58 protein-coding genes, 2 tRNA genes and 1 riboswitch (1 of these 61 running past the window's edge) are annotated in these 55,041 nt (G+C 62.5%); of the genes, 37 read left to right on the top strand and 23 right to left on the bottom strand.

Annotated elements, in window-relative coordinates; translation table 11 throughout:
• The first annotated feature begins 113 nt into the window (after window positions 1-113).
• From asd to AC1DB0_RS13435, 7 genes are all read left to right on the top strand, one after another.
• A complete protein-coding gene (gene asd / locus AC1DB0_RS13465; protein WP_054422372.1) occupies window positions 114-1,244 on the top strand; it encodes an aspartate-semialdehyde dehydrogenase in 1,131 nt (376 codons plus the stop codon).
• A 256-nt stretch (window positions 1,245-1,500) separates the two neighbouring features.
• Entirely contained in the window at window positions 1,501-3,480 is a 1,980-nt protein-coding gene (locus tag AC1DB0_RS13460) for a type IV pilus assembly protein FimV (protein WP_476757051.1), read from the top strand.
• A 3-nt stretch (window positions 3,481-3,483) separates the two neighbouring features.
• On the top strand, window positions 3,484-4,293 hold the full coding sequence (gene truA, locus AC1DB0_RS13455; protein ID WP_054422370.1) for a tRNA pseudouridine(38-40) synthase TruA: 810 nt from the start codon (window positions 3,484-3,486) through the stop codon (window positions 4,291-4,293).
• Between the two features lie 51 nt (window positions 4,294-4,344).
• Window positions 4,345-5,439 (top strand): TRAP transporter substrate-binding protein, encoded by a 1,095-nt coding sequence (locus tag AC1DB0_RS13450; RefSeq protein ID WP_476757050.1) that lies wholly within the window; start codon window positions 4,345-4,347, stop codon window positions 5,437-5,439.
• 61 nt (window positions 5,440-5,500) lie between these two features.
• On the top strand, window positions 5,501-6,187 hold the full coding sequence (locus tag AC1DB0_RS13445; protein ID WP_476757049.1) for a phosphoribosylanthranilate isomerase: 687 nt from the start codon (window positions 5,501-5,503) through the stop codon (window positions 6,185-6,187).
• 164 nt (window positions 6,188-6,351) lie between these two features.
• A tRNA-Val gene (locus AC1DB0_RS13440) sits at window positions 6,352-6,428 on the top strand.
• Between the two features lie 243 nt (window positions 6,429-6,671).
• Window positions 6,672-7,241 (top strand): hypothetical protein, encoded by a 570-nt coding sequence (locus AC1DB0_RS13435; protein ID WP_342066540.1) that lies wholly within the window; start codon window positions 6,672-6,674, stop codon window positions 7,239-7,241.
• 233 nt (window positions 7,242-7,474) lie between these two features.
• On the opposite strand, the gene AC1DB0_RS13430 is transcribed toward AC1DB0_RS13435, so the two are convergent.
• The 3 genes from AC1DB0_RS13430 to AC1DB0_RS13420 form a co-directional block, all read right to left on the bottom strand.
• Complete coding sequence (locus tag AC1DB0_RS13430; RefSeq protein ID WP_420840116.1) at window positions 7,475-7,723, bottom strand: hypothetical protein; 249 nt, start codon at window positions 7,721-7,723, stop codon at window positions 7,475-7,477.
• Window positions 7,724-7,794: 71 nt separating this feature from the next.
• Window positions 7,795-8,007, bottom strand: coding sequence for a hypothetical protein (locus tag AC1DB0_RS13425; protein ID WP_476757048.1), 213 nt, complete (start codon window positions 8,005-8,007; stop codon window positions 7,795-7,797).
• A gap of 9 nt (window positions 8,008-8,016) precedes the next feature.
• Window positions 8,017-8,295 (bottom strand): hypothetical protein, encoded by a 279-nt coding sequence (locus tag AC1DB0_RS13420; RefSeq protein ID WP_441372590.1) that lies wholly within the window; start codon window positions 8,293-8,295, stop codon window positions 8,017-8,019.
• A 621-nt stretch (window positions 8,296-8,916) separates the two neighbouring features.
• Between AC1DB0_RS13420 and AC1DB0_RS13415 the strand changes: the two genes are divergently transcribed.
• From AC1DB0_RS13415 to AC1DB0_RS13400, 4 genes are all read left to right on the top strand, one after another.
• Window positions 8,917-9,117: a hypothetical protein gene (locus tag AC1DB0_RS13415; protein WP_342066538.1), complete on the top strand. Its 201-nt coding sequence runs from the start codon at window positions 8,917-8,919 to the stop codon at window positions 9,115-9,117.
• Window positions 9,118-9,212: 95 nt separating this feature from the next.
• Complete coding sequence (locus AC1DB0_RS13410) at window positions 9,213-9,929, top strand: tetratricopeptide repeat protein (RefSeq protein ID WP_346552679.1); 717 nt, start codon at window positions 9,213-9,215, stop codon at window positions 9,927-9,929.
• A 62-nt stretch (window positions 9,930-9,991) separates the two neighbouring features.
• Window positions 9,992-10,396, top strand: coding sequence for a YbaN family protein (locus tag AC1DB0_RS13405; protein ID WP_441372592.1), 405 nt, complete (start codon window positions 9,992-9,994; stop codon window positions 10,394-10,396).
• Between the two features lie 163 nt (window positions 10,397-10,559).
• A complete protein-coding gene (locus tag AC1DB0_RS13400; RefSeq protein ID WP_476757047.1) occupies window positions 10,560-11,501 on the top strand; it encodes an alpha/beta hydrolase in 942 nt (313 codons plus the stop codon).
• Here the strand turns inward: AC1DB0_RS13400 and AC1DB0_RS13395 are convergent.
• Genes AC1DB0_RS13395 through AC1DB0_RS13380 form a run of 4 tightly spaced genes read right to left on the bottom strand, consistent with a single transcriptional unit; the run spans window position 11,493 to window position 16,232 of the window.
• Complete coding sequence (locus AC1DB0_RS13395; RefSeq protein WP_054422349.1) at window positions 11,493-13,274, bottom strand: IlvD/Edd family dehydratase; 1,782 nt, start codon at window positions 13,272-13,274, stop codon at window positions 11,493-11,495. The two genes, AC1DB0_RS13400 and AC1DB0_RS13395, sit on opposite strands and share 9 nt — an antisense overlap.
• Before the next feature lie 39 nt (window positions 13,275-13,313).
• Window positions 13,314-14,330 (bottom strand): TRAP transporter substrate-binding protein, encoded by a 1,017-nt coding sequence (locus AC1DB0_RS13390; RefSeq protein ID WP_054422348.1) that lies wholly within the window; start codon window positions 14,328-14,330, stop codon window positions 13,314-13,316.
• Between the two features lie 30 nt (window positions 14,331-14,360).
• Complete coding sequence (locus AC1DB0_RS13385; RefSeq protein WP_476757045.1) at window positions 14,361-15,641, bottom strand: TRAP transporter large permease; 1,281 nt, start codon at window positions 15,639-15,641, stop codon at window positions 14,361-14,363.
• 48 nt (window positions 15,642-15,689) lie between these two features.
• A complete protein-coding gene (locus tag AC1DB0_RS13380) occupies window positions 15,690-16,232 on the bottom strand; it encodes a TRAP transporter small permease (protein ID WP_054422346.1) in 543 nt (180 codons plus the stop codon).
• A 132-nt stretch (window positions 16,233-16,364) separates the two neighbouring features.
• Here AC1DB0_RS13380 and gntR point away from each other — a divergent pair, with 132 nt between their 5' ends.
• Window positions 16,365-17,390 (top strand): HTH-type transcriptional regulator GntR, encoded by a 1,026-nt coding sequence (gntR, locus tag AC1DB0_RS13375; protein ID WP_175169834.1) that lies wholly within the window; start codon window positions 16,365-16,367, stop codon window positions 17,388-17,390.
• 34 nt (window positions 17,391-17,424) lie between these two features.
• On the opposite strand, the gene AC1DB0_RS13370 is transcribed toward gntR, so the two are convergent.
• The 10 genes from AC1DB0_RS13370 to AC1DB0_RS13325 form a co-directional block, all read right to left on the bottom strand.
• On the bottom strand, window positions 17,425-18,318 hold the full coding sequence (locus AC1DB0_RS13370; protein WP_054422344.1) for a DMT family transporter: 894 nt from the start codon (window positions 18,316-18,318) through the stop codon (window positions 17,425-17,427).
• A 14-nt stretch (window positions 18,319-18,332) separates the two neighbouring features.
• Entirely contained in the window at window positions 18,333-19,397 is a 1,065-nt protein-coding gene (locus tag AC1DB0_RS13365; RefSeq protein WP_447981347.1) for a histone deacetylase family protein, read from the bottom strand.
• Between the two features lie 19 nt (window positions 19,398-19,416).
• Window positions 19,417-19,707, bottom strand: coding sequence for a cupin domain-containing protein (locus AC1DB0_RS13360; protein ID WP_054422342.1), 291 nt, complete (start codon window positions 19,705-19,707; stop codon window positions 19,417-19,419).
• Window positions 19,708-19,746: 39 nt separating this feature from the next.
• Window positions 19,747-21,378 (bottom strand): ABC transporter ATP-binding protein, encoded by a 1,632-nt coding sequence (locus AC1DB0_RS13355; RefSeq protein ID WP_054422341.1) that lies wholly within the window; start codon window positions 21,376-21,378, stop codon window positions 19,747-19,749.
• Window positions 21,379-21,387: 9 nt separating this feature from the next.
• The gene (locus AC1DB0_RS13350) at window positions 21,388-22,227 is read right to left on the bottom strand and encodes an ABC transporter permease (RefSeq protein WP_054422340.1); all 840 of its coding nucleotides are present in this window, start codon (window positions 22,225-22,227) and stop codon (window positions 21,388-21,390) included.
• Window positions 22,224-23,231 (bottom strand): ABC transporter permease, encoded by a 1,008-nt coding sequence (locus tag AC1DB0_RS13345; RefSeq protein ID WP_476757044.1) that lies wholly within the window; start codon window positions 23,229-23,231, stop codon window positions 22,224-22,226. The genes AC1DB0_RS13350 and AC1DB0_RS13345 overlap by 4 nt, the downstream gene beginning before the upstream one ends.
• Before the next feature lie 101 nt (window positions 23,232-23,332).
• Entirely contained in the window at window positions 23,333-24,907 is a 1,575-nt protein-coding gene (locus tag AC1DB0_RS13340; RefSeq protein WP_054422339.1) for an ABC transporter substrate-binding protein, read from the bottom strand.
• 186 nt (window positions 24,908-25,093) lie between these two features.
• Window positions 25,094-26,338 carry a Zn-dependent hydrolase gene (locus AC1DB0_RS13335; protein WP_476757043.1) on the bottom strand — a complete coding sequence of 415 codons (1,245 nt, stop codon included), beginning with the start codon at window positions 26,336-26,338 and terminating at the stop codon, window positions 25,094-25,096.
• Window positions 26,335-27,078 carry a FadR/GntR family transcriptional regulator gene (locus tag AC1DB0_RS13330; RefSeq protein WP_476757042.1) on the bottom strand — a complete coding sequence of 248 codons (744 nt, stop codon included), beginning with the start codon at window positions 27,076-27,078 and terminating at the stop codon, window positions 26,335-26,337. Before AC1DB0_RS13330 ends, AC1DB0_RS13335 begins: the two co-directional genes overlap by 4 nt.
• Before the next feature lie 372 nt (window positions 27,079-27,450).
• Window positions 27,451-27,717, bottom strand: a complete 267-nt coding sequence (locus AC1DB0_RS13325) for a hypothetical protein (protein WP_175169837.1) — start codon at window positions 27,715-27,717, stop codon at window positions 27,451-27,453.
• A 118-nt stretch (window positions 27,718-27,835) separates the two neighbouring features.
• Between AC1DB0_RS13325 and hemN the strand changes: the two genes are divergently transcribed.
• On the top strand, window positions 27,836-29,266 hold the full coding sequence (gene hemN / locus AC1DB0_RS13320; protein ID WP_476757041.1) for an oxygen-independent coproporphyrinogen III oxidase: 1,431 nt from the start codon (window positions 27,836-27,838) through the stop codon (window positions 29,264-29,266).
• 31 nt (window positions 29,267-29,297) lie between these two features.
• Here hemN and AC1DB0_RS13315 read toward each other — a convergent pair whose 3' ends face one another.
• Window positions 29,298-30,041, bottom strand: a complete 744-nt coding sequence (locus AC1DB0_RS13315) for a response regulator (protein WP_054422334.1) — start codon at window positions 30,039-30,041, stop codon at window positions 29,298-29,300.
• Window positions 30,042-30,227: 186 nt separating this feature from the next.
• Between AC1DB0_RS13315 and rfbD the strand changes: the two genes are divergently transcribed.
• The 7 genes from rfbD (at window position 30,228) to ptsP (ending at window position 37,794) form a co-directional block, all read left to right on the top strand.
• Complete coding sequence (gene rfbD / locus AC1DB0_RS13310; protein WP_342066532.1) at window positions 30,228-31,136, top strand: dTDP-4-dehydrorhamnose reductase; 909 nt, start codon at window positions 30,228-30,230, stop codon at window positions 31,134-31,136.
• Between the two features lie 386 nt (window positions 31,137-31,522).
• Window positions 31,523-33,475 (top strand): threonine--tRNA ligase, encoded by a 1,953-nt coding sequence (gene thrS / locus AC1DB0_RS13305; RefSeq protein ID WP_054422332.1) that lies wholly within the window; start codon window positions 31,523-31,525, stop codon window positions 33,473-33,475.
• A 20-nt stretch (window positions 33,476-33,495) separates the two neighbouring features.
• Window positions 33,496-34,047, top strand: coding sequence for a translation initiation factor IF-3 (infC, locus tag AC1DB0_RS13300; protein ID WP_082386983.1), 552 nt, complete (start codon window positions 33,496-33,498; stop codon window positions 34,045-34,047).
• 157 nt (window positions 34,048-34,204) lie between these two features.
• Complete coding sequence (gshB, locus tag AC1DB0_RS13295) at window positions 34,205-35,176, top strand: glutathione synthase (protein ID WP_476757039.1); 972 nt, start codon at window positions 34,205-34,207, stop codon at window positions 35,174-35,176.
• Window positions 35,177-35,193: 17 nt separating this feature from the next.
• On the top strand, window positions 35,194-35,595 hold the full coding sequence (locus AC1DB0_RS13290; protein ID WP_054422329.1) for a PTS sugar transporter subunit IIA: 402 nt from the start codon (window positions 35,194-35,196) through the stop codon (window positions 35,593-35,595).
• Between the two features lie 116 nt (window positions 35,596-35,711).
• On the top strand, window positions 35,712-35,981 hold the full coding sequence (locus AC1DB0_RS13285; RefSeq protein ID WP_054422328.1) for an HPr family phosphocarrier protein: 270 nt from the start codon (window positions 35,712-35,714) through the stop codon (window positions 35,979-35,981).
• Window positions 35,982-36,003: 22 nt separating this feature from the next.
• Entirely contained in the window at window positions 36,004-37,794 is a 1,791-nt protein-coding gene (gene ptsP, locus AC1DB0_RS13280) for a phosphoenolpyruvate--protein phosphotransferase (RefSeq protein WP_082387008.1), read from the top strand.
• 150 nt (window positions 37,795-37,944) lie between these two features.
• Here ptsP and amt read toward each other — a convergent pair whose 3' ends face one another.
• From amt to AC1DB0_RS13265, 3 genes are all read right to left on the bottom strand, one after another.
• Complete coding sequence (gene amt, locus AC1DB0_RS13275) at window positions 37,945-39,183, bottom strand: ammonium transporter (RefSeq protein WP_054422326.1); 1,239 nt, start codon at window positions 39,181-39,183, stop codon at window positions 37,945-37,947.
• A gap of 32 nt (window positions 39,184-39,215) precedes the next feature.
• Window positions 39,216-39,554 (bottom strand): P-II family nitrogen regulator, encoded by a 339-nt coding sequence (locus AC1DB0_RS13270; protein ID WP_476758684.1) that lies wholly within the window; start codon window positions 39,552-39,554, stop codon window positions 39,216-39,218.
• Window positions 39,555-39,856: 302 nt separating this feature from the next.
• On the bottom strand, window positions 39,857-40,039 hold the full coding sequence (locus AC1DB0_RS13265; RefSeq protein WP_476757038.1) for a hypothetical protein: 183 nt from the start codon (window positions 40,037-40,039) through the stop codon (window positions 39,857-39,859).
• Window positions 40,040-40,236: 197 nt separating this feature from the next.
• Here AC1DB0_RS13265 and AC1DB0_RS13260 point away from each other — a divergent pair, with 197 nt between their 5' ends.
• The 11 genes from AC1DB0_RS13260 to AC1DB0_RS13210 all read left to right on the top strand — a co-directional run bounded on the left by AC1DB0_RS13260 (window position 40,237) and on the right by AC1DB0_RS13210 (window position 49,036).
• Window positions 40,237-40,404: a DUF5339 family protein gene (locus AC1DB0_RS13260; protein ID WP_245636292.1), complete on the top strand. Its 168-nt coding sequence runs from the start codon at window positions 40,237-40,239 to the stop codon at window positions 40,402-40,404.
• A gap of 167 nt (window positions 40,405-40,571) precedes the next feature.
• Window positions 40,572-40,823: an accessory factor UbiK family protein gene (locus AC1DB0_RS13255; RefSeq protein WP_054422324.1), complete on the top strand. Its 252-nt coding sequence runs from the start codon at window positions 40,572-40,574 to the stop codon at window positions 40,821-40,823.
• A gap of 180 nt (window positions 40,824-41,003) precedes the next feature.
• Window positions 41,004-42,533: a YifB family Mg chelatase-like AAA ATPase gene (locus tag AC1DB0_RS13250; protein ID WP_346552689.1), complete on the top strand. Its 1,530-nt coding sequence runs from the start codon at window positions 41,004-41,006 to the stop codon at window positions 42,531-42,533.
• A gap of 324 nt (window positions 42,534-42,857) precedes the next feature.
• Window positions 42,858-43,055 carry a 50S ribosomal protein L35 gene (rpmI, locus tag AC1DB0_RS13245; RefSeq protein ID WP_006218740.1) on the top strand — a complete coding sequence of 66 codons (198 nt, stop codon included), beginning with the start codon at window positions 42,858-42,860 and terminating at the stop codon, window positions 43,053-43,055.
• 15 nt (window positions 43,056-43,070) lie between these two features.
• Entirely contained in the window at window positions 43,071-43,430 is a 360-nt protein-coding gene (gene rplT / locus AC1DB0_RS13240; protein WP_006218741.1) for a 50S ribosomal protein L20, read from the top strand.
• Between the two features lie 77 nt (window positions 43,431-43,507).
• Window positions 43,508-44,530 (top strand): phenylalanine--tRNA ligase subunit alpha, encoded by a 1,023-nt coding sequence (gene pheS / locus AC1DB0_RS13235; protein WP_054422322.1) that lies wholly within the window; start codon window positions 43,508-43,510, stop codon window positions 44,528-44,530.
• 13 nt (window positions 44,531-44,543) lie between these two features.
• Complete coding sequence (pheT, locus tag AC1DB0_RS13230; RefSeq protein WP_476758683.1) at window positions 44,544-46,961, top strand: phenylalanine--tRNA ligase subunit beta; 2,418 nt, start codon at window positions 44,544-44,546, stop codon at window positions 46,959-46,961.
• A gap of 3 nt (window positions 46,962-46,964) precedes the next feature.
• Complete coding sequence (locus AC1DB0_RS13225) at window positions 46,965-47,306, top strand: integration host factor subunit alpha (protein ID WP_006218744.1); 342 nt, start codon at window positions 46,965-46,967, stop codon at window positions 47,304-47,306.
• Between the two features lie 58 nt (window positions 47,307-47,364).
• Complete coding sequence (locus AC1DB0_RS13220; RefSeq protein ID WP_054422320.1) at window positions 47,365-47,796, top strand: MerR family transcriptional regulator; 432 nt, start codon at window positions 47,365-47,367, stop codon at window positions 47,794-47,796.
• Window positions 47,797-48,029: 233 nt separating this feature from the next.
• Window positions 48,030-48,106, top strand: a tRNA-Pro gene (locus tag AC1DB0_RS13215).
• Between the two features lie 183 nt (window positions 48,107-48,289).
• Window positions 48,290-49,036 (top strand): PIG-L deacetylase family protein, encoded by a 747-nt coding sequence (locus AC1DB0_RS13210; protein WP_476757037.1) that lies wholly within the window; start codon window positions 48,290-48,292, stop codon window positions 49,034-49,036.
• 191 nt (window positions 49,037-49,227) lie between these two features.
• Here the strand turns inward: AC1DB0_RS13210 and AC1DB0_RS13205 are convergent, their stop codons facing one another.
• Complete coding sequence (locus tag AC1DB0_RS13205; protein WP_054422317.1) at window positions 49,228-49,449, bottom strand: hypothetical protein; 222 nt, start codon at window positions 49,447-49,449, stop codon at window positions 49,228-49,230.
• 261 nt (window positions 49,450-49,710) lie between these two features.
• Between AC1DB0_RS13205 and AC1DB0_RS13200 the strand changes: the two genes are divergently transcribed.
• A complete protein-coding gene (locus AC1DB0_RS13200; RefSeq protein ID WP_476757036.1) occupies window positions 49,711-50,463 on the top strand; it encodes a hypothetical protein in 753 nt (250 codons plus the stop codon).
• 108 nt (window positions 50,464-50,571) lie between these two features.
• On the top strand, window positions 50,572-51,408 hold the full coding sequence (locus AC1DB0_RS13195; protein ID WP_476757035.1) for an alpha/beta fold hydrolase: 837 nt from the start codon (window positions 50,572-50,574) through the stop codon (window positions 51,406-51,408).
• Window positions 51,409-51,606: 198 nt separating this feature from the next.
• Here AC1DB0_RS13195 and AC1DB0_RS13190 read toward each other — a convergent pair whose 3' ends face one another.
• A complete protein-coding gene (locus AC1DB0_RS13190) occupies window positions 51,607-51,996 on the bottom strand; it encodes a hypothetical protein (protein ID WP_175169849.1) in 390 nt (129 codons plus the stop codon).
• Between the two features lie 98 nt (window positions 51,997-52,094).
• Window positions 52,095-52,271, top strand: a riboswitch (yybP-ykoY riboswitch).
• Between the two features lie 2 nt (window positions 52,272-52,273).
• On the opposite strand from AC1DB0_RS13190, the gene mntP reads away from it, so the two are divergent.
• From mntP to AC1DB0_RS13170, 4 genes are all read left to right on the top strand, one after another.
• Complete coding sequence (mntP, locus tag AC1DB0_RS13185) at window positions 52,274-52,837, top strand: manganese efflux pump MntP (protein WP_054422313.1); 564 nt, start codon at window positions 52,274-52,276, stop codon at window positions 52,835-52,837.
• A gap of 151 nt (window positions 52,838-52,988) precedes the next feature.
• Complete coding sequence (locus AC1DB0_RS13180; protein ID WP_476757034.1) at window positions 52,989-53,903, top strand: PhzF family phenazine biosynthesis protein; 915 nt, start codon at window positions 52,989-52,991, stop codon at window positions 53,901-53,903.
• A gap of 318 nt (window positions 53,904-54,221) precedes the next feature.
• Window positions 54,222-54,656 (top strand): GNAT family acetyltransferase, encoded by a 435-nt coding sequence (locus AC1DB0_RS13175; RefSeq protein ID WP_476757033.1) that lies wholly within the window; start codon window positions 54,222-54,224, stop codon window positions 54,654-54,656.
• Window positions 54,657-54,823: 167 nt separating this feature from the next.
• A protein-coding gene (locus AC1DB0_RS13170; protein WP_476757032.1) for a TRAP transporter substrate-binding protein crosses the window boundary here: on the top strand, window positions 54,824-55,041 show its beginning. Its footprint extends 802 nt past the window's final position; the window shows 218 of its 1,020 coding nt (coding positions 1-218); it begins with the start codon at window positions 54,824-54,826; its stop codon lies off the right edge, out of view.

Below are 55,041 nucleotides of genomic sequence, written 5' to 3'. Positions count from 1 at the left end.
GCCCCGATTTTTTCTAGCTGCGCCGCAACATCTCCCCGTGCATTCTGATAAATTGTTGAATTGCACGTTTTTTTCTACCCGGACCTTGTCTCCACCTTTATAGAGCGATTGAAATGAATCAAGCAGTAGGCCTTGTCGGCTGGCGCGGAATGGTCGGCTCGGTGCTCATGCAACGCATGCGCGACGAGAACGACTTCGCACTGATCGAACCGGTGTTCTTTTCCACCAGCAATGCTGGCGGCGCTGCGCCCACGTGGGCCGAAGGCGCGGGCCCGTTGCAAAATGCCTACGATATTGATGCTCTGAAAAAACTGCCGATCATTCTGACGGCACAAGGCGGCGACTACACGTCCGAGGTTTACCCGAAGCTGCGCGGCGCGGGCTGGAACGGCATCTGGATTGATGCGGCCAGCACCCTGCGCATGGCTGACGACGCCATCATCGTTCTGGACCCGGTCAACCGCCCGGTCATCGACGCAGCGCTCAAGCGCGGCGTGCGCAATTTCATCGGCGGCAACTGCACGGTCAGCTGCATGCTGATGGGTCTGGCCGGCCTGTTCAACAACGACCTGGTGGAATGGATGACCTCCATGACGTACCAGGCCGCATCCGGCGGCGGCGCGCAACACATGCGCGAACTGCTGACCCAGTTCGGCGAGATCAACCAAGCCGTCAAGCCGTTGCTGGACGACCCCGCGTCGGCCATCCTGGCGATCGACCGCGGCGTGCTGGCCAAGCAGAAAGATCCGGCGCTGCCCCACGAACACTTCGGCGTGCCGCTGGGCGGCAACCTGATTCCCTGGATCGACAAGGATCTGGGCGACGGGATGTCGAAGGAAGAGTGGAAGGCCGAAGTCGAAACCAACAAGATCCTGGGCCGTGGCGCTGCTTTCGGCACGCCGGCCACCCCGATCGACGGCCTGTGCGTGCGCATCGGCGCCATGCGCTGCCACAGCCAGGCGCTGACCATCAAGCTCAAGCGCGATGTGCCGATCGACGAAATCGAAGCGCTGATCGCGCAAGGCACGCAGTGGGCGAAGGTGGTTCCGAACACCAAGGAAGCCACCGTCTCTGCGCTGACCCCCGTGGCCGTGACCGGCACGCTGGATATTCCGGTGGGCCGCCTGCGCAAGCTGTCGATGGGCTCGCAGTACCTGGGCGCCTTCACCGTGGGCGACCAACTGCTGTGGGGCGCCGCCGAACCGCTGCGCCGTATGTTGCGCATTGCGCTGGCCGAAGCCTGATGCCGGTTCGGGCGCCGCGCGGCGGGGCCTGATCGTGTAGCAAGTGAAGCAAGGGCACCTTCGGGTGCCCTTGACGTTTGAGCGATAGTGAAAAGGTGTGGCGGATGCGCCCGCGAGTCAATGCCGATGCGCCTTTCAGGTTTGTGAAATGCCCGTCATCCATTACACTTTTCCGGTGAATTGAGGCCTGTTCTCACTGATTTGGTGCGGACGGGCTCTAGCCCGTAATTCGACTACAAGAACGGAATTCCAGCTTATGACCCAGCGTTCGCGCCACGTGAAGCATGCCCGCCGTTTGAAAGCCCTTCAATGGGCGATCGCCTTGGCGATCGGGTCGAGCATGTGCAGTTCGGCGCTGGCCATGCGCGTGGGGCATTCGCGTGTCGTGTCGGTCCCGGGTGCGCCGTTGCAGGCGGTTGTGGGCTTGCAGGAACTGACGCCGGATGAAGTCGCGTCGCTGAAAGTATCGGTGGCGGATGATGCGGCCTGGCAACGCGCTGGCCTGAAGCCGCCGGTGCCGTTGGGCAGCATGGTTGTCCGGGTCGAAGACGGCATGGACGCCACGCGCAAGAATTTGCGCATCCGTGGCACTCAACCGCCGGCAAGCGGCGCGGTGGATCTGCTGCTGGATATCAGCTCGAGTTCGGGGCAGCGCCAAGTGCAGGTCAGCATTCTGGTGCCATTGCGCGGAACCGGCGCTGACGTGACGCCCGCCGCCGTCGGCTCCCCGCGTGCAGGGGGCACGACGGGCTCGGTCAACGTCAAATCGGGCGACAACCTGTTCGCCATCGCACAACGCAACGCGGTGCCCAACGCCTCGGTCTACCAGATGCTGGTGGCGCTGTGGCGCGCCAATCCCGAGGCGTTCATCCAGAGCAATATGAATCTGGTGCGCGCGGGACAGAAGCTGAAAATTCCTGATGCGGCAACGGTGCGCGCGATTGACCCGGCCGAAGCGCGCCGCATTTTCAATGAACACGCCGAAGCCTTCGCCAAGTATCGCGCCCGTCTTGGCGCGGCCGCCGGTGCGAATCCGTCGGTGGTGAAGGGCCAGGACGCCGCCTCCGGCACCGTCGCCCGCCCGGGCGACACCGGTGTCGCCAGTGCTGCGCCCACGCAGGATCGTGTGCGCCTGTCTTCAGGTGAGGCATCGAACAGCCCGTCCGCGCAAGCCGACGCGCAGGCGGATGCCAGGACGTCGAGCGAGCGCGCGATGAAAGACGTCGAAGGCCGCGTCAATCAGCTGCAAAGCAATGTGGACGAGTTGAATAAAGCGGTTGCGCAGCAGGGAGCGTCGGGCGGTGCCGGCGCAACGGGCGCAGCAGGTGCTTCGGGTGCAGCAGGTACCTCGGGCACGTCGGGCGCAGCAGGTACACCGGGCGCAGCAGGCACACCGGGTGCAGCAGGCACACCGGGCGCAGCGGGCACACCGGGTGCAGCAGGCACGCCGGGCGCAGCAGGTACGTCGGGCGCAGCAGGTACGCCGGGTGCAGCAGGCACATCGGGTGCAGCAGGCACACCGGGTGCAGCAGGCACACCGGGCGCAGCAGGAACACCGGGTGCAACAGGCGCAACAGGCGCAGCGGCCGCAGCAGGCTCACCGGCCGCAGCAGGCTCACCGGGTGCAGCAGGAACACCGGGTGCAGCGGGTACTCCTAGCGCAGCAGGCACGTCGGGCGCAGCAGGCACGCCGGGCGCAGCAGGCACGCCGGGTGCAGCAGGCACGTCGGGCGCATCAGGTGCACCGGGCGCAGCAGGCACGTCGGGCGCATCAGGAACACCGGGTGCAGCAGGCACGTCGGGCGCATCAGGTGCACCGAGCGCAGCAGGTACGCCTGGCGCAGCAGGCACGCCGGGCGCAGCAGGCACTCCAGGCGCAGCAGGCACCCCCGGCGTAGCAGGCGCTCCCGGCGCTGCCGCCCCGTCGTCTACCGACAAGGCCGTCACGGGCACTCCGCCCTCAAACAGCAAAGATCTCACCTCCGGCATGCCCAGTTGGCTTGCCGACAATTTGCTTGTCATCGTCACCGCCGTGTTGGCGCTGATTGCGTTCGCCATTGCCTGGCTGCTGCGCCGTGCCGGCGCCCGGCGTGACGACGATGATGAGGAAACGTACGCCTATAACGAGCCGGCGCTGGACACGGCAGCGCTGAATCGCAAGCTCGATACGATCAATCTCGACCTGGACGAACCGCCCACGGACGAACCGCGCCGAGTCAGCGGACCTCGAGTTTGAATAATGTCTAGAGTTGCATTGGGGCTGGCGTACGACGGCTCCGCTTGGCAGGGTTGGCAGACACAGCCGCATCGGCAAACGGTGCAGGACACGCTGGAGTCTGCGTTGGCAAGCTTCTGTGGGGTGAAGGGCGCGGTTCCCACGATTTGCGCGGGGCGTACCGACACCGGCGTGCATGGCGCGATGCAGGTCGTTCATCTGGATACGGAGTTGGACCGGCGCATGGAATCCTGGGTGCGGGGCGTGAATGCGTTTTTGCCGCCCAGCGTATCGGTGCAGTGGGCGCAGTTGGTGTCAGACGAATTCCATGCCCGTTTCTCGGCGCGCGCCCGTACTTACGTTTATTTAGTGTGGCGAGGCCGCGTGCGGCCAGCGTTGTGGGCGGGGCGGGCCGGCTGGTGCTTTCAGCCGCTGGATGTTGATGCCATGCGCGCTGCCGCGCAGGCACTGTTGGGTGAACACGATTTCTCCAGCTTCCGGTCGTCGCAATGCCAGGCCAAACATCCAGTGCGCCACATGCATCGGCTGGACATCGAGGAACGCGGCCCGTTCCTGGTGTTCACGCTGAAGGCCAACGCGTTTTTGCACCACATGGTGCGCAACATCATGGGTGCGTTGTTGCAGATCGGGCAGGGCAGGGAAGCTGTGGACTGGATGGCGCAACTGCTGTCGTGGCGTGACCGCAAACGAGGCGCGCCGACGTTCTCACCAGACGGCCTGTATTTGTCCGCGATTGATTATCCCGCCGAGTTTGGCCTGGAAGAGCTTGATGGCGGATCGCTGTTGCTATCGCCGTTCACGCAGACCTATTAGGAAGCTGTTGTCATTGATGGCGCGGCCTCGCGCCTGATGGAGAGGAATGCCATGCAACGCCGCGCGTTTTTGAAGCAAGCCGCTCTGGGCGCCGCGGGCAGCGCCGCACTGGCCGCCCCGGTCTACGCGCAGGATGCGCCCACAATCGCGTGGCGGCTGGCATCCAGCTTTCCCAATGAGTCGCCGACGTTGCTGGCGGGCGCCGAGGACGTCGCGCGCTACGTGGCCGAGGTCACGGACGGCCGCTTCACCATCGACATTTTCCCGGCGGGCGATCTTGTGGAATCCGGCCAGGTGCTCGATGCCGTGCAGCATCGCGTTGTCGAGTGCGGCCACACGGCATCCACGCGTTACTTCGATATTGATCCCGCGCTATGTTTTGATGCCGGCGTGCCGTTCGGCCTGAACACGCGCCAGATGAATGCCTGGATGTTGCAAGGCGAAGGCCTGGCGCTGACCCGGGTGCTGTTCGACAAGTACAACATCCTGAACTTTCCCTGTGGGTATACCGGCGCGCAAATGGGCGGCTGGTTCCGGGGCGAAATCAAAAACGTTGACGATTTGCGCGGCCTGAAAATCAAGGCCGGCGGCTTCGCGCGCCATGTGCTGGCGCGCTTGGGCGCGACACCGGTCGACGTGCCGGTCTCGGAAAGCTATGCGGCGCTAGAGCAGGGCACGGTGGACGCGGTCGCGTGGATTGGTCCGTACGACGACGAAAATCTTGCGCTCTATAAAGTGGCCCGGAACTATTACTTTCCCGGCTGGTGGGCGGGCACCTTGCAGCTATCGCTATACGTCAACCAGGACGCTTACGATGAGCTGCCCAAGCCCTATCAATCGGCGCTGGCTTTGGCGTGCAGAATGGCCACGGGCAACATGATCGCCAAGTACGACGCGGGCAATCCCGATGCGTTGCGCCGGCTGGTATCCCGAGGCGCGCAACTGAAGGCGTTTCCGAAGCCTGTCTTGCAGGCATGCTACGAGGCATCGATGGCGGCCTATAAAGAGATGAGCGCCAAGGACCCGATGTTCAAAAAGCTCTACGACAGCATGACCGCTTTTCGCGACAAGGAAGTGCCGTGGTTCCGCGTGGCCGAAGGCAGTTTCGACAATCTGCTTGCCACTTTGGGCCAGCCTGCTGCCTGAACGCGGCTTGCCCGCGCGGCAGATATACTGAATCGTCATGCCGCGATGGGCGGCACAGGTAATGAGTTCCATGCGCACACGCATCAAAATCTGCGGATTGACCCGCGAACAAGACATCGACGCCGCCGTCTCGGCCGGCGTCGATGCGATCGGCTTCGTCTTCTATGCCAAGAGCAGGCGCTGCCTGACGCCCACGCGCGCCGCGCAACTGCGCCGTGCCGTGCCGGCGTTCGTCGATGTCGTGGCCCTGTTCGTGAACCCCGACCCGGCCGATGTGCAGGCGGTGCTGGACCAGGTCGGTCCTGAACTGCTGCAATTCCACGGCGATGAAACGCCGCAGGATTGCGCGAGATACGGCCACCGTTTTCTGCGCGCCTTCCGGGCGGGCGCCCCGGGTCTGGATACCGCCGAAGGTCTGGCCACGCACTGCCGCGCCTACGGTGAAGCGGCGGGGTGGTTGTTCGATAGCTACAGCGCGGGCTACGGCGGCAGCGGCCATGGTTTTGACTACGCGTTGCTGGATGACGTCCGCGCTAATCCGGTGTCGCGCCCGCTGATCCTGTCGGGTGGTTTGAACGGCGACAACGTCGGCCAAGCCATCGAATTGGTCAGGCCGTGGGGCGTGGATGTGAGCAGCGGCGTCGAGGTCGAGCAAGGAATAAAAAGTTCTGATAGAATCTCGTTCTTCGTTGATGCAGCCCACGCCGCAGACACGAAGTTGAAGGGAAAAAGTAGTGCTTGCAGGTGAAGTTTCTGGCCAGAGTTTCGGTTCGCTCCAATCCGATGCGCAACCCCAATCCGGCCCGTTTGTTAGTTCAAACGTTGATGCTTCAAACGCAATAAAAACAGCAAAAAATCTTTTAAGACGATTTGCACAGTTTAAAAAAGCACTATATAATTCTTCTTCTTTGCAGGCGGTTAGCTCAGTTGGTTAGAGCGCCACGTTGACATCGTGGAGGTCGTTGGTTCGAACCCAATACCGCCTACCAGATTCCTGCAAAGCAGTGCCAAGCACTGTGTAGCAATGCCTAGAAAGCCGCGTAAGTCTTTGACTTCGCGGCTTTTTTGCATTCTGCGCCGCTAATGCCACCCACAGCCACAACGGGTGCCAGCAGATTTACGGGTGGGAATACGGGTGGTTGAATCGGATAATGGTGGGCCCCCAATTCCTCATTTCCGGCGTTGGACGCGCAGCTATCTAGAAAATCCGAACCCACCGTAGGGAGTCTGGAGTGTTGAAAAAAAGCGAGACATTGACCCACGTTGATTGGGCCATCTTTGGTTTGGCACTTCTCTTGCTTGCGCCGCCCGTGTTGGTAATTGTTTTCCTGAATAAGTCCAGCGTGTCGGCATTTGTGATTTCCGAGGCCGGGCGGTCGCACTTTCTATCTTATTGCTCGTTTTGGCTCGCAGCGATGGCCGGACTGACAGCCGGCCGCGGCGTAGTGAGACATCAGCGTGGCACGCCTAAAGCGGAACTGGCTGTCGCGTCGATACAGGATTACATCGAAAGCGCCGTGTTGCTGGTCAGTTCTGCGTGCGCATTGGCGCTGACCGCGCTCGATGAGCCACTGCCTCATCGCGCTTTCTTGATGCTGTTGACGTCGTATCCCATCATCTACGGTGGATATCTATTCACTTTGAAAATATGGGAGAAGCAGCGCCGGAAAAGGAACAAGGCATTTTCCTTGGCATCCATCGGCCTGCGCCATTCGCGGCGGTCTTTCCTGATCGCTGCCTGCATTGGGGTCGCGGGGCTTTGGATCATGGACCAGCTCTACCTTCCGAGCTTGATAACGTAAATCAAGTTATGCAAGATTCGCCCAGACTCGTAGCACTTACGACCTAAAGAAATGCCCCGGCTAAAAAACCGGGGCATTTCTTTTTGCGAGGCAGAGTTAACCAAGTGTTCGCCAGATACCGGTCGTGTCACCTGGCAGTTCATGCATTCATATTGGCTTTCAATTGCTAGGCAGCCGCAAGAATATGCAGGCGCCTGATGCATAACCCGTTATATGCTGCCTTGCGGCGAGGTTTACGCTTGCGGTTCGCTTGGCGTCGAATGTGCGTTCTTGATCACGCCGCGAATATTCAGCGCCGCTAGCCCGACTTGCAGCGCGATCAGTGCGAACGCGCCATCGTGCATGCCCCATGCGATCCACAGCACATTGCTCAGCAGGAATACCCAGAATCCTGCCTTGCGTTTGCCTGGACCTTGCGAGGCAACGAGCCAAGCCGCCGCAAGCGACGTGACCATGGCCGGCCATTGAAGAAAATCCCACATCGCTTCCATCTGGCGCGTCCAGGGTCAATACCAAGTCAGCCGGTGCCGGCAGGAAATCAGGGCAGACTTAATCAATCAATTCCGGGCGTCTGCTGCGGGTCCACACCGGGCATCGGGTTGGGAATGCTATCGGGCGGCCAGGGTTTGCCGTCCTTCCCGCCGGATTTCGACGGGGCGTCTTTGCCTTCATCCTTTCTTTTGGCGGGCGGGATCTCGGCGGGGTGCGGGTCGCGTTGTTGGTCGGACTGTTGGTCGGATTTTTGGCTGGCGTCAGGGGAATTCATGGTTTGCTCCTAGCTGATTTTCTTAAGCAGCCTGGCTACACGCGCGATGCCGCCTGTGCCGCTTGCGGCGCGTCCGATGAGTGCCGTGCCGGCTGCCGTGAAGGCCATTCGTCTGAACACGGTGGTGCCCCGCATGCCGGCCACGAGCAGCCAGGCGCCAAGCCCGAAGACCAGCAGATGTTCACCTGGAAAGTCTGGCCGGCTTGCGTCGATGTCTTTCAATTCCTGTATCAGCGATCGATCCCCGCGAGCGGGAACGTCGGCTTCGGCGATGGCGTCGGATTTCATTGGGGTCTCCCGGGTTCGATGAGCCGGATATTCAGCAAGTGCCATGCCACGCAGGCTGAGTTCAGGCCCAGCGCAAATTTTGCCGAGCCAGCAAAAAAAAGCCCCGCCAAGCGGGGCAAATCCACGGATCAGGTGGTTGTCGCCGCAGCGGCAGGGGGAGTGCCGGTGTCGCCATGCTTGACCCGAATGGCGACCACCGCCGCGGCGTGGCTGTTCAGCAATTCGCGTGCCCGATGGGCGCGCGCGCCGCTACCCCTCATTGCCTTGGGTATTTTCGCTGGCGTCGCTCGGGTTGACGGGGGGCGGCTTGACCGGTGGTTGGGGGGATTTATCGGCCGGCCTTGCAGGTTCGGGCGCTTTGGAGGGGGGCGTGGCAGACGCGGAGATGTTCATGCTGCTGACCTTGAAGATAGGAATGCGAGCCGAGGCAGCAAAACTCATGCCGAAAGAAGCATGCCGGGAAGGCGCTTTCCGAAAGGGGTATGCCGACAGATGCATCCCGAAACGCGTATCCCGCAAGACAGGCTACGCGGCGACACCGACGGCACAGGTTGGGAAAGAGACTTGCTGATCCGTCGATGACAATCCAAAAAAGCGCCTCACCCACGGAGGATTTCGAAAATGATGATCGAAGTTTTTCAGCATACCGACGGCCATTGGAGTTTTCGGCGCATCGCTTTGCTAGGCGTGGAAGAAGACGCCGGGCATTACCCCACGCGGGATGAAGCCGTTGCCGCCGCCAGTCTTAAATACCCAGGCGAGTCGGTATCTACCGTTGAGGCGACGACGGACCCCGCGACTGGCAAGCTTCGGTCGGATTGACACGGCGTCGTTCGGGCCGTGGCCCGGGGCTGTCTCGGGGGCGTTATCTCGGCGTTATCTGATAAGGTCCGGGTACGTTCCCCAATGCCTAGCCCATGCATAACGTCTTGAAGCCCATCGTCTTGATCCCCGCCCTGTGGCTCGCCGGATGCGCGATTACGCCACCGCCGGAAAAGCCGGTGCAATCGCGCCTGGACGAGCTGCCCATGTATGGCGGCATGGACCGGTCAGCCGCCGCTGAACTTCAAGCCAGTGACAAAAAGCTCATCGCGGATGCGACTCGCGCATTTGGTTCTGCGGAAAAGGCGTCGCAGGCGTGGGTCGGGCAGGGATACCGCTTCTATCAGTCAGACCAGTTGGGCATGGCGATGCGGCGCTTCAATCAGGCGTGGCTGCTGAACCCCGACAACCCAGAGGTCTACACCGGCTTTGCCGCGGTGCTGCACGACCAGGGGAAATATTGCCAGGCCATGAGCATGATGGACCAGGCGATCAGCCATGATCCGCCTACGTTCCAAGGCATTTATGCGGACGCCGGGCGCATTGCCGCGCGCTGCGCGGCGGACGATAAGACCTTGCCGCCCGAAGCCCGGGTGGCGGCAACGGCCCGTTCCGATGAGTGGTACCGCAAGGGCGAAGCCGTGGAGCCGGACAAGGGCTATCTGTATGCGTCGTGGGCAACGGCATATTACTGGCGTGGCCAGTATGACCAGGCGTGGGCGATGGTCGTCAAGTCTCGTGCAGCGGGCGGTAACCCCAGCCCGAGATTCATGGACATGCTGCGCGCCAAGCAGCCGGAACCCCGGTCGTAACCGTTGCCGCGCGTCTGCCTGCTCGGCTCCGGCCCCGCATTTGCGATATTCTGCTGACCATCATGATCAAAGCTCTATGGTTGGCGTTGGGCTGCGTGATGCTGGCACTGGGCGTCATCGGCGCGTTCCTGCCGGTCATGCCGACGACGATATTTCTGATTCTTGCCGTGGGCTGCTTCTCGCGGTCGTCGCCGCGTTTGGAAAAGTGGCTGCTGGATAGCCCCACCTACGGCCCGGCGCTGCGCACGTGGCGCGAGCAGGGCGCGGTGTCGCGCAAGGGCAAGACGTATGCCTGCCTGGGCATGGCGGTGGGTTACGCGGTGTTCTGGTGGAGCGCGCATCCGTCGTGGCCGTTGGCCGCGGGCGTTGGTCTCTTCTTTATTGCCAGCGCGGCCTACGTGCTGAGCCGCCCGGCGCCAAAAGCGGCTGATTCCCCCGATCGGTTCGGCCAACGGTCAGGCGATTGATATCTCCTTGAAAGACACCGGTTTGGCGTAACGCAGCGAAATGGTTCGCGCCATTTCGCCTGCTCGCAGCGGGCGCCTTCTCTGATGTAATGCCCCACAGTCGGGCTGTTCAAGCAGCGGCGCATCGTTCCGAAGGCGCCCATGGTCCGGGCAAGGATGCGTCATGTTGAACAAGCGTCGGGAACTTCTATTTGCGGCCATGTCGGGGGCGGCGCTGGGATGGGCGAGTCCGACGTCCGCCGCCGCCACGCTGAGCACGCAGCAAGAGACCTTGGACCTGTGGCCGGGCAATCGCGCGCCTGACGGGCGCGGCCCGGAAGGGCCTGAGCAGGTCAGCGCCAAGGGTTCCATCACGCAGGTGTCGCGGCCACGTCTGGTGGTCTACCGCCCGGCGCAACCCAACGGTACGGCGGCGCTGGTGATTGCCGGCGGCGGCTACGCGCATATCGAATGCGGGACGGAAAGCACGCCCACTTGCCTATGGTTGCAGGCGCAAGGCGTGACCGCGTTTGAGCTGGTGTATCGCCTGCCGGGCGAGCATTGGCCAGCGATCGCGCCTTTGCAAGACGGGCAGCGCGCATTGCGGGTGATCCGGGCGGCGGCAGGGCGGTTTGGTCTGGATGGCGGGCGTATCGGCGTAATCGGTTTTTCCGCCGGCGGGCATCTGGCGGGCTTTACCGCGGCCACGCCCACCGTGCCGCATTACGCTGCGGTGGACGCTGCCGACAGCATGTCGTCGCGCCCCGATTTTGCAGCGCTGATCTACCCGGTGCTGACCTTCATGCCGCCGTTTGACCACACCCATGCGCGCCGCGAAATTGTGGGCGAACATCCCACGGCCGAGCAAAGCGCGGCGTACTCGGTGGATCATCTGGTGACGGCGCAGATGCCGCCGGTATTCCTGGCGCAAGCGCAGGACGACCCGATCTCGCCCGTCGATAACAGCCTGCTGATGTTCAACGCGCTGCGCCGGGTGGGCGTGCCCGCCGAGATGCACATCTTTCCCCAAGGCAGGCATGGCTGGGGGCTGGGCAAACCAGGCACGCGCGTGCATGCCTGGCCGGACTTGTTCACAGCGTGGCTGGCGTACAACCAGTCAATGTGAATGCCGGGGGTCGCCCCGCGTTTCAATCACCTTCAGATAGAGCGTGGCCGGTTCCAGGCAGCCGCCGGTGGATAGTTGGCCGACCAGTTGCCGATAAAGCTCTTGCCACGGTGTTTGCGAGGCGGGCGCCTGATACGGGGGTTCTTGTTTGCGCCGCGCCATTTCGGCGTCATCCACCAAGGCCGTGACGCTGCGTTGATTCAAATCGACGCGGATCTTGTCGCCCGTGCGCAGCAGCGCCAGGCCGCCGCCCACGGCCGCTTCGGGTGACATGTTCAGAATGGACGGGCTGGCCGACGTTCCGCTTTGCCGGCCGTCGCCCAGGCAGGGCAGGGAATCCACGCCGCGCTTGATCAGGTGTGACGGCGGTGCCATGTTGACGACTTCGGCGCTGCCCGGGTAGCCCACCGTGCCCGCGCCGCGTATCACCAGAATGCAGTGCTCGTCGATGTTCAGCGCAGGGTCTTCGATGCGCGCGTGATAGTCCTCGGGGCCTTCGAACACGATGGCGCGCGCTTCGAACGCGTTCTCGGAACCGGGTTCGGACAAGTAGGCGCGGCGGAAGGCTTCGCCCACGACCGACATCTTGATGATGGCGCTGTCGAAGAAATTGCCCGACAGCACGATGAAGCCCGCGCGATGTTTCAGCGGCGCATCGCAGGTGCGAATCACGTCGGCGTCTCGCGTCTTGGCAGCCGAAGCAATGTCGCCAATCGTCTTGCCGGACACGGTGGGGCAGTCGGCATGCAGGCGCCCGGCGACCAGCAATTCATGCATGACGGCCGGCACGCCGCCCGCACGGTGGAAGCCTTCTCCCAGATGCTCGCCGGCTGGCACGCAGTTGACCAGCAAGGGTACGTCTTCGCCCAGCCGCTGCCAGTCGTCCAGGCTTAGGTCGATACCGGCGTGCCGGGCCATCGCAATCAGGTGAGGCGGACAGTTGGTGGACGCGCCCAATGCCGAGGCCACCACGATGGCGTTTTCAAACGCTTGCCGCGTCAGGATGTGCGACGGCCGCAAGTCTTCGCGCACCATGTCGCAGATGCGCAAGCCCGTGGCATAGGCCATTTGCGCGCGTTCCCGGTAGGGCGCCGGGATGCTGGCGCAGGTGGGCAGCGACATGCCCAGCGCTTCGGCCAGCGAGTTCATGGAGAGCGCGGTGCCCATGGTGTTGCAGTGGCCCACCGATGGCGATGACGCCGTGGCCAGCGTCATGAAGCCTTCGTAGTCCAGCTTGCCGGCCGCCATCAAGTTGCGCGCATGCCAGATGACGGTGCCTGACCCCACCCGCTGGCCGTCGTGCCAGCCGTCCAGCATCGGGCCGCCCGACAGCACGATGGCGGGCAGGTCGACCGTGGCGGCGGCCATCAGACAGGCGGGCGTGGTCTTGTCGCAACCGGTCGTCAAGACCACGCCGTCCAGCGGATAGCCGTGCAGAATTTCAACCAGGCCCAGATAGGCCAGGTTGCGATCCAGCGCCGCCGTGGGCCGCCGCCCCTGTTCGGCCAGCGGATGCACGGGGAACTCCATCGGAATGCCCCCCGCGTCCCGGATACCCGCCTTGATGCGTTCAGCCAGCGCCAGGTGATGGCGGTTGCAGGGCGCCAGGTCGCTGCCGGTCTGGGCGATGCCGATGATCGGCCGTCCGGATTGCAGCTCCTGCCGCGTCAGGCCGTAGTTCAGATAGCGCTCGACATAGATCGCCGTCATGTCGGCGTGAGACGGATCGTCGAACCATTTCTGGCTGCGTAACTTGCGGGGTGTCTGAGACATGAGAGGCTCGCTTGCTTCACTTGCGTCAATCGGGAGGCGTCAGTTGCGCGCCTTCTGGATCTCGTCGTTCAACTGCTTGACGAGGTCAGGGCCGAGTTCCTGCGTGTACTTGTCCACCACGGGCTGCACCTTTTGCCGCATGCGCGCCACTTCTTCGGGCGTGACGGTATTGATCTTCATGCCGGCTTGCTCAAGCGTGGTCATGGCCTTGGTGGAATCGGCGCGGCTGTCTTTGCGTTCAAAATCACGCGACGCCGCAGCGGCTTGCCGAATCAGTTTCTGTTCGTCAGGCGACAGGGTGTCCCACCATTTCTTGGACGCCAGCACCACCCACGGCGTGTAGACGTGGCGCGTGATGGTCAGGAAGGGCTGCACTTCATAGAACTTGCTGCTCTGGATAGTGGTGATGGGGTTTTCCTGGCCGTCGACCGTGCGGGTTTCCAGCGCGGTGAACAATTCCGAGAACGGCATGGGCACGGCGTTGGCGCCCAGCGTGTTGAAGACCCCCAGCGCGATCTGGTTCTGCATGACGCGCAGCTTGATGCCTTGCAGGTCTTCCGCGCGCGTGATGGGGCGCTTGGAATTGGTCATGTTGCGAAAGCCGTTTTCCCAATAGACCAGGCCGACCAGGCCCTTGGCTTCCAGCTTCTTCATCAGGTCTTGGCCCAAGGGGCCATCAAGCACCGCGTCGGCTTCCTTTTCGCTGTTGAACAGGAAGGGAAGGTCGAACACGCCGAATTCCTTCACCATGCCCGCCAAAGGCGCGGTGGACCCCACCATCATTTCCTGCGCGCCGCCGGCCAGCGCGCCTTGCATCTGTTCGTCAGAGCCCAGGTTGGCCGAGCCGAACGTCTTCATCTTCAGCTTGCCATCGCTGACTTTTTCCAGCTCTTGCGCCAGGAAGCGCGCGGCGCGGCCCTGGACGCTTTCTTCATTCAGGCCGTAGCCAAAACGGATCAGGCGCGGCTTGACGTCGGCCGCCGCGGCCACGCCGGCAACAGCGCAGGACAGCGCCGTCGCCAGCACAAGTAGACGAGTCTTGAATTGGGTGATCATGGTGCTCCTCCTTGGGGTTTTTCTATGCCGCTAGTGCAACCAGCGTGCGGGTACGGTGATCAGTTCAGGGAAGATCACCAGCAGGACCAGCAGCAGCGTGTAGGCCACAACGTAGCGCCACACGCCTCTGCAGATGGTTTCCATATTGATGCGGGCCACGCCGCAGACCACGTTCAGCACCGTGCCGACGGGCGGGGTCAACAGGCCCACGCTGCCCACCATGACGAACATGACGCCGAAGTAGACGGGGTCGATGCCCGCCTTGATGACGACGGGCATGAGCACCGGGCCAAGAATCAGGATGGTGGGCGTCAGGTCCATCACCGTGCCAACGACTGTCAGCAGAATCAGCAGCGCGAACATCAGCAGCTTGGGCTGGTCCATCACGGGTTCCAGCAGCGCGATCAGGTCCTGCGGCATGTCGGCCAGCGTGATCATGTAGGACGACACCATGGCGGCCGCCACCAGAAACATGACGACGGCAGTGGTGCGCGCGGCGTTGACGAACAGCGGCGCCAGGTCGCGCAGGCCGATCTCGCGGTAGACGAACAGGCTGACCAGCAATGCGTAGACGGCGGCGACGACGGCGGCCTCGGTGGGCGTGAAGACGCCGCCGCGCAAGCCGCCGATGATGATCACGGGCAGCATCAGCGCCCAAAGCGAATCGCGCAGCGCCTTCAGGCGGCTGGCCCATGGCACGCGCGGTGACGGCTTGATGCTGCCGTGCTTGCGCGCCACCCACGCCCACACCGCGATCAGCGTCAGGCCCATCATCAGCCCGGGGGCGATGCCGGCGAAAAATAGCTTGGTGATGGAGACGTTGGTGGCAACGCCGAAGATGATGAAAGAGATGGATGGCGGAATGATGGGGGCGATGATGCCGCCCGCGGCGATCAGCCCGGATGCCTGGCCGGCCTCATAGCCTTTCTCGCGCAGCATCGGGATCAGCAGCGAACCCAGCGCGGCGGCGTCCGCCACGGCCGAGCCCGACAATGACGCCAACAGCACGCTGGCGAAGATGGCGACATAACCCAGGCCGCCCTGGATGTGTCCCACAAACGAGGTGGCCAGATTGACGATGCGGCGCGAAATGCCGCCGGCGTTCATCAGTTCACCGGCCAGCATGAACAGCGGCACCGCCATCAAGGTGAAGCTGTTGGCGCCCGTAAGCATGTTCTGCGCCAGGATTTGCGTGTCGTAGAAGTCCAGCTGGAACATCATGGCCAGAGCGCTGAGCAGCAGCGCAAAGGCAATCGGCATGCCCAGGGCGATCAGCCCCAGCAGCACAAGCAGGAAGACGGTCAGGATCATTGCGGGTGTCCGGGCGGGAAGGGGGCTGTTGGGGGGCTGTAGTCGGGATCAGACCAAGGGATCTTCGGGGCTGGACTCGGCGGGCAAGGGGCCGCCCATCAAGACCCGTATCAGGTCGATCACCGTCAGCACGCCCATGGCGACGGCTGCGTACAGTGCCGCGGTGTTGAACACCGCCAGGCGCATGCCCGTGACAGGCAGCACCGTGTCCATGCCAATCACGGTCTGCACCCAGCTGCCTTGCGCCATCAGCCACAGCACCCACAGCACCAGCAATTGGCAGAACACGTGGGACACGCGGCGTGCACGCGGGCCGAATCGCTCGACCAGCATCGTGACGCCAATGTGCTGGTGGTCGCGCAGCGCAATGACTGCGCCCAGAAAGATCATCCAGACGAATGCCAGGCGGGCGACTTCGTCTGACGCGTTGATGCCGGAATTGAACAGGTAGCGCAGGGCGACGTTGCCGAACAGCAGCACGACCATGACGATCAGACAGGCCACCATCAGCCATGTCTGCAAGGTGAAACACCAGTCGGCGGCGCGGGCCAAAGGCGTACCGCCCGGCCGGCCCGAAGGGCTTGCGTGCATTGTTGTCTCCTATCCGTTTCCCGGAATTTTTTGGATTATGCTGTGGCGAATGTTAGCGCTAACATTTTCTATTTGGCAAGCCCCATTTGTTGCGTCAGACTACGCGCTTCCCATCCCACGCTGCGAGGGCCAATGTCCGTTCGTAAACCCCGAAGCACCCGCGTTGGCCGCGTCACCATGCAGGACGTGGCGCGCCGGGTGGGCGTCAGCGCCATCACGGTTTCGCGCGCCTTGCGCACGCCGGACAAGGTCGCGGAAACGCTGCGGATGCGTATTGCGCAGGTGTGCCAGGAATTGGGGTATGTCCCTAACCACGCCGCCAGCGCGCTGGCGTCGGCGCGGTCGCAGACCATCGTGGTGCTGATCCCGTCGTTGAGCAACGTGGTGTTCGTGGACATCATCACGGGCATCAAAGACGTGCTGGACCGCCACGGTTATCACATGCTGATTGGCGTGACGGGTTATTCGCCGGACGCGGAAGAAGCCTTGGTGCGCAAGTATTTGCAGCATTCGCCCGATGGGCTGATCTTGACGGGCATCGACCACAATCCCGGCGTTTGGGCGCTGTTGCGCGCGCAGCATATTCCCACCGTCCATACGATTGAAACGCTGTCGGACGGCGAGGACATGAGCGTCGGATTTTCTCAATTCGACTCCGGCTACGCGGCCTGCCGGCATCTGGCCGAACGGGGGCATCGGCGAGTGGCCATCGTGGGGGCGCAGCTGGACCCGCGTTCTTTGCGCCGTTGCGAAGGCGCGCGGCAGGCGTTGCGCGATGCCGGCTGCTACGACGAAGCGCTAGAAATCATGACGCCGGAAAAATCGTCCATCAGCCTGGGCGCGTCGTTGATGGAAGACCTGCTGGCGCGGCATCCTGATTGCGACGCCGTGTTTTTCTGCAATGACGATCTGGCCCAAGGCGCGGTATTTCAATGCGGGCGGCTGGGCGTGGAGGTACCAGGGCAGATGGCCATCATCGGCTTTCATGACTTGGCCGGCACGGCGTGGACGACACCGCCTTTGTCGACGATTGCCACGCCGCGCTATCAGATCGGCGTGTCGGCGGCCGACTTGCTGATGCGGCATTTGGCGGGCGATGACATCGACGAGCGGCATGTGGATCTGGGTTTCGCGCTGGTGCAGCGCGAGACCAGTTGAGTCGGCCGCAGATGCCGCATTGGGTGGTGCGCGATCAGGCTGCCCGGCGCATCGCCAGGAACACGCCTGCCGCCATGATCAAGCTCATGCCCGCCAACGCCAGCGCATCGGGCGGACGCTGAAACCAGAACGTGCTGAACAGCACGGCCAGCAACAGCTGAAAGTAATTCAACGGGGCCAGCGTGGCTGCCGACACCCGTTGGAACGCGGCGATCAGCAGAATCTGCGCCAGCCCGCTGCATGCGCCCAGCGCGATGATGAAGATGGCGTCGGCCAGATCTGGCCAGGGGTCGGGCAAGAAGAACGGCGCAGGCAGCGCCGTGACAATCAGGCAAATGATGGCCGTATAGGCGTACTGAACCGGCCCGGGCACCTTGCCAGACAGCTTGCGTGTCAGCACCTGAAAGATGGCGTAGCTGACGGCCGATACCGCCATCAGCACCGTGCCCAGCAGCGGCAAATCGGCGCCGGGGCGCACGATCAGCAGCATGCCCGCAAAGCCCGCCGCCACCGCCAGCCATTGCACCGGCCGCACGCGTTCACCCAGCAGCCACGGCGACAGCGCCACCATGATCAGCGGGGACGTGAAGTAGATGGCCGTGGCTTCCGATAGCGGCATCCAGATCAGGGCCGTCATGAAGCACGTGGCAACCGTTGCCAGCATGACGCCGCGCAGCACCAGCAACGGCTTTTCCGGCGCATCGCGCAAGCGCACGCCCGCGCCGTGCCGCCACAGCATGAACATGGCCAGCGTGATTACCGCCAGATAGCGCATCACGTTGAGAAAAGGCGCGGGGTAGCGTTCCAGCAGGTGCTTGGACCCGGCATCAAAGGTGGCGAACGCCACCAGCGCGGCAAAGAACAGCAGGATGCCGGCGTTGCGCGTGGCGGCGGGCGCGGGCAGGATCGCAGAGGGGACAGAGGCCATGTGGGGTGAACGCGTCAGGCGCCGGCGTGGCCCATGCCTTGCAGAAACGCGTCCAGCGCGGGGCCGATCGCCTGCACCATGTATCCGCCTTCCTGCACGACAACCGTGGGCAGGCGCAGGCTGGCGACACGGGCGCCGATGTCGCGATAGGCGTCGATGTCCAGCTTCAGGACGCTGATGGGGTCGTCTTTGTAGGTGTCAAAGCCTAAGGCCAATACCAGCGCTTCGGGGGCGTAGCCCGTCAATGCAGTCAATGCCGTGTCCAACGCAGCCAGGAAGGGATCGTTGCCCGAGCCGTGCGCAAGCGGCAGGTTCAGGTTGTAGCCTTCGCCCGCGCCATACCCGCGTTCTTCCGCATAGCCCGTGTAGAACGGGTAATAGGCGCTGGGGTCGGCATGCAGCGACACGGTCATTACATCGGCGCGCTGGTAGAAGATGTTCTGCGTGCCGTCGCCGTGATGCGCGTCCACGTCCAGCACCGCTACTTTGGACCACGTTTGCAGCAAACGGCTTGCCGCCGCGGCGCTGCTGTTCAGGTAGCAGAAGCCGCCCGCGCGGTCACGATGGGCATGGTGGCCCGATGGCCGGCACAGCGCATAGGCCATGCCGTGCGTGCTGGCGACGTGATCGGCGGCCGCCACCGCGCTGTGGGTGGAGCGCAGCGCCGACCGCCATGTGTGCGGGCCGATCGGGCAGGACAGGTCGCTTAAGTAGTAGCCCGTTTGGGCCACGATGGACGGCGACGGGCAAGGGCCGCGGCCGGCTTGTTCGACGCGGCCGTTGTAGTAGGGCGACAGGTTAGGCAGGACCTCGGGGCCGGGGTCCACCCCGGGCGCCTTCAGCGACTGCCAACGTGAATACGCCGTTTCCAGGTAGTTCAGGTAATCGGCACTGTGGATGCTATCCAAAGGCTTGCGGCCGTAGTCCGAGGGCGCTTCAACCTTGATGCCCCGCGACGCCAGCGCGCCTTGCAGGCTTTCCGCGCGGGACGGCAAATCGGTGGGGGCGCTGAGCCGGCCCAGCCGCATGAATTGCTGCGGAGTGTGCAGCAACTGTTCTTCCGAGAAAAACGCCTTCATGATGGTCCTCGCTGACGCGTCAAGCCTGCTTGAGTTCGATCTCGACGAAAACGAATTCGGTATCGCTGGGATTGATGACGTTGTGTTCCACGCCAACCGGTCGATAGTAGGCGATGCCGGTCGTCAGCTGGCTGGTGATCTGGCCATCGGGCGTGTCAAGCAGCAAGGGGCCGGTCGTTTGCGGCACCACCACATAGTTCATGCCATGGCGGTGCCAGCCGGTTTCGCCGCCGGGCGGAAAGCGCCACTCGGTGACGGTGACCATGTCGTTGTCGATCTGCACGGTAGGCACGGCGGCGGGGCGTTGCACGGGGGAATCTCCTGGTGGGGTCATGGGCAGGTATCGGAATCAGGCCATTGTCGCCTGGGTCGGGTCCCAGTGCTGGCCGGGCACGGCGGCAATCAGTTGCCGCGTGTACGCGTGTTGCGGGTTATCGAAAATCTGGGCGGGCGAGCCGTACTCAACCACTTTGCCACGGTGCATCACCAGCACGGAATTGCAGATCTGTGCGGCCACGCGCAGGTCGTGGGTGATGAACACCAGCGCAATCTTCAGGCGCTGTTGCAGGTCGTGCAGCAGTTGCAGCACCTGCGCCTGCACGGACACATCCAGCGCCGATACCGATTCATCGGCCACCAGCACTTTGGGTTCCAGCGCCAGCGCCCGCGCGATGCCGATGCGTTGGCGTTGCCCGCCCGAGAACTGGTTGGGGTAGCGGTCAAAGGCGGACGGGTCCAGCCCCACCAATTGCAGCAGCTCGCGCACCCGGGCTTCGGCCTGCGCGCGTGGCACGCCATTGGCGACCGGGCCGTCGCTGATGATGCGGCCCACGGTGTGGCGCGGGTTTAGCGATGCAAAGGGGTCTTGGAAGATCATCTGGATGTCGTGGCGCATCGGTCGAAAGCGCGACTCCGGCAGCGTAGCGATGTCCTGGCCATTGAAAATCAGCTGGCCGCCATTGATGCCCACCAGCTTCAGCAGGCACTTGCCGATGGTGGATTTGCCTGAGCCGGATTCGCCCACGATACCCAAGGTCTCGCCGCGGCGCACCGCGAAGCTCACGCCATCCACGGCATGCACTTCGCGCTTGCCGCCCAGCCAGCCGTGGCCGATGACGTAGGTTTTTTTCAGGTCTTTCACTTCCAGCACGGGCGCGTCGTTCTCGGTTGCCACGCGTTCTTCGCCACGGCGATGCGGCACGGCGGCAATCAAACGCTGCGTGTAAGGATGGCGTGGGCGGTTGAGCACATCATCGGCCAGGCCTTGCTCGACCAGCACGCCTTTTTCCATGACGGCCACGCGGTGCGCAATTTCGGCCACCACGCCGAAGTCATGCGTGACGAACATCACGCCCATGCCTTTTTCTTTCTGGATGCGAGCGATCAGCGCCAGGATCTGCGCCTGCGTTGTGACGTCCAGCGCGGTGGTGGGTTCGTCGGCGATCAGCAGCGCCGGTTCCAGCACCAGCGCCATTGCGATCATCACGCGTTGGCGCTGCCCGCCCGATAGCCGGAACGGATACACGTGATAAAGCGTGGCCGGGTCGGGCAGCCCAACAAACGCCAGCAGCTCCAGCGTGCGCTTCATGCGCTCGGCGCCCGGGTAGGCGTTGTGCACGCGCATGACTTCGCTGATCTGTTCACCCACGGTCATCAGCGGGTTCAGCGCTGACAGGGGTTCCTGGAAAATCATCGCCATGTCTTTGCCGCGCATGGCTTGCAAGGTGGCTTCGTCTTGTTGCAGCAGGTCTTGGCCGCGGAACAGGATGCGGCCTTGTTGCGGCGTCAGGTAATCGGGCAAAAGGCCCATGATGGCGTTGGCGCTCATCGATTTGCCCGACCCGGACTCCCCCACGATGCACAGGATTTCACCCGCGTGGATGTCGTAGGACACATCCTGCACGGCAAAGGGGCGGTCGCCGCCGCGAGGCAGCGCAATGCTCAGATTCTGGATGGACAACAGAGGCGTGGCTTCGGTCATGTCGGCCTCCTATTCGCCGCGCTTGCGCAGTTGCGGGTTCAGGGCGTCGTTGAGCCCTTCGCCGATCAGGTTGATGGCCAGCACGGTCAGCAAGATGGCCACCCCGGGCCACACGCTCATCCACCAGGCTTCGCGGATCATCGTGCGCGCGGCGCCAATCATGAAGCCCCAGCTCATCAGGTTGCGGTCGCCCAGGCCCAGAAAGGACAGGGACGATTCCGTCAGGATGGCGGTGGCCACCATGAAGGACGCCGACACGATGATGGGCGACATGGCGTTGGGCAGAATTTGCGTGCTGACGATGCGCGCGGGCGTCTGGCCGATGACGATGGCCGCCTGCACGAACTCACGCTGTTTGAGCGTCATGAACTCGGATCGCACCAGCCGCGCGGCCGGCGGCCACGACACGATGGCGATTGCGCCCATGATCGAATACACGGATGGGCTAAGAATGGCCACCAGCACCACCGCCATCGCCAGTTGTGGAATGGTCTGGAAGAACTCGGTGAAGCGCATCAGCGCGTCGTCCACACGGCCGCCGCAGTAGCCGGCCACGGCCCCCACCAGAATGCCGAACAGCAGCGCCACCGCGGTCGACAACAGGCCCACCATCAGCGACACCCGCGCGCCCCAGACGAGGCCTGCCGTGATGTCGCGGCCCAGCATGTCGGTGCCGAACGGGTAGTCGGCGTTGGTGAAGGGCGGAATCAGCGGGTCGGCCACCATCATCCAGGGGGATTCCTGGTACAGCAGTGGGGCGGCCAGCGCCACGACAACCACGATCAGCATGATGGCAAGTCCCGCCACCGCGCCGTAGTTGCGCATATAACGTTGGGCAAAGGCTTTCATGCGGCGGCTCCTTGCTGCGCCCCGGCGCCGATGCGGGGGTCGATCAGGCGGTACATCACATCGGTCAGCAGGTTGAAAATCACGACCATGATTGAGGTGACCAGGAAGATGCCCAGCAGCAACTGGTAATCACGTTGCAGCAGGGCGTCGAACATCAGGCGGCCGATGCCGGGCCACGCGAACACGGTTTCGGTCAGCACCGCGCCACCGGCCATCTGGCCCAGCTGGATGCCGGCAAAGGTGATGACGGGCAGCAGCGCGTTGCGCAAGACGTGCGCGCGGATCACGCGGCTGGGGTTCACGCCCTTGGCGCGCGCCGTTTTCACGAAGTCCATGCCAATCACTTCCAGCATCGACGCGCGGGTCAGCCGCACATACACGGCCATGAAGAAGCAGCCAAGCGTGACGGTGGGCAGGATCAGATGCTGCGCGATGTCTCCAGCGCGGGCCCAGCCGGTAAGCCCCGAGCCCACGGTTTCCATGCCAAAGGCGGGCAGCCAGCCCAGCACTACGGAAAACAGCAGGATGCCCATCAAAGACAGCCAGAACAGCGGGGTGGCGTACAGCAGCAGCGCGCCCGTCATGACCGAGCTGTCGATCCAGCGGCGCTTGTTGCGGTAGCGGGCCTTGGCGGCGACCACCCCCAGGAAAACGCCCAGCACGATGGAAAACACAAACGCGCAGGACATCAGCAGAAAGGTCGCGGGCAGGCGCTCGACGATCAGGTCCAGCACCGGCACGTGGTTGCGATAGGAAAAGCCCAGGTCCAGTTGGACCACGCCCTTCAGGTACAGCATCAGTTGCGTCAGGATCGGCTTGTCCAGGCCGAAGGCCACGCGCAACTGGTCGACATAGGCGGCGTCGCCCGCGCCGGCCTGGCCCGCCAGTACGGCGGCCGGGTCGCCTGGCGCCAGGCGGATCAGGAAGAAATTGATGATCACCACACCCAGCACCACCACCAGGGCTTTGCCGATGCGGGATAAAAGAAAAGACAGGAATTTCATGCGGGGTCCTCTCTGGTCCGCCGCCGTGGAACGCTCCACGGCGGCGTCTTGCTGCACTTGGCTTGCTGCGTATTACGTGGCTGCGTATTACCTGGCTGCGCTTACTTTTCGATGTAGACGTCGTCGAACGATTCGTTCAGGCCGATGGCCGTCTTGACCAGGTTCTTGACGTTGGCGCGATACAGCGTGGGGAACTCCATGTCCACCAGGAAGCCGTTGGCCACGTCATTGACCAGCGTCGTTTGCAGCTGCGTATAGAGCGCCTGGCGCTTGGCCGGGTCCACTTCCGAGGCGGCGGCTTCCCACTGCTTGTCGGTCTCGGGGTTGCTGTAGCCCTGCACGTTGGCAAACGGCGAACCCTTGACGATGTTCGACGAGATATACAGGCGCTGCACGCCCAGCGCGGGGTCGCCGTACTGGTAGGTGAACGTCGTCGTTACGTCGAAGTCCCAGTTGCCCGTGCGGCTGGCCCAACCGCCCGCGTCGGTGGATTCCAGGTTGACCTTGAAGCCCAGTTGCTCCAGCGCCTGCTTGGTGTATTCGCCCAGGCGGTCCCACGTGGAGCCGTAGGGGAAGCTCAGTTGGCGGATCGTGTAGTCCTCAGGTTTGATGCCCGATTCCTTGATCAGCGCGCGCGCCTTCTTCATGTCGAACGGCATGGCCGGCATGTTCTTGTCGTAGAACATCTCGGTCGTCACGAAGGGGCTGGTCGACACCTTGCCCAGGCCAAAGAAAATATTGTTGACCACCATATTGCGGTTCATCGCCGCCATGATCGCCTGACGCACCTTGACGTTGTCGAACGGCGGCTTGCGCATATTGAAGATCAGGTACGCCTGCGGCGAGAACATTTCCCAGCCGGCCGTGGTGTATTCCACCTTGGGCAGGGCGCGCAGGCGCTTGATATCGACGTTGTCCACGTCACCGCCGCGCAGCACGTCCACGCTGCCGCGTTCAAACGCCACCGCGCGCGAGGCCGCATCAGGGATCACGTTGAACACCAGCTCATCCAGGTACGGCATGCCCGGCTTCCAGTATTCGGGGTTGCGCGTCAGCTTGATGTATTCGCCGCGCTTCCATTCCTTGAACATGAAGGGGCCGGTGCCAACGGGCTTCTGGTTGGCCGGATTGGTCATGTAGTCGGTGCCGGCATAGAGGTGCTTGGGCATCATCGGCGCAAAGCCCGGTTCGAACATCAGCATGAAGGCGGGGAAGGGCGTCTTCAGCTTGATGACGACGGTCTTGGCGTCGGGCGCCGTCACGGAATCCACGAACTTGTTCAGGATGACGCGAGCGCGCGCATGCGTTTTGGGCAGCATGTCCGCCAGCGAGAAGACCACGTCTTCGGACGTGAACGGCTTGCCGTCATGCCACTTCACGTTGTCTTGCAGATGGAAGGTGTACGTCAGGCCGTCGGCGGCGGCCTCCCAGGACTTGGCCAGGCCGGGCTGCGGCTTCAGGTCGGTGGAATAGGTCAGCAGACTTTCATAGATCTTGCCTGCGACGAATTGCGTGGGGCCTTGCTGGTTGATGGCCGTGACAATCACGGGCGGCTCGGGCTGAACGATCATGTTCAAGGTGCCGCCCTTGGTCTGGGCCAGGGCTTGGGTCGCGGGCAGCGCGGCCGCAAGGACCAATGCGCCGATGCTTAGGGAGAACCATTTCTTCGATTTCACTGCGAGCCTCCGGGCTGGAAAGGGACTGACAGGTGACCGCCGTTGCACGGCAGATGCCGGGCAATAACAAGCAAACCTCGTGCCACCTGCGTTTCTCAGGGGTACAACGGGTGAAGCCGCACCATTCGTGCTTCATACAGGTGCTGGGTAAGGCGGCCGCGCACCATTGCGGCGAAATCGGCGGTGCTAACGCGCGGCGTTGGCGCGCGCCACCATGGCGTCAAGCAGGACGTTGCAACCGGCTTCCAGATGCCCGGGCTGCGCGTCTTCAATCTCGTTGTGGCTGATGCCGTCTTTGCACGGCACGAAAATCATGGCGGTGGGCGCGACGGCGGCCATGTACACGGCGTCGTGTCCTGCGCCCGTCACGATGTGCATGGCGGGCAAGCCCCGGCTGGCCGCGCCTTGGCGCACCTTGTCCACCAGGTCGGTATCGAACGGCGTGGGCGGGAAGGTCTGCACGTCTTTCACATCCACGTGTACGCCATGCGCCACGGCGATGTCGTCGCAGGCGCGGCGCCAGGCCTGATCCATGCGTGCGAGCGTGGCGGCGTCTTCGTGGCGCAGGTCGGCGGTGAAGCGGACCTGGCCGGGGATGACGTTGCGCGAACCCGGATGCGCATGGATTTCGCCAACGGTGCCGCGCCCATGCGGCTGATGCGCGTTGGCGATGTTGATCACCGATTGCACGAGGAAGCTGGCGGCGAACAGCGCGTCTCGGCGGATGGCCATGGGCGTGGGGCCCGCGTGCATTTCCATGCCGGTGACGGTGACGTCGTACCAGCGCAAGCCCAGTGATCCGGTCACGATGCCGATGGTCTTTTCTTCATGCTCAAGAATCGGGCCCTGTTCGATATGCGCTTCGAAGTAGGCATCGACCGGCCGGCCGCCCGCGGGGTCTGCGCCGGCGTAGCCGATGGCTTGAAGCTCGTCGCCCACCGTCAAGCCCTGCGCATCACGTGCGGATAGCGCCGTCTCCAGCGGGAACTTGCCCGCAAACACGCCTGATCCCATCATCACTGGCACGAAGCGCGAGCCTTCTTCGTTCGTCCAGATGGCGACTTCCAGCGGCGCTTCCGTTTGCACGCCAGCGTCGTTCAATGTGCGCATGACCTCCAGCCCGGCCAGCACGCCATAACAGCCGTCGAACTTGCCGCCGGTGGGTTGGGTGTCGATGTGGCTGCCGGTCATGACGGGGGGCAGTGCGTTGTTGCGGCCGTCGCGGCGCGCGAAGATGTTGCCCACCTGATCCACCCGCACCGTCAACCCGGCGTCGCGCATCCAGCCCGTGACCAGATCGCGGCCCTGGCCGTCCAATGCGGTCAGGGCAAGGCGGCAATTGCCGCCCTTGGGCGTGGCGCCGATCTGCGCCAGATCCATCAACGACTGCCAGAGCCGTTGGCCGTTGATGGACAAGGAAGACGATGTCATGGATAGCCTCGGTGGTCGGTGAGTGAATCGACGTCTTCGCGCAGCCGCGCCAGGATGCCCAGCAGATGCGTGTGCATTGCATGGCGGGCGCGGATCGGGTCGCGCGCCATGATGGCGGCCAGGATGCGCTGGTGCTCGGCATGGGCCGCGGCCCACACCTGTGTGTTCACGAAGTAGTCCTGCATGCGGCTGTACAGCGAGCTCGCCTGGGTCAGATTCCACAAGTGCGCCACCGCTGACGCCAACGCCGCGTTGCCGCAGGCCATGGCGATGGTGCTGTGGAATTCGCGGTCATGCTGGCCAGGGGAATCGGTCAGCGACATGGCGGCGTGCGTGTCGCGGATGGTGGCAATCTGCGCGGGCGTGGCCTGTTGCGCGGCCAGCGCGGCGCATTCCGGTTCAATCAGCATGCGGGCTTCGAGCAAGTCGAAGGGGCCGATGTCATCGTGGCCGGGCAGGGCATTGGCGGCTGTGGAGGACGCTGCGGGAAACGCGGCGCCCTCGGGCGTGATCGTGACGAACACGCCCGTGCCGACGCGCACTTCCACATACCCCTCGATCTCCAGGGCGATCAACGCTTCGCGGATCGACGCCCGGCTGACCTGCAGTTGCTCCGCCAGTTCACGTTCCGAAGGCAGGCGCCCGCCGCGGGGGAAATCGCCCGCCCGGATGCGGCCGGCGATCTGGTCGGCAATGATGCGGTACAGGCGGGTGACGGCGACAGCCTGGAAGGTGCTCATAACGGATCGGTGTATCGATATGGCCTGGTGGTCAGGCCACCAATATAGGCACGCCGTTATTGAAATAACAGGGAAATTTGAGGATTTCAGGGAAAACGATCAGAGGGATTCCACGTCTTCCTATCTGGTGGTCAGGCCAGTTAGGCGTGCGCAAGGCGCACGCCTGAAGTGCAGCTATCTTGAGGTATAGCTAGCTTGAAGTGCAGCTAGCTTGAGAGGCAGCCAGTCTGAAGCGCAGCCAGTCTGAAGCGCAGCCAGTCTGAAGCGCAGCCAGTCTGAAGCGCAGCCAGTCTGAAGCGCAGCCAGTCTGAAGCGCAGCCAGTCTGAAGTGCAGCCCGCCTGAAGTGCAGCCCGCCTGAAGTGCAGCCAGTCTTACTCGGCTGCGTCGTCCGGTTCGGGCGTTTGCGTGAATGCGCGGACCAGGCGGGCGATGCCGTCCAGCTCATCTTGCGCGCCGACGACCCATTCGGGTTTGTCGAACGGGCTGTCGGACGGCGCCTTGTCCATGCCATCCTTCAAGTCATTGAGCAGCTCCAGCGCCATGTCGGTCGCTTGGGGGCTGCTGCGGGTGGAAAGGGCGATGGCAATGGCCAAGGCTTGGCGCATGGCCAGCAGGCGGCCATCCAGTTCGGTGTCCATGGGGTGTGTCCTGGTTCTGCAACGTGAATGGGCGCATTTTACGGGCGCAAGCAATGGGCGCTTCGGGGTTTGCGCCAGATCAAGGTGCGTGGGGCCCCGCAGGCGAATAATTCGGGGTATGCAAGCCGCCCTCCGCCCACTCGTTTCAGACTCCCCGGCTCCTGCCGCCGCCGAACCTTTTTTTCCTCCCCAGTTGCTGGCTCGGCTGGACAAGAACGGGCCGCGCTACACCTCGTATCCCACGGCCGACCGCTATCACGCTGGCTTTGGCGAACAAGACTACCGGCTGGCGTTGCGGCAACGCCGCGCTACGCAACCAGCCGAACCGCTGTCGCTCTACGTGCACATTCCGTTCTGTGATTCGGTCTGCTATTACTGCGCCTGTAACAAGGTGGTGACGCGTCACCACGATCGCGCGGCGCGTTATCTGGACGCGCTGGCGCATGAAGTGGCGCTGCATGTCGAGGAGCTTGGTGCGGGCGTTCCAGTGTCGCAACTGCACTTTGGCGGCGGTACGCCCACCTTTCTGTCAGACGCTGAATTGACGCGTCTGATGGACGATCTGCGCACGGCCTTCCGCTTTGAGCCGGATGCCGAAATCTCCATCGAAGTCGATCCGCGCACGGCCACCCCCGAACGCCTGGCGCATCTGCGCAAACTGGGCTTCAACCGGCTGAGTTTCGGCGTTCAGGACTTTGATCCGCGCGTGCAAGTGGCGGTGCATCGCGTGCAGTCTTTCGAAGATGTGCGGGCGCTGATGCAAAGTGCGCGTGGGCTGGGCTATGCCTCGGTCAATGTCGATCTGATCTACGGGCTGCCGTTGCAGACCACCGAATCGTTCGAGCGAACCATCGCGCAAGTGGTGGCATTGCGCCCGGACCGCATTGCGCTCTACGCCTACGCGCACCTGCCGGAACGCTTCAAGCCGCAACGCCGCATCAACGAAGCTGACCTGCCCGACCGCGCCACGCGCGTGGGTCTGCTCAGCTCGGCCATCGATGGCTTTTTGCAGCAGGGCTACACCTACATTGGCATGGACCATTTCGCGCTGAACACGGATGCGCTGGCCATTGCGAAACAGCGTGGCGAGCTGCACCGAAATTTCCAGGGCTACAGCACGCAGCCGGATCGCGACCTGGTCGCGCTGGGCGTATCCGCCATCGGCCGCATCGGCAATACCTACAGCCAGAACGCCAAGGTGCTGGGCGAGTATTACGCTGCGATCGAAACCGGGAACTTTGCGGTCGAACGCGGATTGGAATTGAACGCCGATGACCTCGCGCGCCGTGAAGTCATCATGGACATCATGTGCCAGGGCCGCGTGGATTTTGCGCGCATCGAGGCCCGGCACGGCCTGCGCTTTGGCGACTACTTCAGCCGCGAATTGCTGCAAATGGCGAATCTGGCGGAGTTGGGCCTGGTCAACCTGCGGTCGGGCGAGGTGCAGGTGACCGGTCTGGGCTGGTATTTTGTGCGCGCCGTCGCCATGGCGTTTGACGGCTATCTGCGCAGCGTGAGCAGTGGCGCCAGCTATTCCCGCATCATCTGAAGCGGGCTGCGCAGGCGAGGGAAGTGATGCTTCACTCGGCGAATTTCTCGCGCAGATAGAGCGCCAGTGACAGGTCGTCGGCCAATTGCAGCTTGCGCATTGCCCGCCGCTTGTGCGTGCTGACGGTCTTCTTGCTGCGCATCAGCCGGGCGGCAATCTGCGTGACAGACAAGCCCTGGCTGATGTGGCGAAGAATTTCGACTTCAGACGTCGTCAGCAGCGCGTGGGGGTGGGTGGGTTCAAGCGGGCGTATCTTTCCCTCGTGCACGGACAGAAAAGCGTTCTTGCCGCTAAGCACGCCGCGAATCATTTCCGGCAGCAGCATCATCCCCCATTGCTTTGCAAGATACCCATTTGCGCCTGCGCGAAATGCTGCGTACTGGGTCTCTTGGCGGTTGCCCGCCGAAAACGTGATGATCGCCAGGTTCGGGTGATAGCGCCGCAGCCGGCGCAAGTAATTGACGCCGTCCCAGGGCTCCTGGGGCAGATAGAAATCAATCAGGGCAACGTCACAGGGGGCGTGGGTCAGCTTTTCGAGCATGGCCCGCGCCGACGTTTCGCGATGCAGCACGCGAAACCCAGGCCGACTTTCCAGATACGCATCCACGCCTAGCGCCACGACGGGATGGTCGTCCAGGATGGCGACTTTGATGACGGTTGGCGTGCGCGACAGCAACAAATGCCGGCGGCCGCCCTGACGGCCACCCCCTTCGTTCCCGCGCGGCGGGTTTGATTGGGATGACGCTTTGGTCACACGTATTGAGACAGCTTTCATCGATGCTCCACGAGCCGTAAGGAGGACGTCGGTGGCGGTTTTCGCTCGGCGTGAGGCGACATCCGAAGCACGCTCCGCACGTAGTCTTAAATTTGCGAAGGCAGATTACGTTTTCATACGGCTGTGCGGACGAGAAACGCGTCAAAATCAGACCGTTGCACCCTCGGCCTAGTAGTGAGCGCGAGCATGACCAAGAAGATTCTGCTGTTAGGACGGGACGGCCAACTGGGTTTTGAGCTGCGGCGCAGCCTTGCTCCGCTCGGTGTGGTGGTGGCGGTTGGCCGCAGTGATTGCGACCTGACCTACCCCTTGCAGCTGGCTCGTCTGGTGCGCCAAGAGAAGCCGGATGTCATCGTCAACGCCGCTGCGCTCACGGCGGTGGATCGTGCCGAGGAAGACGCAGTTCGCGCCATGCGGATCAACGCAGAGGCGGCCGGAGAGCTGGCCGCCCTGGCCGCAAGCCGGGCAGCGCTGATCGTTCATTACTCATCGGACTATGTGTTCGACGGCGCGAAATCCGGCCCCTATGTCGAAACCGACACGCCCGGCCCGCTGAACGTCTACGGGCGCAGCAAGCTGGCGGGTGAGCGCGCGGTGCAGGCCATGAATGCCGCCCACCTGGTGTTTCGCACGTCGTGGATCTACGGCGTGTTCGGCAACTCTTTCCTGAAATCAATGTTGATGGCGTTGCGCCAGCCCGAGGCGTTGCGCGTCGTCAGTGATCAGCATGGCGCGCCCACCGGCGCCGCCTTCATCGCCGATGTGACCGCGGTGGCGGTTGCGCGCTATTTTCTTGAACGCGCCGGGTTTCCATTCGGGCTGTACCACGTGGCTGCTGCGGGGCGGGTCAGTTGGCATGAGTACGCCTGCTTCATCGCCGAGCAGGCGCGGCGCGCGGGCTTGCCGGTGACGCTGACCCCGGGCGATATCCAAGCCGTGTCCGCGGATCAGCACCCGAACACAGCGGCCAGGCCCTTGAACTCCTGCCTGGATACGGGCCTGCTGGCCCGGCAGTTCGGTATCCACGCGCCGCCCTGGCAAGAGGGCGTGCGCCACGCGCTGGCGGCCCTTGCGAATTGCCGCAACCTGGTCTGATCAGGGCGGATTTGTCGCGCATTTGCGACGGAAAGGGCGCGAAGGGTGCTACAATCGGCAACGATAAATGCAGTTGATCCGTTGATGTCGCAGGTTGACTCGGGCTTAAGCCCGATTTGTTTTCAACGTTGATCCTAATTGCGCAACATTGCTTCGCGCCGCCTCGGGCGCGTACCAACAGGCTTAGAATCATGTTTTTCCCGCTGGCACGAACTACGACCCGGAACTTTCGCCCTATGTCGCGTTAGTTTTTCGTGCGTCGGGTTTCACCGTGTCAGGTCGGCGGTAGAACTCAGCAAGACAACCAAAAGAACGCGGCTCTCAAGCCGCGTTTTTCGTTTCTGATTTTCGATTTTTAGTTCCAAGAACCCCAGGAAGCACTCCCGATGGTACAGATCACATTGCCCGATGGTTCGCAGCGCCAATATCCGGGGCCGGTAACGGTTGCCGAAGTGGCGCAATCGATCGGTACGGGCCTGGCCAAAGCCGCCTTGGGCGGCCGCGTAACGGTTGAAGGCTCGGAATCCAAGCTGGTCGACACCAGCTTTCGCATCGAAGGCGATGCGCGTCTGGCCATCGTTACCGCCAAAGACGCCGACGGCCTGGACCTGATCCGCCACTCCACGGCTCACCTGCTGGCCTACGCGGTCAAGCAGCTGTTCCCGGACGCCCAGGTCACCATCGGCCCCGTGATTGACAACGGCTTCTACTACGACTTCTCGTACAAGCGCCCGTTCACGCCTGAAGACTTGGCCGCCATCGAAAAGAAGATGGCTGAGCTCGTCAAAAAGGACGAAATTGTCACGCGTGAAGAATGGACGCGCGACGACGCCGTTGAATTCTTCAAGAGCATTGGCGAACAGTACAAGGCCGAGATCATCGCTTCGATTCCGTCGAACGAACCGCTCAGCCTGTACCGCGAAGGCGACTTCATCGACCTGTGCCGCGGCCCCCACGTGCCGTCCACGGGCAAGCTGAAGGTCTTCAAGCTGATGAAGGTGGCCGGCGCCTACTGGCGTGGCGACAGCAAGAACGAGATGCTCCAGCGCATCTACGGCACCGCCTGGGCCACGAAGGAAGAGCAGGAAGCCTACCTGCACATGCTGGAAGAGGCCGAGCGCCGCGACCACCGCAAGATCGGCCGCGAACTCGACCTGTTCCACTTCCAGGACGAAGCGCCCGGCCTGATCTTCTGGCACCCCAAGGGCTGGGCCCTGTGGCAGCAGGTTGAGCAATACATGCGCGCCGTTTACAACAACAACGGCTACCAGGAAGTCAAAGCGCCGCAGATCCTGGATCTGTCGCTGTGGAAGAAGACGGGCCACTGGGACAACTATCGTGAAAACATGTTCACGACCGAGTCCGAGAACCGCGTCTATGGCTTGAAGCCGATGAACTGCCCGGGCCACGTGCAGATCTTCAATTCCGGCCTGCATTCCTACCGCGAGCTGCCCCTGCGCTATGGCGAATTCGGTCAATGCCACCGCAACGAACCTTCGGGCTCGCTGCACGGCATGATGCGCGTGCGCGGCTTTACGCAAGACGACGGTCACATTTTCTGTACCGAAGAACAGCTCCAGGACGAATGCGCCGACTTCACGGCCCTGCTGCAAAAGGTCTACCGCGACTTCGGCTTCACTGAAGTGCTGTATAAGGTCGCTACGCGTCCTGAAAAGCGTATCGGCTCGGACGAAGTCTGGGATACGGCCGAACAGGCGCTGATGGAAAGCCTGCGCCGCACCGGCTGCGAATTCGAAATTTCGCCGGGCGAGGGCGCGTTCTACGGCCCCAAGGTCGAGTACACGCTGAAGGACGCTATTGGCCGTCACTGGCAATGCGGTACGATTCAGGTCGACTTCTCCATGCCGGTGCGCTTAGGCGCCGAGTACGTGGACCAGAACGACCAGCGCCGTCCGCCGGTTATGCTGCACCGTGCCATCCTGGGTTCGCTCGAGCGTTTTATCGGTATGCTTATCGAAAACCACGCCGGTGCGATGCCTCCTTGGCTGGCTCCGGTGCAGGCTGTCGTATGCTGCATTTCTGAACCTTCGGCCGATTATGCGGCTGAAATCACACAAAGCCTGAAAAAACAAGGCTTTAGAGTAGAGTCCGATTTGCGTGGTGAAAAAATCACTCGTAAAATCCGGGAGCACAGCCTGCAAAAGGTGCCGTACATTCTTGTCGTCGGCGACAAGGAGAAGCAAAACGGCACCGTAGCCGTACGCGGTCTGGGCGGATTGGACCTTGGCGCCATCGCATACGACGAGTTCGTCGCGCGATTGTCCGAGGATGTCTCCTCCCGTCGCGACGTCAATCAACCTGATAGCAGTGCTGCTTAACATTTCTAGGAGCTTTCAACATCGCCACTGAAAAAGCCAATCGCATCAACGGTGAAATCCGCGTCCCCGAGGTGCGCCTGATAGGTCTGGAAGGAGAACAGCTGGGCATCGTCAAGATCGCCGACGCGTTCCGTCTTTCCGAGCAAAGCGACGTGGATCTGGTGGAAATCGCGCCGAACGCCGAGCCGCCGGTCTGCCGTTTGATGGACTACGGTAAGTTCAAGTACCAAGAGCAGAAGCGTCAAGCCGAAGCTCGTTCCAAGCAGAAGGTCATTCAGGTCAAGGAAGTCAAATTCCGTCCGGCCACCGACGAGGGCGACTACCAAGTCAAGCTGCGCAACCTGCGCCGCTTCCTCGAAGAGGGCGACAAGGCCAAGGTGACGCTGCGTTTCCGTGGCCGCGAAATGGCTCACCAGGAACTCGGTATGCGGGTGCTTGAACGTGTGCGCGATGATCTGCTGGAACTTGCCCAGGTCGAAGCCATGCCGAAGCTCGAAGGCCGTCAGATGGTCATGGTGCTGGCGCCCAAGAAGAAGGCCGTGCCGGTTGGCAAGCCTGAATCGGCGGCCTGAGTTCCAGCCGTAGCCTTCCCCGGAAGGCTTGGCCGCTAGACATCCGACCCGCCGTCCACCTCGTGACCGGCGGGTTCGCTTATTGGGCGGCTCTGCGCTACGATGTCATAAAGCCGCCTTCCCGCGAGGGAAGGCGGCGTCCGTTCAGGGTGTCGCGATGCATGTTTTGTTCGTTTTGGATCCCTTGCCGCTGCTCAAAGCGTACAAGGACAGTTCGGTTGCCATGATGCGTGCCCTGGTGGCGCGCGGGCATACGCTTAGCGTGGCCATGCAGGGCGACCTCTACATCGAGGGCGGCACGGTCAAAGCCGTCACCACGCCGATCGCGCTGGTGGCTGATGCCGACCTGCACGGCCACGACTGGTGGACGGAGTCCCCCGCCCAAGATCTGCCGCTGGCCGATTTCGGGGCGGTCGTCATGCGCAAAGACCCGCCTTTCGACATGGAATACGTGTATTCCACGCACTTGCTCGAATACGCCGAGGCCCAAGGCGCCCGCGTGTTCAACAGCGGCGCGGCGATTCGCAACCATCCTGAAAAGCTGGCCATCACCGAGATCAGCGAGTTCACCGCGCCCACGCTGGTGACCCGCAACATGGCTCGCCTGAAGGCTTTCCACGATACGCACCACGATGTGATCGTGAAGCCGCTGGACGGCATGGGCGGCACGGGCGTGTTCCGCCTGCAGCCCAAGGACCCGAACCTGAACGCCATTTTGGAAACGCTGACGGACAACGGCGCGCGCACCATCATGGCTCAGCGTTACATCCCCGATATCGTCAAGGGCGACAAGCGGATTTTGCTGATTGGCGGAAAACCCGTGCCGTATTCGCTGGCGCGTATTCCGCTGGCCGGCGAAACCCGCGGCAATCTGGCCGCAGGCGGCCGTGGCGTGGCGCAGGAATTGTCGCCGCGCGACCGCGAAATCGCCGAAGCCGTGGCTCCCAAGCTGGCGGCTCGCGGCCTGCTGCTGGTGGGCCTGGACGTCATTGGCGATTACGTCACCGAAGTGAATGTCACCAGCCCCACCTGTTTCGTAGAGATTGCCGAACAGACCGGTTTCGATGTCGCGGGCATGTTCGTCCAGGCGCTTGAAAACGCCGTGGCGACCACTGCCGCCGCGGCCTGATCTCTCTGGAATCCGTCATGACCACGGGTATTGTTATCGTCGTGCACGCGCCTTTGGGCGCGGCGATGCGCGAGTGCGCCAGCCACGTCATGGGCAACCTTGACGGCATGCTGGCCATTCACGATATCCAGCCTGAAGACCGTCCGGACGATTTGGCGCCGGACGTCCTGAAGGACATTCTTGAGCAGGACCACGGCGCCGGTGTTCTGGTGCTGACGGATCTGATCGGCGCGACGCCCGCAAATATCTCCAAGCGCGCCGTCGCCGATGCGCAAGCACAAGGCATTCAATGCTGCGTGCTGGCAGGTTTGAATACCCCGATGCTGCTGCGCGCTTTGACATATCGCAATCTGCCGTTGGCTGATACGCGCGAAAAGGCGCTGGCCGGCGGAGTGCAGGGCGTCTTGCGTGTAGACTGACGGGCGGGAATTTGCCCTATTATGTCGGCTGGCAATCCAAGCCGAAGAGCGGTTAGCGGTTTGGTTTGTTGCTGCGATCAACACTGCGGCGTTAATCCGCAGTCATAATATTTCCTATGCCTACAAAAGACATCGTCATCAGCAATAAATTGGGTTTGCATGCGCGGGCCGCCGCCAAGCTGACGCAACTGGCCAGCAAGTTCTCAAGCGAGATCTTTATCTCGCGCGGCGCGCAGCGCGTGAACGCCAAGAGCATCATGGGCGTCATGATGTTGGCGGCCGGGCTGGGCGTGACGGTCAAACTGGAGGCTTCCGGCGGCGACGCCGATCAAGCCCTTTCCGAAATCGAAACCTTGTTCGACAGCAAATTCGGTGAGCAGGAATAGAAACTCCCATGAATCCGCCAGCCTGAGCGTTGCTGAGGCTGGCGCGTCTACGACCCCGAACAATGCTCACGACGGAGCTGGCCCTGCCAGCCCCGTCGTTTGTCTTTATGGCAAAGGCGTTGCGAAGGGATATGCCATCGGACGCGCCGTCGTCATGGGCGCCGCTGCCTTGGAAGTGGCGCACTACCGGATATCGCCCGAGGATGTGCCCGCCGAAAGCAGCCGCCTGACTGAGGCCCTGGCTTCGGCGCAGCACGAATTGCTGCTGTTGGCAGACACCTTGCCGGCCGATGCGCCGCGCGAGCTGGGCGCCATGCTGAACGTGCACAGCCTGCTGTTGGGCGACCCGCTATTGGCCGAGCAGACGCTGGCGCTGATCGCCGAACGACACTACAACGCCGAATGGGCGCTGACGACGCAAGGCCAGATTCTTGGCCAGCAGTTTGACGCCATGGAAGACGAGTATCTGCGCGAGCGCGGGGCTGACGTCCGCCAAGTCATCGAGCGCGTGCTGCACGTGCTGTCCGGCACGTCGGCGATCTTGCCCGACATGTCGCACATGGGCGGCGACGATGCGCTGGTGGTGGTGGCGCACGATATCTCGCCAGCCGACATGCTGCGTTTGCGCGGTGGGCGCTTTGCAGCCTTCGTGACCGACCTGGGTGGCCCCACGTCGCACACGGCCATCGTGGCCCGCAGCATGGGCGTGCCGGCCGTGGTGGCCATGGGCAACGTGCGCGAATTGGTTCGCGACGGCGACATGCTGATCATCGACGGCGCGGCCGGCGCCGTGGTCGTCAATCCGTCGGACCGCATTCTTCAGGAATACCGCCGCCGTCAGGCCGTCTATGCCGACGAACGCGCCGAACTCGGCCTGCTGCGTGATGAACCTTCGGTCACGCTGGATGGTATCGATATCGTCCTGCACGCCAATATCGAACTGCCCGAAGAGGCCGCGCTGGCGCTGGCTTCGGGTGCGCATGGCATTGGCCTGTTCCGTAGCGAATTCCTCTTCATGGGGCGCCCGGACCTGCCTGGCGAAGAAGAACAGTACGAAGCCTATTCTTCGGTGGTAAAGGTGATGGCGGGCCGGCCCGTCACAATTCGCACGCTGGATATCGGGTCGGACAAAACGCTGGATGGTGAAGCCACCGTGGCCACCAACCCCGCATTGGGGCAACGCGCCATCCGGTATTGCCTGGCGCGTCCGGAAATGTTCGCGACGCAGTTGCGCGCCATTCTGCGGGCGTCGGCTCACGGTCCTGTGCGGCTGTTGATCCCCATGATTGCGCACATGCATGAAGTGGTGGCGACCAAGGCGGCCATCGAATCCGCACGGCGCGAACTCGATGCGCGCGGTCAAGCCTACGCGCCGCACATGGAAGTGGGCGCCATGGTCGAGGTGCCCGCCATCGCGATTGCAATCGAACCGTTTGCCCAGGCGCTGGATTTCCTGTCGATCGGCACGAACGATCTCATCCAATACACCTTGGCGATCGACCGCGGCGACCACGATGTGGCCGCGCTCTACGATCCRCTGCATCCCGCTGTGCTGCGCCTGGTGGCCAATACCATCAATGCGGGTGAGCGGGCGGGCAAGCCGGTTGCGGTCTGCGGCGAAATGGCGGGCGATTCGCGCATGACACGCTTGTTGCTGGGCTTGGGGCTGACCGAGTTCTCGATGCATCCGCAGCAGTTGCTGGACGTGAAGCGTGAAGTGCGCCGCGCGCATTCCAACGCGTTGCGCATCAAGGTGGCGACGGCGCTGAACCGCGCCTTGCCCGTTGATCTGGATGCGCTTGATCCGGCTTGATCCCATTTGATCCGCTCCACCCCAGACAGTAAAACGCCCCGATTCGGGGCGTTATTTTGTCTTCGCGCAACGCAAAAAAAGCGCCGGGATGTGATCCCGGCGCCGTTTCTTGCCGGCCCGCCACATTTCGCAGCGGGCCGAGATACCGCATTAGCTGTGATACGCCGATTCGCCGTGGCTCGTGACGTCCAGGCCTTCGCGCTCCTGGTCTTCCGGCACACGCATGCCGCACAGGGCATTGGCGATCTTGTAGGCAATCCACGCCACCACGCCGGACCAGACGATGGTCAGCAGCACGCCTTCCAGCTGGACCCACAGTTGGTGGGCGATCATGCCAGGCTCAGCCAGGCCGGGGCCACCGAGGACTTGCGCGTTGAACACGCCGGTCAGCAGGGCGCCGACGATACCGCCCACGCCGTGGATGCCGAATACATCCAGTGCGTCATCGGCACGCAGCATGCGCTTCAGGCCATTCACGCCCCAGACGCAGACGATACCGGCAACCACGCCGATGATCAGTGCGCCCACCGGGCCAACCAGGCCGGCGGCGGGGGTGATGCCCACCAGGCCAGCAATCGCGCCGGAGGCGGCGCCCAGCATCGAGGGCTTGCCCTTGATGGCCCATTCCGTGAACAGCCAGGCCAGCACCGCACCCGCCGTGGCGATCATCGTGTTGAAGAAGGCCAGGGTGGCGTTCTCGTTGGCGGCCAGCGCCGAACCCGCGTTGAAACCGAACCAGCCCACCCACAGCAGGGCGGCGCCGATAAACGTCATCGGCAGGTTGTGCGGCTGCATGGCTTCGCGGCCATAGCCCACACGCTTGCCGACCACATACGCGCCCACCAGACCGGCCACGCCAGCATTGATGTGCACCACGGTGCCGCCGGCAAAGTCCAGCGCGCCCTTGGCATTGAGCAGGCCCGGCGCCGTTTCGGACGCGAACCACACCATGTGGGCGATGGGAATGTAGGCGAACGTGAACCAGATCACCGTGAACACCAGCACCCCGGAGAAGCGGGCGCGTTCAGCAAAGCTGCCCACGATCAGCGCGCAGGTGATGCCGGCGAACGTGGCCTGGAACGAGGCGAACAGCAGCTCGGTCAAGGTGTTCGACATGGCGTACTTGCCGTCAGCCGGTGTGAACATGCCAGAGAAGAAGGCGCGCGACAGGCCGCCGAAGAAGGCGTTGCCCTCGGTGAATGCAAGGGAATAGCCGTAGATGAACCAGAGAACCAGGCCCAGCACAAACGTGCACAGCACTTGGAGCAACACCGACAGCACGTTCTTGCTGCGTACCAGGCCGCCATAGAACAACGCCAGACCGGGTACGGCCATCATCAATACAAGCAGGGTAGAGACGAGCAACCAGGAGATATCTGCTTTATCCATTTTCAGGCTCCAATGAGTCTTTCTTTATTTATTTACAGCGCAGCTTCGCCAGCTTCACCCGTGCGGATACGGATCACGTGTTCCAGGGGCGCGGCGAAGATCTTGCCGTCGCCGATCTTTCCGGTACGGGCGGCTTGTTCAATCGCTTCGATGACCTGATCGACAAGGTGGTCGGGCACGGCCGCTTCAACTCGCAGCTTGGGCAGAAAGTCGACGGCGTATTCAGCGCCGCGATACAGCTCGGTATGGCCCTTTTGGCGGCCAAAACCCTTTACTTCGGTAACAGTCAGGCCCTGGACGCCGATCCCGGATAGAGCCACCCGCACTTCGTCGAGCTTGAAGGGCTTGATGATGGCGATGATGAGTTTCATGGCATTTCCTCTCATGGTTGCACGTTGGCCTCGACTATCAAGCAAGATCCATGCCATGTTGGTGCGTACCCGGAAAGGGGAGGTGCAGGCGCATGAGTTGTGCCTGTTTGCACCAATATAGTGCTCCATGCACCACCAGTCAGCCTCAATGTGGTGCGTAACGTGGTGAATGCCGGTKATGCAACGAAATATGTTTCGCCGCTGGCATTTGTAGCCAGTTGATGCTGTGCCGGTTGCGGTTTGTATTGGATTTTGCATCGGTGAACAGCACGCTCGGCGCCTGTCCCGCAGGCCGCACAGCCTTACGGGCCGGGCGTGCAGCCCAACGTGGCGACGAATTCAGTTGCCAGCCAGCGATGTTGCAAGGTGCCCAAAATGGGGGAGGGCTTGATACGGGGGTTTACACCCATCAGCTTGTTGACGGCAGCTGGCTGAAGAAGAATCAAGACCAACTCCTGTTTTCTGGTGAGCGGATCGGGCCGCATAAGGGGTTCCGGTGATGTGGCTCTTAATAAAAAGCAAGAACGGAAAGAGGACACAATGAAGAGTCAATGCAAGTTAATCGGCGTGTTGGCGCTGGCCGCGTCAATAGGGGTGCTGGCCGGCTGCGTCGCCTCCCGTGGCAAGTGCGGCAGCGGTGCCGGCGGAGTGCGAAGCGTATCTGGCCAAGGTCAACGCATGCATGGATAAATTAGGCAGCAGCAACCCGGCCGCAGCCAGCATCAAGCAGCAGCTTGATGCGGCCAAAACGCAGTGGGCGTCCATTCCCGACAAGACGCAGTTGGCGGCGCAATGCAAGCAGTCGTCAGATATGTTCGCGCAATCGGCAAGCCAGATGGGCTGCCCGTAACGATGTTGGTAGGGGGTTGCCGCCATGGCAGCCCGGTTTTCTCCTGTGCTTTGATGGGCGGTCACCGCATGCGGCCCGCCCTCTTTTTTTGCATAATCCTTTTCGGACTTCTGCGCCGGATCGGCAAAGCACTACACTTGAGGCATCAAGAACACAGAGAGGCCGCTATGAACAATCGCACCCAATGGATGGAAGACATCCAGAAGAATATTTCCGACCTGATCGCCCGCAGCCCGGCCGCCGACGTTGAAAAGAACGTGCGCGCGATGATGGCTCAAGCCTTCACCAAGATGGATCTGGTCACCCGCGAAGAATTCGACGTGCAGGCGGATTTGCTTGCCCGTACACGCGCCAAGGTTGATCAATTGGCGGCGCAAGTGCAGCAGCTGGAGTCGCGTTTGTCGGCCCTGGACAAGTAAGCTGGCGCCTGTCGTAGGAATATCAAAACGACCGCTAATCGCGGTCGTTTTTCATTGGGTGTTGTGGTTCGAAAAGGGCGGTTGATCGTGGCTAGGTAAGGGATGTTTATGTCCCAGCCCAGTCCACGAGCGCTTGCCGATTGCCGATACTGACGGTCTTGTTCCGCACGGGAGACCGTCTTGACGCTTGCCGTTCTAGCCAGCCGGGCGCTTAGCGGCCTGCATGCGCATGCCGTGCGCGTGGAAACGCATCTTGGCCCAGGGTTGCCGAGTTTCAATGTGGTCGGCTTGGCTGACACCGAGGTGCGCGAAAGCCGCGAACGCGTGCGCGCCGCCATATTGAATAGTGGTTTCACATTTCCGCCAGGCAGAATCACCGTTAACTTGTCGCCGGCCGATTTGCCGAAAGAGTCGGGCCGATTCGACCTGCCTATTGCGCTGGGGCTGTTGCTGGCGTCCGGCCAACTGGCCGCTCCGACCGATGGTGGTGATCCCGTGTTGCCGGCGCCAGACCCCTCCCTGGCGAATCTGGTGTTGGCGGGTGAGCTTTCGCTGACGGGGGCGTTGGTGCCGGTTGCGTCGCCACTGATCATCGCGCTAAGCGTGGCGCGGGATGCCTCCCACACCACGCTGATCCTGCCGGCGGGCAGCGCGGAACAGGCGGCGTGGGTGCCGGGCTTGCGTGTCCTGTCGGCGCGTAGCCTGGCCGATGTGGCCGCGCATGCCGCAGGGGTTTGTTTGTTGCCGGACGCCGTGCCCAAGCCATGGCCGCAAGCGGCCCCCGCGCCATGCCTGTCGGATGTCCGCGGTCAGCCGGCGGCCCGGCGAGCGCTGGAAGTGGCGGCGGCAGGCGGCCATAGCTTGTTGATGATCGGGCCGCCCGGGGCGGGCAAAAGCATGTTGGCCGCGCGCATGCCCGGCCTGTTGCCGCCCCTGGGACGCGCCGAGGCCTTGGAGGCGGCGGCCGTAGCTGCGCTAGCGGGCTTGCCCGACGCCTTGATGGGGCAGCCGCCGTTTCGGTCTCCACACCATTCCGCTACCGTGGCCGCGCTGGTGGGCGGCGGCAGCCGGCCCCGTCCGGGTGAGATCAGCCTTGCCCACCATGGCGTCTTGTTTTTGGATGAATTACCTGAGTTCAGTCGCCGTACGCTTGAAGCCCTGCGCGAACCGTTGGAGGCGGGCAGGGTGGTCATTGCACGGGCGTTGCGTGCGGCGCAATTTCCCGCACGCTTCCAGCTGATCGCCGCCATGAACCCTTGCCCATGCGGCTGGCGCGGCCATCCCGGCCGGCCCTGTGTCTGCACGCCGGATCAGGTGGCGCGCTATGTGGGCAAGATATCGGGCCCTTTACTGGACCGCATCGACCTGCATATGGCGTTGCCGCCATCCGACCCCGAATCCATGGGAGGGCCGCCCGGCGAAGCTTCCGCGCCCGTCCAGGAGCGCGTCATGCGCTGCCGGGCTCGCCAAATGGCCCGGCAGGGCAAGCTGAATGCGGCGCTGGCGGGGCCGGAGCTTGATCAGCACTGTGTGATGGAAAAGGACGCGCAAACACTGCTGTTCCAGGCGATGCGACGTCTGGCGGGGTCTGGACGCGCCCTGCACCGGGCGTTGCGTGTTGCCCGCACAATCGCCGATCTGGACGGAGAGGCAACGCTGGCTGCCCGGCATGTGGCGCAAGCGGTGCAGTACCGGCGTCCGGGCGTATGATGCGTCTCTGGAACATCCGGCGCAGTTCTGCTGAGCTTTTTGCACCAGCTGACTCGACAACAGCCAGGAAATCACCATATAATCAAAGGCTTTCCCGGATCTCGGCTACCTTTTTGCCAAGACCTGGGAGGAAGCCGTGTCTGGCAGCAATGCCATTTCGCGGTTCGCAGCAAGTTGGCACTACGCCAAGAAGTACCTCAGAAGTGGCAACAGGTTTACAAGTTTTGCCGTCGCATCGGTGCTAGCCCTAGGGCTTTTTGCCAGCAACGCCAAACACCTCGCGTCATGTCAAATCAACTACGAGTTTAAGTTTAGGGAATCATCATGCCCAAGATGAAAACCAAGAAAAGCGCCTCCAAGCGCTTTAAGGTTCGCGGCAGCGGCTCCATCAAGCGCGGTCAGGCGTTCAAGCGCCACATTCTGACCAAGAAGACCACGAAGGCCAAGCGTCAATTGCGCGGCTCGACGGCCGTTCATGAATCCAACGTGGCCTCCGTCAAGGCCATGATGCCTTTCGCTTGATAAGGGAGATCTAATATGCCTCGCGTCAAACGCGGCGTAACTGCCCGCGCACGTCACAAAAAAGTCATTGCCGCCGCCAAGGGTTACCGTGGCCGCCGCGGTAATGTGTTCCGTATTGCCAAGCAAGCAGTCATGCGCGCTGGCCAATACGCCTACCGCGACCGTCGTAACAAGAAGCGCACCTTCCGCGCTCTGTGGATCACGCGTATCAACGCTGCCGTCCGCGAACATGGCGTTAGCTACAGCGTGTTCATCGCTGGTCTGAAGAAGGCTTCGATCGAACTGGACCGTAAGGTTCTGGCCGATCTGGCCGTGCGCGATAAGGCCGGCTTTGCCGCCATCGTGCAGCAAGCCAAGGCTGCCTTGGCTGCCTGATCGCGCGCTTTAACTCATCGCGCATCGCTGCAAACGGGGCTGTAATAGCCCCGTTTGCGTTTTGAAGGCTGGATTTCATGACTCTATTGGTTGACGACCTGGTCTCCCAGGCGCAAGAACGGTTCGCCGCGGCTACGGATGCCGCCGCGCTTGAGAACGCAAAGGCTCGATTCCTGGGTAAGGAAGGCGCACTGACGGTGCTGCTGAAAGGCCTGGGCAAGCTCGATCCCGAGCAGAAGCGCGAGATGGGCGCCCGGATCAATCAGGCCAAACAACAAGTCGAAGAGCTCCTGACTTCGCGCCGCGCCGCATTGGCGCAGGCGGAACTGGACGCCCGGCTGGCCTCCGAAACCATTGACGTCACCTTGCCTGGCCGCGGTCGCGCGCCGGGAGGCATCCATCCGGTGATCCGGACCTGGGAACGTGTGGAAGCCATCTTCCGTTCCATTGGCTTTGACGTGGCCGACGGCCCCGAAGTGGAAAATGACTGGACCAATTTCACCGCATTGAACAACCCGCTGGACCACCCGGCGCGTTCCATGCAGGACACGTTCTACGTCGACATGAACGACGCCGACGGCCTGCCGCTGCTGCTGCGCACGCACACCAGCCCCATGCAGGTGCGTTACGCCCGCATGCACAAGCCGCCCATCAAGGTCATTGCGCCGGGGCGCACTTATCGCGTCGACAGCGACGCCACGCACTCGCCCATGTTCCATCAGGTGGAAGGGCTCTGGATCGCCGAGGACATCTCGTTTGCCGATCTGAAAGGCGTGTACACCGATTTCCTGCGTTGCTTCTTTGAAAGCGACGATCTCGTCGTGCGCTTCCGTCCGTCGTTCTTCCCGTTCACGGAACCGTCCGCCGAAATCGACATGATGTTCACCTCGGGTCCCAACCGTGGCCGCTGGCTGGAAATCTCCGGCTCGGGCCAGGTGCACCCCGAAGTGGTGCGCAACTTCGGCCTTGATCCCGAGCGCTACATCGGCTTTGCCTTCGGCTCCGGACTTGAGCGCCTGACGATGTTGCGCTACGGCGTCAACGATCTGCGCCAGTTCTACGAAGGCGATTTGCGCTTCTTGCGCCAGTTCAACGAATAACAGACGGCTGATCATGCAATTTCCCGAATCCTGGCTGCGTACGCTGGTCAACCCTCCGATCGCAACCGACGAACTCGCGCACCGGCTCACCATGGCTGGCCTGGAAGTCGAAGACACCGCGCCCGCCGCACCTGCCTTCACTGGCGTGGTTGTGGGCCACATCGTCGAGATCGCTCCGCATCCCGACGCCGATAAGCTGCGCGTTTGCCAAGTGGACGATGGTTCCGGCGAGCGCCTGCAAATCGTGTGCGGCGCGCCGAACGCTGCCGCCGGCCTGAAAGTGCCGCTGGCTCGCGTGGGCGCAGAACTGCCTGGCGGCATGAAGATTGGCGTAGCGAAAATGCGCGGCGTGCAATCGTCGGGCATGTTGTGCTCGGCCCGCGAACTGGGCTTGTCGCAAGACCACGCTGGGCTGCTGGAACTGCCCGCCGACATGGTGCCCGGCCAGTCCATCCGCGAAGCGCTGGACTTGGACGACACGCTCTTCACGCTCAAGCTCACGCCCAATCGCGCCGACTGCCTGTCGATCCTTGGCGTGGCGCGCGAAGTCGCTGCCCTGACGGGTGCGCCGTTGTCCGTGCCGACGGCCGTCGCCGTGCCGGTCACGCTGGATGAGCGCCTGCCCGTCAAGATTGAAGCGCCTGACTTGTGCGGCCGTTTTGGTGGCCGTGTGATCCGCGGCGTGAACGCCCGCGCGGCAACGCCCGACTGGATGAAGACGCGCCTGGAGCGCGCGGGCCAACGCTCGCTGTCTGCGCTGGTGGATATCTCCAACTACGTCATGCTTGAGCTGGGCCGCCCGTCGCATGTGTTCGATCTGGACAAGATCGGCGGCGATATCTCCGTGCGCTGGGCGCGCGAAGGCGAGACCCTTGAACTGCTGAACGGCCAGACCATCACGCTCGACCCGAAGGTCGGCGTGGTCGTGGCCGGCGATCAGGTGGAAAGCCTGGCCGGCATCATGGGTGGCGAAGCAACCTCGGTCACGCTGGACACGCAGAACATCTATCTGGAAGCCGCGTTCTGGTGGCCGCAAGCCATCGCCGGCCGCGCGCGCCGCTACAAGTTCAGCTCGGAGGCCAGCCATCGCTTCGAGCGTGGCGTGGACTACGCCAGCATTCCCGAACACCTTGAATTCATCACCCGCCTGATCGTCGACATCTGTGGCGGCCAGGTCGGCCCCATCGACGACCAGATCGTCAACCTGCCGGCGCGTCCGCCTGTGCGCATGCGCCTGGCGCGTTGCCATCGCGTGCTGGGCGTGCCCGTCACGCAAGAGCAGGTCGCGAAGATTTTCGCCAGCCTGGGTCTGGAATTCACGGTCGAAGGCGACGACTTCATTGTCAGCCCGCCGTCGTACCGTTTCGATCTGGAAATCGAAGAAGACCTGATCGAAGAAGTGGCCCGCATCTACGGTTTCGAAAGCATTCCTGACGTGCCGCCGATGGCGCGCGCGAAGATGTTCTCGCAGCCCGAAGTGCATCGCGGTGCGCACGCGCTGCGCCGCCTGACCGCTGCGCAGGACTACCAGGAAGTCGTCAACTACAGCTTCGTCGAAGCAGATTGGGAGCGCGACTACGCTGGTAACGACACGCCCGTGCGTCTGGTGAACCCGATTGCAAGCCATCTGTCGGTCATGCGTTCGAGCCTGATCGGCGGCCTGATCGCCAACATTCGCCACAACGCCAACCGCAAGCAGTCGCGCGTGCGTGTGTTTGAATTGGGCCGCGTGTTCATGCGTGATGCATCCGCACAGGATGGTCCGCTGGAAGTGGCCGGCGTGCGTCAACCGATGCGTTTGTCGGGTGCTGCGTGGGGCCCGGCGGTTGAAGAGCAGTGGGGCGTGGCCACGCGTCAAGTGGACTTCTTTGATGTGAAGATGGATGTCGAAGCGCTGTTCGGCGCACGCGGCCGCCGTCTGCGTTTTGAAGCCGCTGCGCATCCGGCGCTGCATCCGGGCCGCAGCGCTCGCATCGAGTTGGACGGCAAGCAAGTGGGTTGGGTCGGTGAACTGCATCCGCGTTGGGCGCAGCAAGCAGACCTGGCGCATGCGCCCGTCGTCTTCGAACTCGATGTTGACGCCTTGTCCGAAGGTGAGTTGCCGCAAGTGCGCGAGCTCTCTCGCCAGCCGGTGGTGGTGCGCGATCTGGCCTTGTGGGTCGATGCTCCCGTGTCCACGCAAGCCATGCTCGACACCGTTGCCGCCGCCGTCAAAGCGGATGCGCAACTGGCTGTGGTGCAGKACGTGCGCGTGTTCGACGTGTGGCGCGAGAAGGCCCACGGCAGCGAGCCCGTCACCGAGAAAAGCCTTGCTTTCCGATTCTGGCTACAGGACACTGAAGTCACTCTGGACGAAGCCCGTGTGGCGGAATGCCTGTCCCGCATCAAGGATGCATTGGTCAGTGCTCACGGCGCGCGCCAGCGTACATGAACCATGGGGAACAGTATGCTTGCTGCCGAGCCACGCACCTTGACCAAGGCTGAGCTGGCCGAACTGCTCTTTGAGCGGGTCGGTCTGAACAAGCGCGAGGCCAAGGACATCGTCGATACTTTCTTCGAAGAAATCCGTGACGCCCTGGCGCGCGGAGACTCCGTCAAGCTCTCGGGCTTTGGCAACTTCCAGGTGCGCGACAAACCGCCGCGCCCGGGCCGCAACCCCAAGACCGGCGAGACCATTCCCATCGCCGCACGCCGCGTGGTTACGTTCCACGCGAGTCAGAAACTCAAGAGCGTGGTGGAGCAGGCAACCCCTGCTGCACCCGACGCCGCGGAGTGATACGCTTTGTCGGTAATTGTTATCGGCTCTCGGCGCCTTCGCGGCATAAAATTCGCTTATGACACGTACTGAATCCACCGTTACCCTACCGCCCATTCCCGCCAAGCGTTACTTCACCATTGGTGAAGTCAGCGAGCTGTGTGGCGTCAAGCCTCACGTCTTGCGGTACTGGGAACAGGAATTCACGCAGCTCAAGCCGGTGAAGCGGCGCGGCAACCGCCGCTACTATCAGCACCACGAAGTGCTGCTGATCCGCCGCATCCGTTCCTTGCTGTACGAACAAGGCTTCACGATCAGCGGCGCTCGCAATCGCTTGGGCGATGCGCGCGATATGCCGCACGATCAAGACGCCGCCGTGCGTTTGTCGGGCGCCGAGATGCAAGCCTTGCGCAACGAGCTCGGCAACGTTTCGACGATGCTTGCCGATGCTTTGGGCTTGCCTGCCAACGTGTCCGCCAACGCCAGCAGCAACGCCAGCACCACGGCTTGAGCGCGTTGATTTCCTCGTCGTCCAAGATGGTTTGATTGATCGCAGTACCCGCAACGCGCGTTGCTCTTGAAGCCATGCGCATTGCACACCGCAGTACGTTGCGCCTCGCGCGCCGCTTTGCATGACGTTAGTGCAAGCGACGAACACGAGGCGCAAATTTTTTTGAGTATTCAGCACTTTTTTTGCACCAATGCGTGCAAACTTATTTTTGTTCTGCTATACTCTTTTTCTTTCGGGGCGTAGCGCAGCCTGGTAGCGCACTTGCATGGGGTGCAAGGGGTCGCGAGTTCGAATCCCGCCGTCCCGACCAGCAATACCCTAAGGGGGTTAGTGATGAAAATCACTAACCCCCTTTCTCATTGTTGGCTGTTTATTTTCTTGATTCTGTGCGAATGCGCTTGCCGTTCGCGCACGGTGGCCAGAGAGATCGAAAGGCGGGAATGCGGCTTGCTATTGCTTGAGCACCACGTCGATGCCTCTATCCCGCAATCGAATGCCCTACGATCTGAATCTCTCCAACGCGGCCTTTAGCCCCATGGTCCCGAATGGGCCGCTCGTCATCATTTCGCCTCACCTCGATGACGCGGTGTTCAGCTGTGGCAGCTTGCTTTCTCACAGTGCCGGCAGCACCGTTGTGACGGTCTTTACCGGGGTGCCGCACGAAGGGGGAATCCTTACTGAGTGGGATCGAGAATGTGGCTTTCTTAGTGCGGCAGACGCCATGCGTGCGCGTGAAGCCGAAGACTGCCGCGCGCTGGAGGCCATACGCTGTTGCGGGCGTTCGTTGGGGTTCATTGACTGCCAGTATCTTGAGCATCCCGATCACGCCATGCCGGCGCTGATGGAGTCTCTGCTGAGTACCGTGATCGACTTGGCGCCGGGCAGGGTGGGCATTCCGCTTGGGCTCTTCCATGGAGATCATCTTCGGGTCAGCGAGGCCGCGCTACGCGTCAGGCAGCTCCTTCCTGACATTGCCTGGTTCTTCTACGAAGACGCGCCGTACCGGGCGCATAGCGGCGTCGTGCAAGCGCGTCTGGTGCAGCTGTATGGCCGGGGCATGGTGTTGACGCCTGCGTGCGGCCAGGCCGATTTAGGCAGCAAGGAAGTGGCCATTGCGGCCTACGTGTCGCAGCTGAAGGCGTTCAACGGAGTGCCGGACGACCTGCGCAGGCCAGAGCGTTATTGGCATATCGAGGCGGATGTCCAAGTCCCCAGCCACGCTTTGCCTGAAGGCTGCTGACTGGAAGGTCGGTATCAAGCTGGGCGTGTCGTCAACCCGCTCATCAAAAAAACGCCCCGCTAAAAAAACTGAACTGACCCCAAAGGTTGGACGGGTGGCCAACTTTTGGGGTGCAGTTCAAACTCGGGGGCGTTTTGTATGCCTGCACGTGCAACATGGGCGATGGCCCCGGACGTGTCCAATGATGCGGATCACTCGCTGATGTGATTGACCTTGATGGAGTTCGGGTCAATGCCACCCAGGCGGAGTCGTGCATCGATGTCTTCGTCTTGACCCGCCGAGGCGGCAATGTCAGGAAGATCCAGCTTGTTGGCCAGCTCCCGCTTGGCCTGAAGCGTGCTTGACGCATCGCCGTCAAGCAGTGCAACACCATCGGAACCATCGGTCTTTTTGAAGCTGATCTGGGTTTTCATCTCGCCTCCTGTTGTGCGGGTGATCCGCAGATAAACCGTAGCACATCGATGAAAGCCGGCGGGGAGGGTGCAATTAAGCCTTAGGTCTTAGCCCTTAGTGCTGGTCCGATTCAACGCCAATCGCTAGCAGCCGCTCTTCTTCTCGCCCATTGCGGCGCTGGTGGGCCGGTAAGGTATATTCTTCGCGGATCATGTTGGGAGCAGGCAAGTCGGCCCCCGGTGTGTCAGCCCAAGAACCTATCCACCACACCAAGGAATACCGTGTCGAAGCCACTTGCGGCGGGTCGCTATTTTGCAGAGGCGTTCGGTGTCATCCGGCAGCAAGGCCGACGCATGGTGGCCGCTGCGCCATGGTCGTTCGGCCTCTTTGTGTTGAGCTTGCCGTTTGCCTTGCTGGTGTCACGGTCGTTCGGGTCAATTCAATACGCGTTTCTTGTGCTGGCGCTGATCAACATGATCGCGTTGGCGCGCATGACCTTTGCCTGGCACCGCTTGATTGTGTTGGGCGATGCCGTGGATGCGGGGGGCGGAGGCAACGCCGAGGCAAAGCATCTGGCGTTACTGATGCTGTTCATCATTGTGGCGGCGGCAGTGCTGCGAGCGACGGCCGACATGCCGATCGTGATTTATTTTGCGATGGGCGGGGTGGGCGACACCCGCTTCTTCGTCACGCTGTTCGGCATCCTGGCGGTGCTGTGGGTGCCGATGCTGTATGCGGGCTCGGTATACGCGCTGAGCCTTCCGCGCGCCGCGGTGGCGGGCGAGTATGGCTTCCGGGAAGCGCGCGCGGCGATGCCGTTCAAGCGTTGGCCGCTGGCCGCCGCGTTGTTCGCGCTGATCCTGTCAGCGGGCCTGGCCAAAGTCATGATGCTCAATGTGGCGAACCGCTTGAAGGTATCGGACATTGCGTATGGTGTGTTGTTTCTGGCATGCACCATCATCATGACCCTCGTCGTGACCGCGATGTGCGCCGTTGCGTATCGGGAATCTGCACGTGGCGTGAAGGCGGCGTAGCGGTTCTGTTCATTCGCCACGTTTGTCGTCGTCCGCGTGCGATTGCCGCGCCGGATTGTCTGCGCGAAGGGTATATTTTCGACTTCGCCATTCCTTTCACCTTGCCCCATGAACACGCTTCGTCTTCAGATTCCATCTGGCCGTGCGATGTTGGCGGCCGAGACCGCCGGTAGCGGAGACCCCGTCGTTTTTCTGCATGCCGCCATTTGTGATCGCCGCATGTGGCAGGCGCAGATGCGCGCGCTCAGTTCTAGCAATAAGGTGATTGCTTATGATCGGCGCGGTTTTGGGCAGGCGCATAGCGCGCCGGAAGATCATTCCGCCGTGGCGGACCTGATGGCGGTGATGGATGCCTTGGCGGATGGCAAGCCTGTGATTCTGGTGGGTTGCTCGCAAGGCGGGCGCGTGGCGCTCGACGCCGCGCTGCTGCACTCGGATCGTGTGCGCGGGCTGGTGTTGATTGCGCCGACGGTGCCGGGCGCGCCTGACTTGGCCCAACCCGCCGCCATTCAAGAAGCGATGGCTACGTTGAAGCAAGCCGAATCCGCTCGCGATCTGGATCGCGTGAACGCGTTGAAGGCGCGTCTGTTCCTGGATGGTCCGCTGGAACCCGAGGGGCGAGTCGAAGGCGCTGCGCGCCAGCTTTTTCTTGAGATGCACGCGGGCGTACTGCGGTCGCCACCGACCGGGCCGAGCGTCGACCACTTGCCGACGTATCAACGTTTGAATGAGATCAGGGCACCGTCCATGGTGATGTGGGGATGCAGTGACTTTCCCAACATTCAGGCGCGCAGCCAGCGGGTGGCGTCGATGCTGGCGAACGGTAGTGGACATGAGCTCACGGACACCGCCCATTTGCCGAGTCTGGACCGGCCGGACGAAGTGACGGATTTGCTCGTCACGTTCATCCGGCGTAGGGCTGGCAACGTTGCGGGCGCAGCGTAGCCGCTGCGCTGCGTATCAACGCTGGGTAACAGGGCTGCGCATCAAGCCTTCGCAACAACGCCGAGTATCTGAGCTGCGCATCAAGCCTTCGCAACAACGCCGAGTATCTGAGCTGCGCATCAAGCCTTCGCAACGACGCCGGGTATCTGAGCTGCGCATCAAGCCTACGCATCAACGCAGCGTTTCACTGCTCGACGATCAACGCTTCCGGCTCGGTCGTTTAGGCGCTGGCGTCAGCGGGTCGCCCACATGCGTGGCGAGCCAGTGTTCGATCTTGTCGTCGCGCCGGGCGGCCCAATCCTTGCCGAGTTCCAGCACCAGCATGTTGCGCGTGTCGCCGTAATCCTGGCCGGGTTCCTTTTGGAACATTTCCTTCCAGATCTCTGAGGCAACCAGATCCGTCGTGAGCAGCACGCCGATGCCTTTGGCGTCGATCCACAAGGGCGCAGCACGTTCGTCGACGTGCTTCTTCAGGTTTTCAAGCAGCTTTTGGGCGAGTGAGGCGTTGTCTTTCGATGCCGCGATCAGGACCAGATATTGACGGTGGTCGATGGCGGGTTCGTCGGAGTCGCCAAAAGGGTTTTCCATGGTGCATTCCTTCCGGGTAAGTCTGCTTCGGGCCGCGAGGGCGGCACCGTGGTACAGGGTACTCGACCCGCGCGCTGGCAAGCGCGTTTTGGTACACTTCGGCCATCTTTGGGGAGTAGCCTGCTGTCAGCCGCGCTGACAGGGTTTGCGTCAACATTCTTGACCTTTCGGTCATGGCGCAACGGCCGATTCGGCTTGGCGAGACCACGGACTATTCCATAGCCTTGTCCGGGCGATATGGAAAGTCTGTGTGTGTCGCCCGGACGGAGCCACCCCCGTGAATCCCCTTTCCACCCTTATCCTGGCTTTTGCCATGTCGACCGACGCGTTTGCCGCTGCGGTCGGCAAGGGCGCAGCGCTGCACAAGCCGCGCCTGTCCGAAGCCCTGCGCACCGGTGTCATCTTTGGCGTCATCGAAGCGATTACACCGGTGATCGGCTGGGCGCTCGGTTCCGTCGCGGCGACGTTCGTTGCCGATTGGGACCACTGGATTGCGTTCTGTATGCTCTGCGTGCTCGGTGCGATGATGATCCGCAACGGCTACAAGGACGATCCCGAAGAGGCCGCGCCGGTTGTGCGCCATTCGTTCTGGCTGCTGGCGGCCACAGGCTTTGCCACCAGCATCGATGCGATGGCGGTGGGCGTCAGCCTGGCCTTCATCGAAAACAACATCTGGATCACGGCGGCGGCGATTGGTCTTGCGACCATGCTGATGGTGACGATCGGCGTGATGGTCGGCCGCTTGGTTGGCAGCGTGGCGGGCAAACGTGCAGAGATATTGGGCGGCATTGCGCTGATCGGTATCGGGGCCACGATCCTGTACGAGCATCTGTCGGCTTGATGCGGGTGACGTGACGGCAAGGCGCCCGCAAGCGCCTTGCTGGGTCAGCCCGGCGGGCTGTTATGGGAAAAGTCCTTCCCTTCTGTGTCTGTTGGCTGCGCCATGGTGTCCGCATACTCGTCTCATTCAACCAGGAAGAGAGACGCTTCTCATGCGCTACCGTTATGTCACCGCCGATGTGTTCACCAGCCAGACCTATTGCGGCAACCCCTTGGCAGTTGTGCTGGATGCCCAAGGTCTGGATACCGCGCAGATGCAACGCATTGCCCGTGAATTCAATTACTCAGAAACCAGTTTCGTGTTGCCGCCGAAAGATCCGGCGCACACGGCCTGGGTGCGGATCTTCACCCCGGATCGCGAAGTGCCGTTTGCGGGGCATCCCAACGTTGGCACCGCCGTGGTGCTGGCGCGCGAAATGATCACCGCTGGCCATCCGGCCCCGGACGCCTTTGTGTTTGAAGAGGCCGCAGGCCTGGTGCGGATTGCACTGAAGTCGGGCGCCAAGGGCGTCGATAGCGTCGAGCTGCTGGCGCCCCAACCGTTGTCGCGCGCAAGCGAGGTGTCGGCGGCGGCGCTGGCGCGGGCGCTGAAGCTGGAGGCGTCTGACATTGATACGTCAGAGCACGCGCCGCAAGTGGTGTCGGTGGGGCTGATATTCCTGGTTGCGCAACTGGCCAGCCGTGATGCTTTGCGCCGCGCGTCGCCAGATTCGCAGGGCTATGCGGCGCTGCTGCCGTTGGACGGGGCAAAGTCCATCTACGTCTACACCACGGACACGGCCTCGGATACGGTGGATGCGCCCACCGACATCCAGGCGCGCATGTTCACCGGCCGCATGACGGAAGACCCGGCAACGGGCAGCGCAACCGCGGCGGTGACGGCGTTGCGCGCGGCGTTGCGTGGCGAAGGCATGCTGCGGCTGCGCGTGGGCCAGGGCGTGGACATGGGCCGCGCCAGCTTGTTGCTGGCGCACGCCGAAACGCGCGCTGATGGCGTGTGGGCGGGTGTGGCGGGGCAAGCTGTTGTGGTCATGGAAGGAACCTTGCCGGCGCCGTCTTTGATCTGATTTCCATCTTGCCGGCACGGTCTTTGACCTGATCGCATTCTTGCCGGCGGCGCGGGCCCTCGTGTATGCTTGCCCGCATGAACGAACTGCAATCCGCACCGAAATTCGCGCCGGCATGCCGCGCGGACAACCGACGAGTCACTCGACGTCTACGTTGAGTGGCAAGTCACGTTCAGGCGCTGAAACTTCGGCGCTTCCTCTTGAAGGCCACGATACCCCTCGTGGCCTTTTTGTTTTCACGTCCGTTGGCGCTTCATCCAGCGGCGGCTATTGAGGGGAGTCTTCGGGCCTTCGTTTTCCTACGTTAAGGAACGAAGCATGACCCAGCAAGCACTGGCCGTCCGGCCCTACCATCCCTCAGACGAGGCCGCCATCATTCAGTTGTGGCGCGACTGCGGCCTGACGCGTCCATGGAACGACCCCGTGAAGGACATCGCGCGCAAGTTGACGGTGCAGTCCGAACTGTTTCTGGTGGGCGAGGCGGATGGCGTGATCGTGGGGACGTTGATGGGCGGCTACGACGGCCATCGCGGTTGGATCAATTATCTGGCCGTGTCGCCCGCACACCAGCGGCGCGGCTACGCGACGGTGCTGATGCGTGCCGTCGAACGAAAGCTGCTTGAGATGGGCTGCCCGAAGATCAATTTGCTGATCCGCTCGGGCAATGCCGCCGTGCAGGGCTTCTACGAAAGCCTGGGCTTCTCGCAGGACGAGGTGATCAGCCTGGGCAAGCGCTTGATCCCCGATCTTTGATTGCCATGCGGGCGTCGGATGCAGGTGATTCCGTCCGACACGCTTGCATGAGATCGCGGCTTGGTCCTACAAACGGGCTTGCCGTCTGGTGAGGCCGTTTGATCCTGAGCACACTCCGTTGAATTGACCTGGGCAGGGGCCTGGGAAATGACACGGGGTTGATGATCATGCGGGGTTCGATTCAAGGCTGGCGCTGGGGCGCTTTCATCCTGCTGGCGCTTGCCGGGATGTCAGTGCAGGCGGATACCGTCCGGCTCAAGATGTCTCACTTTCTTGGGGCCAACAGCTTTTTCCAGGTGGACCTGGTGGAGCCCTGGGCGCGCGAGCTGGAACGCAAGACGGGCGGCAAGGTGCAGGTAGAGGTGCTGAACGCCAGTTCGCCGTT

It is taken from the genome of Achromobacter sp. 10T422, from assembly GCF_056394065.1.
Note: the sequence above shows the minus strand (reverse complement) of the source record. Positions and strands in the feature narration are given on the sequence as shown.

Bases quoted from the DNA above. Each gene is read 5' to 3' on its own strand.
- AC1DB0_RS13350 (WP_054422340.1), bottom strand. From the start codon at position 22,227: ATGAAAGCCTTTGCCCAACGTTATATGCGCAACTACGGCGCGGTGGCG.
- AC1DB0_RS13175 (WP_476757033.1), top strand. From the start codon at position 54,222: ATGACCCAGCAAGCACTGGCCGTCCGGCCCTACCATCCCTCAGACGAG.
- AC1DB0_RS13220 (WP_054422320.1), top strand. From the start codon at position 47,365: ATGACACGTACTGAATCCACCGTTACCCTACCGCCCATTCCCGCCAAG.
- AC1DB0_RS13315 (WP_054422334.1), bottom strand. From the start codon at position 30,041: ATGAAAGCTGTCTCAATACGTGTGACCAAAGCGTCATCCCAATCAAAC.
- AC1DB0_RS13325 (WP_175169837.1), bottom strand. From the start codon at position 27,717: ATGGACACCGAACTGGATGGCCGCCTGCTGGCCATGCGCCAAGCCTTG.
- AC1DB0_RS13355 (WP_054422341.1), bottom strand. From the start codon at position 21,378: ATGACCGAAGCCACGCCTCTGTTGTCCATCCAGAATCTGAGCATTGCG.
- AC1DB0_RS13225 (WP_006218744.1), top strand. From the start codon at position 46,965: ATGGGGAACAGTATGCTTGCTGCCGAGCCACGCACCTTGACCAAGGCT.
- truA (WP_054422370.1), top strand. From the start codon at position 3,484: ATGTCTAGAGTTGCATTGGGGCTGGCGTACGACGGCTCCGCTTGGCAG.
- hemN (WP_476757041.1), top strand. From the start codon at position 27,836: ATGCAAGCCGCCCTCCGCCCACTCGTTTCAGACTCCCCGGCTCCTGCC.
- AC1DB0_RS13190 (WP_175169849.1), bottom strand. From the start codon at position 51,996: ATGGAAAACCCTTTTGGCGACTCCGACGAACCCGCCATCGACCACCGT.
- AC1DB0_RS13405 (WP_441372592.1), top strand. From the start codon at position 9,992: ATGATCAAAGCTCTATGGTTGGCGTTGGGCTGCGTGATGCTGGCACTG.
- gntR (WP_175169834.1), top strand. From the start codon at position 16,365: ATGTCCGTTCGTAAACCCCGAAGCACCCGCGTTGGCCGCGTCACCATG.
- pheS (WP_054422322.1), top strand. From the start codon at position 43,508: ATGACTCTATTGGTTGACGACCTGGTCTCCCAGGCGCAAGAACGGTTC.
- AC1DB0_RS13270 (WP_476758684.1), bottom strand. From the start codon at position 39,554: ATGAAACTCATCATCGCCATCATCAAGCCCTTCAAGCTCGACGAAGTG.
- AC1DB0_RS13265 (WP_476757038.1), bottom strand. From the start codon at position 40,039: ATGCGGCCCGATCCGCTCACCAGAAAACAGGAGTTGGTCTTGATTCTT.
- gshB (WP_476757039.1), top strand. From the start codon at position 34,205: ATGCATGTTTTGTTCGTTTTGGATCCCTTGCCGCTGCTCAAAGCGTAC.
- amt (WP_054422326.1), bottom strand. From the start codon at position 39,183: ATGGATAAAGCAGATATCTCCTGGTTGCTCGTCTCTACCCTGCTTGTA.
- AC1DB0_RS13180 (WP_476757034.1), top strand. From the start codon at position 52,989: ATGCGCTACCGTTATGTCACCGCCGATGTGTTCACCAGCCAGACCTAT.
- asd (WP_054422372.1), top strand. From the start codon at position 114: ATGAATCAAGCAGTAGGCCTTGTCGGCTGGCGCGGAATGGTCGGCTCG.
- AC1DB0_RS13395 (WP_054422349.1), bottom strand. From the start codon at position 13,274: ATGTCTCAGACACCCCGCAAGTTACGCAGCCAGAAATGGTTCGACGAT.
- AC1DB0_RS13430 (WP_420840116.1), bottom strand. From the start codon at position 7,723: ATGTGGGATTTTCTTCAATGGCCGGCCATGGTCACGTCGCTTGCGGCG.
- AC1DB0_RS13205 (WP_054422317.1), bottom strand. From the start codon at position 49,449: ATGAAAACCCAGATCAGCTTCAAAAAGACCGATGGTTCCGATGGTGTT.
- AC1DB0_RS13415 (WP_342066538.1), top strand. From the start codon at position 8,917: ATGATGATCGAAGTTTTTCAGCATACCGACGGCCATTGGAGTTTTCGG.
- AC1DB0_RS13445 (WP_476757049.1), top strand. From the start codon at position 5,501: ATGAGTTCCATGCGCACACGCATCAAAATCTGCGGATTGACCCGCGAA.
- thrS (WP_054422332.1), top strand. From the start codon at position 31,523: ATGGTACAGATCACATTGCCCGATGGTTCGCAGCGCCAATATCCGGGG.
- AC1DB0_RS13400 (WP_476757047.1), top strand. From the start codon at position 10,560: ATGTTGAACAAGCGTCGGGAACTTCTATTTGCGGCCATGTCGGGGGCG.
- AC1DB0_RS13380 (WP_054422346.1), bottom strand. From the start codon at position 16,232: ATGCACGCAAGCCCTTCGGGCCGGCCGGGCGGTACGCCTTTGGCCCGC.
- AC1DB0_RS13425 (WP_476757048.1), bottom strand. From the start codon at position 8,007: ATGAATTCCCCTGACGCCAGCCAAAAATCCGACCAACAGTCCGACCAA.
- AC1DB0_RS13365 (WP_447981347.1), bottom strand. From the start codon at position 19,397: ATGAAGGCGTTTTTCTCGGAAGAACAGTTGCTGCACACTCCGCAGCAA.
- AC1DB0_RS13450 (WP_476757050.1), top strand. From the start codon at position 4,345: ATGCAACGCCGCGCGTTTTTGAAGCAAGCCGCTCTGGGCGCCGCGGGC.
- AC1DB0_RS13290 (WP_054422329.1), top strand. From the start codon at position 35,194: ATGACCACGGGTATTGTTATCGTCGTGCACGCGCCTTTGGGCGCGGCG.
- AC1DB0_RS13390 (WP_054422348.1), bottom strand. From the start codon at position 14,330: ATGATCACCCAATTCAAGACTCGTCTACTTGTGCTGGCGACGGCGCTG.
- rfbD (WP_342066532.1), top strand. From the start codon at position 30,228: ATGACCAAGAAGATTCTGCTGTTAGGACGGGACGGCCAACTGGGTTTT.
- AC1DB0_RS13420 (WP_441372590.1), bottom strand. From the start codon at position 8,295: ATGAAATCCGACGCCATCGCCGAAGCCGACGTTCCCGCTCGCGGGGAT.
- AC1DB0_RS13210 (WP_476757037.1), top strand. From the start codon at position 48,290: ATGCCCTACGATCTGAATCTCTCCAACGCGGCCTTTAGCCCCATGGTC.
- AC1DB0_RS13370 (WP_054422344.1), bottom strand. From the start codon at position 18,318: ATGGCCTCTGTCCCCTCTGCGATCCTGCCCGCGCCCGCCGCCACGCGC.
- AC1DB0_RS13195 (WP_476757035.1), top strand. From the start codon at position 50,572: ATGAACACGCTTCGTCTTCAGATTCCATCTGGCCGTGCGATGTTGGCG.
- AC1DB0_RS13335 (WP_476757043.1), bottom strand. From the start codon at position 26,338: ATGACATCGTCTTCCTTGTCCATCAACGGCCAACGGCTCTGGCAGTCG.
- AC1DB0_RS13255 (WP_054422324.1), top strand. From the start codon at position 40,572: ATGAACAATCGCACCCAATGGATGGAAGACATCCAGAAGAATATTTCC.
- AC1DB0_RS13345 (WP_476757044.1), bottom strand. From the start codon at position 23,231: ATGAAATTCCTGTCTTTTCTTTTATCCCGCATCGGCAAAGCCCTGGTG.
- AC1DB0_RS13410 (WP_346552679.1), top strand. From the start codon at position 9,213: ATGCATAACGTCTTGAAGCCCATCGTCTTGATCCCCGCCCTGTGGCTC.
- AC1DB0_RS13385 (WP_476757045.1), bottom strand. From the start codon at position 15,641: ATGATCCTGACCGTCTTCCTGCTTGTGCTGCTGGGGCTGATCGCCCTG.
- rplT (WP_006218741.1), top strand. From the start codon at position 43,071: ATGCCTCGCGTCAAACGCGGCGTAACTGCCCGCGCACGTCACAAAAAA.
- AC1DB0_RS13330 (WP_476757042.1), bottom strand. From the start codon at position 27,078: ATGAGCACCTTCCAGGCTGTCGCCGTCACCCGCCTGTACCGCATCATT.
- AC1DB0_RS13260 (WP_245636292.1), top strand. From the start codon at position 40,237: ATGGATAAATTAGGCAGCAGCAACCCGGCCGCAGCCAGCATCAAGCAG.
- rpmI (WP_006218740.1), top strand. From the start codon at position 42,858: ATGCCCAAGATGAAAACCAAGAAAAGCGCCTCCAAGCGCTTTAAGGTT.
- AC1DB0_RS13285 (WP_054422328.1), top strand. From the start codon at position 35,712: ATGCCTACAAAAGACATCGTCATCAGCAATAAATTGGGTTTGCATGCG.
- AC1DB0_RS13460 (WP_476757051.1), top strand. From the start codon at position 1,501: ATGACCCAGCGTTCGCGCCACGTGAAGCATGCCCGCCGTTTGAAAGCC.